We start from the raw sequence: 54582 nt of genomic DNA on the forward strand, positions 1-54582 counted from the left end.
AAACGCGACTTAATCACGACGCTCGTCGGCGTGCGCGGGACAATCACGATGGTCGGTGTGTTATCGCTGCCGTTTTTGACGGACGCCGGGATTGCGTTCCCGGAACGGTCGTTGATCATCTTCCTCGCAGCGGGCGTCATCATCTTTACGTTAGTGCTCGCGACAATTGCCTTACCGCTATTGAGTCCAAAAGGTGCGGTCAGCCAAACGGATCTTGACTTGAATGCCCAAAAACAACGAATGATGTTACGGGCGATTCAGGAAGTCAAACAAGCGACGAATTCCGATAATTCACCGGTCGCGTTTGATTTGCTGAACGAATACCATGTCATGTTGCGGTTGTTACGTGCCGAAGAGAAGAGCGAACAGGAGCTCAACGTCTACAACGAACAGTTAAAGGAACTGCGCCTTGAAGCCGTCGCGTGGGAAACGGAATTCGTCAAAGCGTTCTTTAAGAACCATGACGTGCCGGATTTACTGAAAAAAGAAACGGTTGCCTCGATTGAACACCGGCGCCGGGCGATTCATTCCGAATCGACGGTCCGGCTTTATCAGCCGTTACGGAAGTTGATGCGAAAACGTAAACGGTTCACGTTGTCACCGGATGAATTGATTCGTCTGACGGAGATGGAACATGCCCTTTATGAACATGTCATCGGCGACATCATCGACCGGCTCGAGACGTGCCGTGACAAGTATCCGACGGAAGTCGTTCAAAGCGTCAAAGGACATTACTTCCGCCTCCGCGGTAAACATACGCAGTGGGCGTCACCGGTCGGCAGTAAGGGCGACGTCGAACAGCAAAAAGAAGAACTGTGCTTACGGGCGATCGAAGTCCAGCGGCAAGAAATTGCCGAAATGTCGAAGGAAGGGGACCTTTCTTCGGAAAAAGAAAAAGAGTTACGCCGCTTCATCCACTACATCGAAAGCGTCGTTCTCTATGAATATGTCGATTAACTAAAAAAGTCCCGCCTCTGATGATTCAGAAGCGGGACTTTTTTTGCGCCAAGAGAGTGGTGTAATGCTCTTTCAGCCGTTTTAAAGCGCGCTCCGTCTTGAATCGCTTCCAAAGCGAAGAGCAATCGGTCGCGACCCTGTAGCACAGCTGCAGCGGGCGTGGAAGGTTGCCGCTTTGAAGACGAGGCGAGACAGGGAAGCGCAAACGGATTGTATCTCGACATAACAGGTTTACGCTGCTTAAACGTTTGTCTACATGATGAAAATCCCGCCTCTGTTGTTTCAGAAGCGGGATTTTTGGGTTTATCCGAGTGACAAATATTTGACTTCGAGGTAATCCTCGATGCCGTAGACGCCGCCTTCACGGCCGAGTCCACTTTCTTTGTAGCCGCCGAATGGTGCTTGGGCAGCAGACGGTGCGCCGTCATTCAAGCCGACGATGCCGTACTCGAGTTTTTTACCGAGCAGGAGCGCTTCATCGATTCGTTCAGAAAACGCATATGCGGCAAGTCCGTATGGTGTATTGTTTGCCCGTTCGATGACTTCGTCAAGTGTCTCGAAGACCGAGATTGGTGCGAGCGGACCAAATGTTTCTTCCTGCATACAAATCATGTCTTCCGTGACGTTCGCGAGAACTGTCGGTGTGACGAAGTAACCGACCGAGTCGTCGATTGTACCGCCTGTTAAGATCGTTGCACCTTTCGCAACCGCGTCGTCGATGTGTGCTTTGACTTTCTCGACGGCTTTTGCGTTAATCAAGGGTCCGATCGTTGAATCGGCGTCAAGACCGTTCCCGACTTTTAGTTTGTTCACTTCCGCGACGAACTTCTCCGTGAAGGCATCGAGCACAGAGGCTTGGACGTAAAAGCGGTTCGTTGCGACACAGGCCTGGCCACCGTTGCGGAATTTCGAGCGGATTGCTTGTGTCACGGCTTTATCGATGTCGGCGTTTTCCGTGACGATGAACGGTGCATGCCCCCCGAGTTCGAGTGATAGTTTTTTCATCGTATCGGCTGCTTGGCGCATGATCAATTTACCGACGGCAGTAGAGCCGGTGAACGTGATTTTGCGAACACGGCGTTCGGCTTGCCAAACACCGCTGATTGTTGCGGCGTCACCTGTCAAGACGTTGATGACACCAGCCGGAATGCCTGCTTCTTCAGCAAGTTCGACGAGGCGAAGGGCTGTAAAAGGAGTTTCTTCCGACGGTTTTAAGACGACCGTACAACCGGCTGCAAGAGCTGGGGCAAGTTTTCGTGTAATCATCGCAGCGGGGAAGTTCCACGGCGTGATCGCAGCGACGACGCCGACCGGTTCTTTTTCGACGAACAGGCGTTTACCCGGAACTGATGCCGGAATTGTTTCCCCGTATATCCGGCGTGCTTCTTCTGCATACCAGCGGACATATTGATTGCCGTAATCGACTTCACCGAGTGCTTCGACAAACGGTTTCCCTTGTTCGCGTGTCATGATGTCAGCGACTTCGTCCCGGTGTTCATTGATCAAGCGGTACCAGGCATCGATTTTATCGGCACGCGCATCCGCCGTTAAGCTTGACCAGGTGACGAAGGCATCGCTCGCCGCGTCGACTGCCCGCAACGCGTCATCTGCCGAACTGCTTGGGACATGCCCGAGTAATTCTTTTGTTGCCGGGTTAAAGACCGGAATCGTTTGTTCTGTTTCGTACCATTGTCCGTTCACTACATTTTTTTCAATCATGTGTTGCACCTCCGTGTGTTTTCATTACGTCCCTAATTAAACACCCGGAAAGTGCATTTGTGTACTTCCGCTTTGGAGGGGGGGCATAACGGAATGGAATGAGTGGAGGGAAGTAAGGTTTTAAATAATCGATTGACCCGTTTAATGAGGTTGCGACTTTTCATGTCCCATTAAATGGGTATGATTTAGATGGAAGGACAGGCGAGTCGTCCATTGGCGACTGGTGCCGGAACTTCAAACTGGTTCGTCTGGAAAGGGTGCAGAACAATGCAAACAGGATACAAGCTGTTGCTCGCAGCAACGATTGTCAGTTCTTCGATTGGATGGAGTCATCAAGTATCAGCACAAAACGATACATATCAAATCGTTTCTACGAGTTATCAACAGCCGCTCACGACAGTTGAGACGTATGTCGGAAGCAAACGAGTCGAGACAGTGCGTTATGCAATCGGCAGTGTCGATCATTTGAACGATGACTTAATGTACAGTGCTGAGACGGATCAGGTCGTCGATTTAAAAAATAGTAAAGGGACAGTCAAACCGGTCGCACCGGCCCCGATGCGGATTAAAAAATACAAAAATGCGTTTTACGCGATGAGTATCTCGGGCTTCAATCAATTTTCACTGACAAAATATTCGCTGGATTTCAAGAAAATCGGAACAACCAAGCGGTATACCGGATTCGGGAAAGAGTTAATCGTGACGGGTGGGAAATTGTACGTCTTAGCGGACCATATGAAGGGAAACGATTATGCCATCACACTACATACGTTTGATACCACATCTTTCAAGTCTCTTCATCAGAAGACGTTCAAGCAGTTACTACAGGCTGATCAAATCCGTCAGGACGGCTCACAGCTGAAAATTTACGGCATCTCTCCCGAAAACGATGAAAAATTGACGATTCTGTCTTATGACGTCAAGAAACAGCACGTGACGAAAACGATGACGACGAACCAGTACGTCAAGGGCGGGGTCGAGAAAACGCAAATCCTTTCAAAGGATACTGAATTAATCTTCAATCAGGACCGAATGTATGAAATCAATCATAAGACGAAACAAGTCCGTGTCTTATATGATGGTAAACATGATTTGGTCGACTATGCGTATGATGCCAAGACAAAAACGTATCATGTCCTCGAAGAAATCACGAAAACAGCCGAATTCCGGGTGAAGACATTGAACCGTCACTTTAAGCCGATTGCGGAATACCGCTTGAAAAAATCCGATAGTGTCAGACCGTTCCGTGTGTTGTGAAGAACGCGCTATCGGGAAATCAAGCGTCTGTTTTCGTTGCTTTCCTCGGGCGAGGCGCAAGCCGTTGCTCCTTGATCCTGACGGACAACGAGCAGGGTCTTGCCTGCCTCTGAAAGTGCGTTATAAACGCACTTTACCCCGTAGGAGTCAACGAAACGTGACGCTTTTTTAGTGAATACGATGAGGGAAATCCAGGATTGCCGCTTTGAAGACGAGGCGAGACAGGGAAGCGCAAACGAATTGCCTCTCGATATCGCATGTTCAAAGTTTGTCTACACACTGAAGAAACAAGTCCTGTGACTTGTTTCTTTTTTTAGCTTAGCAGACCGGTCAGTCGCTCACCCCGAAGACGGTATGTCTCAAAGTGAAGTTGCAGCGAATTGTACAGTTCTGAATCTTGTCCTGCTTCCTGCATTAAATGTGTCGTCTGTTCGACGAAATGTAAATTGAAGCAGCCCGAGAGCCACAGCAACGAAGCCAGTCGCGCATTATCTTTCGGCACGAGCACGGTTGGGGAGTTGTAGTGGGCCAGTAATGATTTAGCGAGATGACCGGACACATCATGCGATTCAATACTCTCCGTCCGGGCATACCATTTGATCAGCCAGGCTAAATCTTGCACGCGGTCCGTTGCGCCGATATGTTCATGGTCGACAATTCCGACGATTTTTTGATTCGGATTCCATAAGAAGTTGAGCGAATTCAAGTCGGTCGAGATGACCGGTTGAGTAGAAAAATGGTTTCTATGTTTCGCAACGTCAATATGTTGGTGCGCAAGACTCAGATACTCCTGAAACGAATCCCGGACTGATTCCGGCATCGATGAAAACGAAAGCTCTTGCAAATCATGGAACCAACGCTGATAGGCCACCGTATGGTCGACGAATGGAAAGTGAAACGCCTGATAGTTGCGTGACAAATCATGCAATTGACGGGCTAGTGTTCCAATTTGAGCAGCGGAATGCATCGTATTAGCTGTCACATGGTGTCCGGCCATCCAGTGAAACAGACAACATGTCCACTTCTGTCCGGTCGGATCCTGGACTGTCGTGAAAAGCCCCTCATGTATCGGTTGTACGCGTTTCATGAACGGGATGCCATTTGCCCGCAGATAGTCGCTATATCGTAACTGTTCCGTAAGTAGATCCGGTGTGGATCGGGACAAGGCGGATTCGGCATAACGCTTTTCCGGTAACAGGCGAATCGAATAGAAAAGTCCATCAATCGAGATTTTGTAGTGTTTATCGCCATGTTTGCCATGTGTCGTTAATGAGTTAGGGGCGACTTTCAATGAGTGAAACATGAGACCGAAACTTTTGACTGCCTGTTCGATCAAGGGGTAATCGCTTTTTGGATACATACATGCTTAGTCCTTTCTGCGGACAATTGGTGCAGATGTGGAATGTTCATCGGAAAGATGAAACGATGCCGGTTGCGTTCCATCTTGATCTGTAAAGCCGTAGTCGCGTGCGAGGTCCGAGACGAATAAGGCTTGGCTGGTCCGTTGCAGGATATCCGGGTCCTGGGCAAGTGCGACGACTGCCCGTCCGACGTAAGCGGTGGTTTCGGTTGCATCACTGCTGAATCCTGCGTCCACGACCCGTTCCGTCCGCATGAAACCGGGACACAGCGCAATAACAGCGATGTGACTCTCCCGAAGTTCCTGCCCCATGACAAACGTCGTCCGGTTGATCGACTGCATCGCCAAATCATAATACAAGTTGCCCGCCGCTTGATTCGGACTGAACGACGTCAAATTGACGATCAATGCAGCCGGACTTTGTTCAAGCAACGGAACAGCCGCCCGTGTCGTCAGCAGATAGGCTTTCGGTCCGGCGACCATCATCGCGTCCCAGTGCTCCGGCGGTCGTTCCCAAAACCGCTTGCCCTGTCCGGAAGGAAGCGAGGCTTCCGAACCGCCGAACACACTGTTGACGAGCAAATCAATCCGACCGTGCTGATCGTGAATCTGTTGAAACAATCGGGCGACATCATCCGGATCCGTATGGTCGCAGCGGACCGAAATGCCAATACCACCACGAGCCGTGACACCGGCGGCCGTCTCTTCAATCGTTTCCGGACGATTGTCGGTCGTCCCGTTCTGTGTACTGCGCCCGGTCACATAAACCGTTGCCCCGGCTTGTCCGAGTTCGTAAGCAATCCCGCGTCCGGCGCCGCGTGACGCACCGGTGACGACTGCGATTTTTCCAATCCATGCTGTCATGAAGTCCTCCAATCGAATATGTAATACATCAAACAGGGACTCTCCATGACGCTCGGAAGTCCCTGTTGCTTCGTTGTCCTTAAAACCCTTTAATCGTCATCCCACCGTCGACAAACAATGTCTGACCGGTGATGTATGATCCGGCGTCCGACGCAAGAAAGACGGTCGGACCGACGAGTTCCGTCAGTTCACCGACCCGTCCGAGCGGTGTCACGTCGACGATGTCCTTTAAGTAGGCGGGATCCGCCAGTAACGGTTCCGTCAGCGGCGTCTTGAAATACCACGGACCAATCGCATTGACGCGGATATTTTTCGGACCCCATTCGAGGGCGAGGACTTTCGTCATCTGAATCAAGGCCGCCTTCGTCGTCGCATAGACGACACCGGTCCGTAAAGCGACGTGACCTGCGACCGAGGCGATGTTAATGATGTTGCCACCCGTGTCCTGCATCCGGCGTCCGACTTCCTGTGAAAACAGGAAGGCCGACTTCAAGTTCGTCTGTTGAATCGTCTCCCATTCGTCTTCCGTGACGTCGAGCGCTTTCGAGCGGATGTTCATCCCGGCGTTGTTGACAAGCGTATCAATCCGGTCGACGAACGTATAGGCTTTTTCGACCGTCGCGATGACTTGCGTGCGGTCCGTCACGTCACACGTCAGGACAAACGCCTGTCGACCGAGTGCTTCAATCCGGCTTGCCGTCTCTTGTAAATCAGCTTCCGTCCGGGCGACGAGGATGACGTCAGCACCAGCTTCTGCCATCCCGATGGCAAGTGCCCGTCCGATGCCGCGTCCGGCTCCGGTCACGAGGGCAGTTGTTTGATCAAGTCGAAATGTCGGTAAGTACATCTAGCCACATCCTATCTTAAAAAAGTCTGTCTTTACTGTACGTCTAAATTGACTGAAAAGAAAGAAAAATGCTGTAAGCACTTAATTTTAATGTTATTATTTGGGAAAAAAGGAGGGGTGAGATGAAACGGAAAGTAGGGATAGCTATTTTGGTCGTTTGTTTTTTAGCAGCCTCTTTTCAAGTCTTCGGTCAGTATCTCTACACGACATATATTCATGAACCGGCTGACTATGCGTTTAAGTACGACATCAAACCACGTAAGCCACTCGGCTCACCAGATTTGAGGGGGAAACCTTTTCCCGCTGGTCCGATGCCTCATTTCGTTGATGTGACATTTCCGAAAGCACTCGCTTCAGTCGGCGCCATCGTGACGATCGGGCTGTTGATTTTACTGGCGTCTGTGTTGAAGAGGAAACGGAACAAACGAACGGAAAAACAAAGTGGTGAGACCTCTTTTGAAGAGGAACTGAACATCCTACCAAAACTGTCAACGTCGCCGAGTAATGATACACATTCTTACCAATCAAACAATGCCTCTGAAATCCGTCGATTGATTCAGATGTTTGACCAGCAGCTTCCCGCTACATCTAGGCGTCGACCGGAAGAGACGATGAAGGAATGGTTAGAGCGGATCGGGCTGACAGTTGATCCGGTGCTCTATCATCTCGTACGGTACGGGGAACAGGATGAGACATTATTTAAACAGGCAGACGTCGATATACTACGGCAACAGTTGCGGCGTCATCCAGGAAATTAACGCACGGTACTGTGCGTGGTGACAGCTTATTATGGTAGGAGGCAGACAAATGGTGAAGCAACGATGGGTAGGTCTTGTTTTGGTAGTCGTTCTTGTCGGATGTGGAAAAAGTTATCCGATTGAACAAGCAATCGAAAATGGTGATATTGTAACGACGCCAAGTCGTGAGAATGTGGAGCGGTTCCAGACATTTTTGAATCAAGTCGATCAAAAAGGCGAGGACAGCATCCGGATCACTTCCTATACGACAGAAGGTGACCCGATTTTTCAGGACGTCACGTATGACGGAAAACAGTTCAGTTATTCACTCGACTCGTCGCAGGATGAGTTCGGGAACGAGGCGGACGACCGGGACGGGGAAAGCTGTCAGACGTTGAAAAAAGACCAAACAGACGAAACGCACGTCTATCTGTTGACGGATTGTGCCGAAGGAGAAGATCATCCGTTACTCGAAGCGACAGCAGCAGAGCTTGAATAATGAATCAGCCTTCCGGAATCGCTTCATACAAGTACGCTTGATTTTTTTCAAAAATGTAGAGAATACCAGTCGTGTCGCCCCGGTACAGTTTCGTTCCTGCCGACCAGTCTGTCGCCATCCCTTCTGCTAAGGGCTCGTCTGCGGTCGCTTGTTTCGTGACGGTCGCAAACGATTTGACGTCTGCCTGTGTAAGCGTCACGGGTGCACCGGATAGCCGGTAAACACGATCCTTGATTCGGATTAAGTCGGCATCTTTGTTTTGACGGGCTTCTGCTGCGATTGTATCAGTCGTCGAAACACGTGTCGTATCGTCGGAACAGCCGCTTAACGGGAGGAGACTGGCAGCGAGGGCAAGTGAAAGGATACGTTTCATAAAGTGATACCTCGTTTCTTCAGGGTGGGTGATTGATCGAACACTTTATATATATCGTTACTTACGATATAATCGGTTTGTACGATATATGTAAGGGGGATAACGATGACGATTCATAAAGATTTTGCTAGACTCTATTACCATCTTCATCCGCAATGGAAAGAAAATTTGTCACATCAAAGCGTTCGTATTTTGCAGATGATCCAGATGACGGCACCGATTACGGTTAAACAGGTCGCTGAAAAATTTGCCCTTTCACCGAATACGGCGTCGGAACATATTAAAAAGCTGGAACAACTCGGTTACATCGAAAAAAATCGTTCTTCTGACGATCAACGGGTGGTTCATGTGAGTTTAACGAATGAAGGGTTACACGCAGTTCGGACACATACAGAACTTGACGTCGATCGTGTCGCGCACGTACTCCATCAGTTATCGGCTGACGATCAACAGTCGATTCAGCAGGCATTTCGGTTACTTCGGGAGGCGGCAGATGACTGCTTTTCTGATTAAGGTGTTTTCAAGCGCAGTCGTCATCGGAATCGTGACAGAAGTGGCACGCCGTTCGGTGACATACGGTGGTGTGATTGCGGCACTTCCGATCGTCAGCCTACTCAGTATGATTTGGCTAGTTCAACAAGGGCAATCTAAAACGGAAGTGACGATGTTCGTTAAAAGTGTACTCTATGGTTTGCCGGCAACATTTTTTCTGGTGCTGATTTTATACATATTACTCAATCAAGGGGTGTCCATATTCATCAGTGTGTTACTGGCGAGTGGATGTTGGTGGATTTTTTGGACGATCCAGCAGCAAGTCGGATTTTTTATTGGCCGATTCTAAAATAACCGTCACAGAACAGGAGCGAAACGATGTCTCAAAAAGAAGATGCTTTTTTTTATCCCGCAACATAAATTCAGTCACATTCGGATGCAAGAATTGCCGTTCAAACGCGTCACATTTGAAAATCTGACTGCCCGGCAACTGGAGCAGATCCTGCGGACGCAACTGTTTACCCGTTTCAGCGGTCCCGTGTTCGTGACCGACTACACGACGTTTGAACAGGAAATTACGCCGGATGCGTTGCCTGACTTACATACGTTGCACCAGTCGATGTTGCCACTCGGCTGTTACACGGAAGACGGACTGCAATTTCTCTACAATCCTTACATGCGGTCGTATTGGACGTCGGAGCCGGCGGGCGAACGGCTTGAAGGAACGATGGGGAATAGACAAACAGTGGTCGAGGACTTTTATTTCAGTCAAGGCGCTGAATTCCTGAGTCCCGATTCAATTGATTTGCAAGTGGAAGAAACATACGGAATCGATCCGGAAGCAAACTGGGTGACGATTGATTTGCCATATGCCGTCGATGGTGTCCCGTCCGCCTTACCGCAATTGGTGAAGGAACTAAAGATGCAGGAATTCGTCATCTCGTGCAGTAAAGCAAATCAGCGTCAGTATGAACGGTTTATCCAAAGTTACGGCGTGTCCTATACACTCATTCCGCGTCCGACAAAACGGTGGTTTCGAAAAGGGTACAAATTGAAGCATCACGATATGGAAATCAATCTCCGTGACGCTTCTGAGCAGATGATTTCTGATTTTCTTCATTTGATTGAGTCTCCGTTTTTTCAGGAGTTGTGTCATTTCAAGAAAACGGTCGCAGGTCGGCGCGTATTCTTGTTCTTCAACAACATGCGCGTCGAGTTCGAGCAGGCGTTACTGTGTGTAGATACAAGCAAAGAGCGGAACTCAAGTGCCGTCACGCCTGATTAATTCGCGTCAAGGTGTCTTTCGGTATTTCTGTCATATATACGTTCAAAACGACTCAATCAATCGTTGCATCGTGTCCGAAAACGAGCGGACAGGTGTGTAGCCGAGCGTCTTGATTTTATCCGTTGTATAGAGGGGACGTTCGACCGGTCGGTCCGGCATCTGATAAGGTTTACCGGACGCCTTTATCAGTTGCATCCGAAATTCGGTCTCCGGGATGTTGGCGTCGACCGCATGATAGACGTCTCCCGGTGTTGCGCGCCGGACGGCAAGGTGAACCATCTCTGCCAGATTATCGGCGTGGACCCAGTTGACGACATCATCCGGATGGACCCACGTGACGACTTCTGTTTCCTGCATCCGTTTGACTTGCCGGTCGCCCCAGTAAGAGTTTTCTTCGGCGCAGATCGCACCGGGACGGAGGATGATGACGTCAAGCCCGTCAGCCGCATACCGTTGTAAAATCCGTTCCGACCGCACTTTCGTTTGAATGTACGGTGCGTGATGATCGTCGCTCAGTGGCGTCGCTTCCGTTATGAGACCGCCCGCCGGTTCGCCGTAAACGGAAGTCGTCGAGATGTGGAGGAACAAGGCGCACGCGTCAAGCGCGGCAGCCGCGAGGTGTTCGACTCCGGTGACGTTCGCTGCTACGGCAAGTTTGATGTCGTCGCCGAGATAAGCAGCACAGTGGACGACGATGTCGATGTCCTGCATCGCTGTTTCAAGCGCTGCGGCGTCCGTCAAGTCACCGAACGCGGGCGTGATCCCGAGTTGTTTGCAACGGTCGGCTTGTCCTTCGCTTCGAACGAGTCCGCGGACTTCAATTGCTTCTTCTATAAAACGGCGGGCGACCCGTGGGCCAAGTGTCCCGCTGATCCCGGTGACGAGAATCCGTTTTCCTTTGATATCCATGAAAATGACCTTCTTTCTATCGTTAATTGCCGTGCTCAATCGTTTCGACAACCGGCTCCTGATCCTTCCTGAATTCGAATCGGATGACGTCATCTTTCGTTAAGGCAGATTGGTTGTCCCGCTCGCCATAAATCCGTGTCTTCCGGTCAACCGTGACTTCCGTCAACGCATAGGAGGCGTCCGGGTCCTGTTCGTCCGGTCCTAAAGAGATCTGGTCTCCTTGTATGTCGACGATGACATAGGCGTCGTCTGCCGAACAGGCGCATAAAACGAATGACGTCAGGCAACTGACCAATAAGAACCGGATTTTGTATCTCATGGATTCCACCTACACTTTCTTCATATATTAATTGGCATCACGATAAATTTTGCTCCGTATGGATAGGACGCTCACTACAGGAGGAGACAGATGAGTCGATTCGTAAAAGGGATGTTATTCGGTTTTGGATTAATTCTCGGAACTACTATAATACTCGGAGTTTTCTTCATCCGGTCGATGCAACCAGACGCGGAGCAAGAAAAAATCGTCAAACGCCAAGCAGAAGCTTATCTAGAACAACATTATGAAGAGGCCGAAGTTGTAGACGTCTACTTTGATAACATGGGGAATCATGTAGCATTTGATTACGCGGCGCAAGTCATCGATCGCAAAACAGGCATTGAGTTTTTAGTCTATCTCGATCAGTCGACAAACAAAGTTGTGGATACCTATTACGTAGAACAGTGGACAGCCGACGTGGTCGCGGTCATCCAGCCGTCAGTTGGAGCGGTGTTCGGGAACGATGCTGATTATCTTGTCCATTTTGATGAAGAAAGCGTGATGGCGTTAAATCTTCAGCCGGGTGCCGAGGTGGATTATCGTGATACGAAACTTCAACCGACAATCAGGATCACCCTTCACCGAAAGCAACAAACGACTGACAAAAAGCGCTTAAACAACTTGAGTACAACACTGCAGTCAAACAACTACCTCTCGCATGGCAAAATTCAAGTCGAATATGTGGATGAAGATGGTGAGGTATTTGAAGGTGGGGAAGAATTGCAAGCAGTGTTTTAAAACATTACTTCAAAACAGTCCAGGCATCATACGTTTCTGCCTCAATCCCTAACTGCGCCGACCGGATCCAGTCAAAGGCTTTGAGGACGAGCGGTGATGCATTGTCAGGCGTCACGTCCTGTTCCGAGACCCAGACAGCCCCGAGCGAATCCTGTCCGTCGAATTGCTCCGGAACAGTAATGGCACCGCCGATTGCCTTGACGGTGTAGTAGACGGCGATGTGGTGGACGTCGGTGAAACTTCGCCAAAGCCACGGCAGTTTAAAGTCAATCACGCCGATGTTTTGGAGGATTTCGATTTCGAGCCCCGTCTCCTCGCGGAACTCGCGACGCATCGCATCGGCTAACACTTCGCCCGCTTCGAGGCTGCCTCCCGGGAGATCATAGCGATTAATGTACGGACCGCCATTTTTGTTGATGACTAATAATTGATGGTCTTTTACGAGCAGGCCATAGACGCCAAATGCGCGATGGCAGGTAGTTACTGACATATGTAACGACTCCTTTTCAGTTGATAGTATGCTGCAAGAGGGTGATCAAGGATTGGAACAGACCTATAAGATAGTCGGTTCCCAAGAACAGGATCCAGACGGCAAGCGGTATTTCAAGACTCATCAATGCCTGCGTCCATCGGTACGTCGCTTGTCTTCTTCGTAAATAACAATCAACCGTAAAGAACAGGACGGCAGCGATCACGCTGAGGAAAGCGATAAGTGGGTTGATGCTAAGAAAAACGAGACCAAACGACACATGGAGTATGCCGGAAAGAACGACTTCTTTTGCATTCTTTGTTTGATTACGGTAGATGAATCGGCTGAGTGTCTCACTCAAAATCGATGTCGTCACACCATAAAGGAAGATGACCGGAAAGCTGTACATCAAATAAGCAGGAATACTGATGATCACGGTAGAGAAATAGCGCAGGATTGAATAACCGATATCAGCACTCGGATCCGGAACGAACAGTCCAAGTACGATTGCATATAGTGAGCCTGTAAGCGATCCGGCAATGATTTTGCGGTAAAAAACTGGAATCACGTCCATTTCTTGAGGCTATGTGTATTCAAATGAATGAATGTCCGAGTATACTAGCGATATAGGAGGTTGATGCAAATTGAAGAAAAATTATACAGTCATGTTTCTCCTGCTGTATGCTGCCGCTATCATGGGGGGACTTGGACTGAGTAACCTGTTTGACGCCGCGATGCTCGTCGGTGCTGGTTTAGGGACTCTTTTCCTAGTGTGTGCGATAGTATTTGTCGGAAAAAAGCAAAAGTCATCGAAGACACAGTAATATCTAGTGCTGTGTCTTTTTTGTTAGCAAACGGGATGTCACAACAGCCACGGACTAAATCAGTCGCTTTTCGTTTAGTGAACATGAATGTTCCTGATTTAAGCGAGGATGAGGAACGGCATTCTATATGATTATAATTAGAAAATATCGGAATAGGAAGGAATAATTGGATTTTTTAACGAGGGATAATGTACTTAAGGAAAAAGCGAGATGATGCTGAACGGAGGATACTAGATGTTTACAAGAATCGAAAACCGACAACAAAACCGCCTGGCGACAAACGTAACGATTACCGGAATGCTCCTTTTTATAATCACGCAGTGGTTTTCTGTCCTGTACGTGACGATGTTCGTCCTGTACGTGTTCAGTTTCCGGAACACGTCGAAAGATCCGTTGTCTAAAACCATCGCCGTCAATACAACGGGGCTCCTGTTACTGTGGCTGCTCGTGTTTTTGTTGCAACAATTCTTGAGATGAGGAGGGGAAAAGATGAACGTCCAATTATCGAGCTGTACCGTGAAAGACACAGAAGCACTATATGCCTTTGAAATCGATAACCGTCTCTTTTTTGAACAATCAATCCCTTCACGGGGCGACGCCTATTATTTGCCGGAGACGTTTAAGGAACGGCACGCGGCGCTCCTGCAGGAACAGCAAGACGGCAGTTCGTTCTTTTACCTGATCAAGGACGAAGCCGGAACGATTCTCGGGCGGATCAATCTGGTCGACCGGAATCAAATCGAAAAAACTGCTCAACTCGGCTACCGGATTGGACAAGTCCATGCGGGAAAAGGAATCGCAAAAGAAGCCGTCCGCTTGCTACTTGGACAATGCCGGGAATACGACATTGATGAAGTCGAGGCCAAAACGACGGATGCAAACATCGCTTCGCAAAAAATCTTGACGCACAACGGATTTAAGCGCGTAGACAAGAAAGAAGAAGTGGCGTTCAACGGTCAACGGATACAGTTGATGCATTACAGCTGGAGACGGTAAGGTGTTTTTAGCGAATTTCCCCATTGAGCGGAGTCATTTTTTAGGGGGAGTAAGCGGTCGCTTTCGTTGCAACTGATAAGATATCCAAAAATAACAGAAAGCCGATGACCCGGCAAGCAAAATGGCGAGCAACAAAAAATAGAGGTCGCTTAATGTATAGTTGCCCTCATGGTTGGACAGCAGGAGGACGAGAGCAATGAAACTGCCGGACAAACCATAGAGAACAGCTGATATGAAAAAAGTGTTCCGACTAGTCGGGAAGAACGAAAGGATTCGTTTTATAAGTAAGCCAACCATAAGTCCTGAAATTAAAATTATTGGAAACGAATAAACGGTGTAGATTAAAAAAGATCAACGGCTGAAAAATAGACATCTTCGCCGAGATCTTGGAAAAATGCGTAGATGGACAAAATCAGAGTCAACAGACCCGATGTTACGATTGACGTCAGTCCGGCGGCGATCAGTTTGTTGAAGATACGAAAACCTCCTTGTCTTATGCAAGACGCCTAGTTCGTTCGGTTAGTCGAGATATGATGAAGTAGAGCAAGGCTACAGACCCGGTAATCGTCAGAGAACCCGAAATGGCAATATCACCTTTCGAAAACACAAAAATCAGAATCATCCCGAATGCGACGCCTGATAGTACATACAAAACAGCTTGTACAATCAGTGAACGCCAAGTGGAAGAAATGACTTTGAATCGGTTTCCGACGACGAAATCAGTCAATAATCCAGCGACCAAGATAATCGGAAACACAAAAAACAAATAAAAGATAAATACTCCGCTTGTTGATTCATACATCGTATCGCTTGCTCGTTCTGACATCGGGGTATAGTACCAATAGGTCAAGACACCTGTTACGAGAACTGATGTCAGCACGACGGCAATGAATTTGTTTAGCATGACAATCCTCCTTATAGAACGTTTTTAAGCAGCCTACATATTATTCTAATGACTAAAAGCAAAGTGTGATGTTCTGAGGATGATTAAAAGAATTAGAATGGACTTTTCATTTACACCGCCATGAAAACATCTTCTAACGACTTGACTTGCATGTTGACTTCGTAGACTTTAATTTGCGCTGCCGTCAATTGCTCAATCAAGAGTGGGATGGCTTCTTCCTCTTTCACCTCGATGACTGAGACTCCTTTTTCTTCTGTGACGAATTGGATGTCCTGTATGTTGTGTTGCTGTAAAATCGAGGTGTCAAGTGACGGACTGGTCCGGAGGTGGACACGAATTGTCTCGTTCGCCGCGCGTTTTAATTGTGCGATTGTCCCGATTTTCGCAATCAAACCATTTGTCATGATGGCGACGGTATCACACATCTTTTCGATTTCCGTTAAATTATGAGACGTCAGAAAAATTGTCTTGCCTTGGTCCTTTAACGAGATGATCAGCTGCTGAATTTCGATGGCGGATTCTGGATCAAGACCAGACGTCGGTTCGTCGAGGAAAAGGAGTTCCGGGTTGCCGAGCAGAGCTTGGGCAATACTGATTTTCTTTTTCATTCCGAATGAAAATGATTTGATTTTTTGTCTGGCAACATTCGGCAACCCGACTTGTTCAAGTAACTTTTTTAACTCGGTCGCATTTCTACTATCACCTTTAAGTGCCGCCATGTACTTCAAAAAATCAAGTGCCTTCATGTGTTGATAGAGGTTTGACGTATCCGGCATGACCCCGATTTTCATTTTAATTGCATCCATATTGTGATGCGATTCCCCTAAAATCGTAAACGAACCACGCGTCGGTTGGGTGATACCGGTCAAGATATGAATGAACGTCGACTTGCCGGCGCCATTTCGACCTAAAAAACCAAAAATTTCCCCTTGCTTGACGCGGAGTTGAATTCCTTTCAAGACATCCTTTGTCGCATACTGCTTATGTAAGTCACGGACTTCAATTGCTACCATCGTTACAAATCCTTTCTGTAAAACATAAAGTATGCCACTGTGAGAAACAGTAAACCAAGTAAAAATGGAACAATGAGATACCCGCCCGATTCAACGACATAATAATACGGTAAAAGATACTTAAAGGGCAGTAAGTACCAGTTGTTCGAAAAAGCAGCCCAAAACCCGAGGACGGGACAGAGAATACCCAATAGAATTCCGAAGAACATCGTCATGCCCGGCCGAGTCAGAACTGTCGACAACAAGACGTTTAAGCAAGTAATGAAGAACAGGACTGTGATGACGATCAGGTAATCAAGAAAAAATGTGGACTTGGCATAGAGTGTTACAACAAAAAAACTGATGGAAATCGAACAAACCCAAAACAAAAAAGATCCTAGAAACTTACCAGCGATGATGTTGAAACGGGACGTTTTGCTGACGAGCAGGCGAATCGTTTGATCATCGAGTTCTCGATTCACGATGTCATGCGAGACGGCGAAGACGAACAGAAAACCTAAAAAGAAAATTAAAAACTTGATACTTGATGTATAGGCAGAGTCATTGCCTCCATCTCCTAACAGTTCTGGATGATTGGCAAGATAAGTGGCAGTCAAAAAGGAGGTTAACGTAAAAAATAGGACGATTGCGACGGACTTAAAACTTTTAATCGTCTGGAAAAATTCATTTCGAATGATTGGAATCATAGTTTGCTCCTTCTAAGTAAGGTTTAGTGGGGACAAGATGTGTGAGTATATTATGTAAAAGTAATATCCTGATTTCATCTGGAATAAGTGTATCATAAGCATTAATCATTAGGGATAAATTACCACTTTTCATTTTTCCAAAACTACATACTGCTTTTAAAATGGAATATGTTATAGTAAGTAAGTTAAAAAATACCATCTGTTCATGGGGGGAGTATGGAATGACTGTACGGAAAAATATCGTCTATAACGTCTTATTCAATGAGACGCGGGATCAGCTGTTGATGGTCAAAAACATCGGCCCGTCGTATTCGTACTACACGTTACCGGGCGGGACGGTCGAAGCAGGGGAGACCTTACCGGAAGCCGCGATTCGCGAAGCGAAGGAAGAGACCGGTTTTGACGTCGAAGTCGGGGACCTGTTACACGTCAGTGAAGCCTTTTTCCCGCAAGTCGACGAACACTGCCTGTTCTTTTTTTTCACGGCGGAAATCGTCGGTGGTGTCATCGGGACCGTCTTCCCGGATGAAATCGAAGACATCACATGGGTTTCGATTCCGGACGCCGTCCGCTACATGCGGCTCGAGCCGGAGTATGAACACATCTTGACGAAACAACAAACGGTGCCGTATATCTTTAACGGGCAAATTACACATTAACGGAGGGAAAGCGATGCGAATCATCGAAACAACGGATGTCGACATCCTCGCCCGACTCAACCGGTACGTCCATGAGCCGCATGTGCGTCAGCAACCGCATCATTTTAAGCCGTACGACGTCGATGCCGTCCGTGCTTTTTTTACGAACATCGCCGCGGAAGCGCTGTATCAGTTCCTTGTCCTCGAAGTGGAGGATGAAGCAATCGGTTACGCGTGGATTGAGTACGTCAGACGTGCTGAGAGTGCATTTAAGTATGCAGACGCGAAAGTCCGTGTCCATCACCTCTGTATCATGGATACGAAACAGCAGAATGGCTACGGTCGGCTGTTGCTCGAAGACATTGAACGGCGGGCACGCGAGCAAGGAATACATAAGGTTGAACTCGATTACTGGATGAGTAACGATGGGGTCGAGGTGTTCTACGAACGAATCGGTTTTGAAAAAACGCGGCAGGTCGTCGCGAAGTCGCTCGATTAACGAAAGAAAGATTGGTTCAGATTTGAATGGTTTTCTTGGCATTTCCATCAATCATTTTCGCCTTGAATCCGTTACGCAAGAATACCGATTACTAAATTGCACCTTGTCTTCAATGAGAAGACAAGGTGTTTTTGTGTAAAAAATGGAATTTAAGCGAGTAAGTTAACTGAAATCAGGGTATTTTTTTAACAAGCGATAGACCACGGAAGACTTTTTCATGAGGAGGGATTGGATGTACTTTCTATTCATCGGCTACTACGATGCAGAAAAGATGGATCAGTCTTCGCAAGAAGAACTCGATGCCGTCATGGAACGCTGTAATCGACCGTTGGAACAGTTTTTTAAACAGACGCGTGTCGTGCAGGAGTGGCATCCGGGGGCGGACACGAAACGGGCCAGTTTATCAGGTGGTCAGATTGAGCGGCAGGATGGACCGGATCGGCATAATTCGGAACAGATTGGCAGCCTGATCATTTTTGAAGCGGATGATTTGGAACAAGCCGTCGAATTGGCGCTGCTCCACCCGACGACTCAGATTGCGGAAGCGGAACAGTACGGCTGGCGGATGGAAGTCCGACCGCTGCTGGATGTCACGCCTGCGTCATGATAAAGGAGTTACATGAAACAAAGCTCGAGATTCCGAAACACAAGGGAACTCGAGCTTTGTTTTTGGATAGCGGATTATCCGTTTTAGTTATGACCAATCAAACCGAGTAAGGTCTTGTGATGTGTCGCGTCACGCGTCACGAGCGACAATTCGCGTTTGACATCGAACCCTGTAATCGGCAATGTCCGGATTTCCGGGGGAAGTCCGTCCTGGAAAATCTCCGGTAAGATGGCAATCCCGAGCTTAGCGCGGATGAAGCCGAGCACGCTTGACCCGAACTCCATTTCGGAAGCAGCCGTATAAGTGGCACCGCGCTCCTGGAACGCCGCCTTTAAGATGTTCGTCGAGTCGCAGTCGGTCGGTAACGACAGAAACGAAGCGGCCTCGATTTGGTCGAACCGGACGTCGTCGCATCCCGTAAACCGTTCATCTTCACGGTGGAAATAGAGTAAAAATTGTTCCGTATAGAGATGCGTCGACGGATACGGATGATCGATTTGTCGGTCGTCGAGCAGGACGCCGTCGTAATGGTGTTGCTCGAGTCCTGCCATCAACTCGACGTACGTATGGGCCGTCTTGATTTTAAGTTCCGGACCATTTGCCGACGGATGGAGCGCTAAGTGTTGTGGCAAGTAGGACATCGCGACACTCGGCCATGACCCGAGTGTGAACGTAACCTGCCCCTGCAATTGGTCGATTTGCCGCTGCATGTCGCTCAGTTGCGACAAAATCTGTAAGGCTTGCGCATAGACGATTTCACCGGCCGGGGTCAAAGCAACACCCGTCGCCGAGCGGTGGAAGACAGTAGTGCCGAGATAGTGTTCTAGACTTTTAATCTGTTTACTGAGTGCCGGTTGTGTCAAATGTAACAGTTCACTCGCCTTCGTCAAACTTTTTGTCTCAGCCGTCATCTGAAACGCTTCTAACCATTCTGTTTTCATGACAATCCCACGCTTTCTTCGTCGTTCACTGTGATTGACGATACAGCAGAACCGCTCGTGACAACAATCAATTCGCTCAAAAATGTATATTCTGTTAAGAAGATATAGAGGAGATGACAGCGATGACAGTACCGATGTTGCAGTGGCACATGTGAAATGAAAAAGACACTCCCCGTAAACAGTTCGGGGGAGTGTACTTTTTGTGGTGTCCGACTTATGAAAAATCAGGCTTAACGCTGCATTTCATAGTAGCGGACAGCTTCGCGCCAACTTGAAAAGCGTTCAATCAACAACGTCAGTGAGGGTGCGTGTTGTTCACGTGCCCAGACGGCATAGGTCTGACTCGTCATCCGGTCACCGAGCGCGTCGTGGGCGCGTCGTAAGCCGTCGAGGCAATCCGCGTCCGAAAAGCAGCCGTTCGACGTCAATTTGAACTGGGCTAATGCATTTTTCCACGTCCCGTAATGGCGGATGATCGTATTGGCACTGACCATGCGGCGTTCTATCATCCGTAATTCAGAGTAACGTTTAATCGTTACGCGGGTACCGTGCGTCTCGACGTAATGGGCGATACTTTGTTCGATCGTCCAGCGTATTTTTGAAGCCGTCCCGGTCCGAGGACGATTCAACGTATGGCGCTCGAACGCGTTAAGTTCTGTTTCCGTGATGATCCCTGCTTGTTGTAACAGGTTGGTCCAGGAACCAAAACGTTGCTCGAGTTCCTCAAGCGAAGGATATGGAAGATGTGCCGCCAGTTTTTGATAGTGGGCGGCTTTCATAGGTGTCGGGTGTATGTGGTGGAGTCCTTGAATCAGTCGGATGATTTTTTCATCTTCCGTCAATACAGGTTGAAGTGAATGGGTGGTCTTTCGCATATCGGAGTCTCCCTTATAATGTAAAAAAACATGGTTTTAGTTTATCAGTTCCATAGAAGTCCGTGAACTAACAAAATCGTAAGGTTCGTTCATCATCGCAAATCGAATTGAAATTTAAATTTGGATCATAAGAGGATAATTTGTAAATAAAAACAAGATTCCGGCTTCAAATCGGTCATCGGCTGACCGATATTCTACTTGAGATGAAACCAGGGAGGAAACATTATGAAATGGTTGTCTAAGAAACCAACAGCAAATCACTTCGAAGCAGAGCGAGAACAAGAAGCAAACCACGTTCAGCTTGAGCTCGGAGTCGATTTAGCGAAACAACTCCGACTGATTGATTTAACGGTCGAGGATTTACAAAACGTCCGGGTCATCCGTGATGACGTCAAAGACTGGATGCCACAGATGGTCGATGCCTTTTATGCAGAACTCGTCCGTGTGCCGGAACTGAAACAACTGATTGAACAGCATTCAACACTCGAGCGGTTAAAAGGGACGCTCGCGACCCACATCCTGCAAATGTTCGAGGGGAAAATTACAGATGCCTATATCGAAGTCCGGCAACGGATTGCGCACCGTCATGTTCAGATCGGCTTACAAAACAAATGGTACATCGCGGCTTTCCAAAACGTCCTGAATGTATTCAACGACCAGGTTAAGCAATGTGCATGGCCGGAACTTGAAAAGATGAAAATCTTACATTCTGTCGGAAAGTTATTCAATCTGGAGCAACAAATCGTTTTGACGATGTATGAAGCGACTGTCGACGAGGAACGTCAAGGTGTGCTGGAGACGAAACAACGTGTCGGTGCCGCCGTCCAAAAATCAACCGAAGAACTGGCGGCGATGAGTGAAGAGTCGTCAGCAAGTTTCCAAGAGATGGAGCGGCACGCGAACAACGTCTCGATGACGACGGAACAAATCTCAAGCCAGTTGGCAGAGGCCGTCAAAGAAGCGGAAGACGGCGTCAAATTGGTCGAAGCGGAAACGAAACGGTTCGAAGACGTCGTCAGCGACATGAAAGCGACAACGGAACAGGTCGCCCAGCTTGCGTTCCTGTCGCAAGAAATCGAGCGGATCGCCGCGATGGTAACGGCAATTTCCGATCAGACGAATTTATTAAGTCTGAATGCTTCAATCGAAGCGGCACGCGCCGGCGAGATGGGACGCGGCTTTACCGTCGTCGCCCAAGAAATCCGCAAATTAGCAGAAGAAAGTAAACGATCGGCAGCGGAAGCGTCCGATATCGCGCAAGAAATCACGTCGAAGATGATGACGGTTTCGGGTCAGATGGAGGGGACGGAACAATCAGTCACGCAGACGACGAATGAAATGGCGCGTGTCGTCTCGGCCTTCACGATGATTTCGAATCAGACGATTCATGTCTCAAAACAACTCGTCGATTTGTCGAACGACACCCAAGATGTCGCCGGGACAATCGAAGGAATGCGGACCGTCGCAGAATCGATTGCCGAGACAGCAGATGACCTCCAGGACGTCGCGACGACGTTATGACGTGCTGCTAACTAAAAAGGCGTAGCTCCCGTTGCGGAACTGCGCCTTACGTTTATAAAAGAGTAGCAATCAGGTGACTTCGGTATCGTTCCGGAGTCACTTTTTTAGTGCGCTTGCGTAAGTGTTTCACCACGACGCGGTGCTCAGCGAATCGTTTTTAAGGCCGTCGCCCACGGGATGACCTGGTCAAGCATCTGGTTCACGGAAGTTTCCTGGACGGAGGCTGCCTTTAACACAGCTCCATTTTCAAAATCCGTGAACAACGACAAAGCGGGGTGGACGCGGACATCGGCAATCATCAATTCACCTAAGATGCCGCGTAAATGTTCTGCCGCCCGCGCACCGCCGACTGAACCGTAGGAGACGATGCCTGCCGCTTTGTTGTGCCACTCGATCCGGAGGTAATCAAGGGCATTTTTTAACGAGGCAGAGATTGAGTGGTTGTACTCCTGGGTGATGAAGATAAACCCATCCTGCGCCGCAATTGCCTCGGACCAAGCGGCTGCTCCTGTTGCGTCGCCGTCCTTTTCACCAAGTAGCGGCAATTTGTACTCCGCGATGTCAATGATCGTATAGTTGGCGTCGCCGCGTCGGTCGGACAGTTGTTTGACCCAGTTGCCTACCTGCGGACTTAAACGTCCTTCCCGTGTTGAGCCTAAGATGATGCCGATGTTTAAGTGTGCCATGTTCGTTTCCTCCTCTTAAAGTAGTGTTTCCTTCTTAAAGGTATTCTTTTTCAATCGTCCGTGTGCTTCGGACGGTATCGATCGGACGGACCATTTGTTCGATTTGTTGCCGTTGTGATTCGAGGAATGGGGGTAAGGATAACTTTTCTCCGACCGTTTCATACGGCTCATCGCCTAGGAAACCAGGACCGTCTGTCGCCCATTCGAACAACACACCGCGGGCGACACGGGCATAGAGGGATTCAAAGAAAAACCGGTCGACGTAGCCGGATGTGTTGAATTGTAACTGGTGCATCCGCTCGATCCATTCATTTAAGGCAGCCGTGTCTTCGACGCGGAACGCGACGTGGTGGACGGTGCCAAACCCTTGGCGTCCACTCGGCAGTAACAGGTTATGTTCGACGATGACCTGGGCGCCGTTTCCGCCTTGACCCATTTCAAAGAGGTGCAGGGAACCGGCCTGATCGATTTCCCGCATCAGCATCGCTTTTTCCAAGACGTCTTTTAACCGATCGAATTCCGCAATCCGGATGTGAATCGGACCTAAGCCCGTAATCGCGAATTCTAATGGAACGGGACCGTTTTGCCATGGCGTTCCGGAGGCGATGCCTTCGTTCAACTCGTCTGAAATCAGCATATACTGCTGGTCGTCGAAATCGACGAACGAGAGGGTCTGCTTCCCGAACTGTTCCTTGATGCCGCGATGTTTGACGTCGTATTTATCAAACCGTTTGATCCAGTACTGAAGTGCTTCGTCCGTCGGCACGCGGAAAGCGGTTTTAAAGATTTCATTTGTACCGTGTGTTCCTTTTGGGATGCCCGGGAAATCAAAGAATGTCATATCCGTCCCGGCAGACCCTTTATCGTCAGCAAAAAAGAGGTGATACGTCTGAATGTCATCCTGGTTGACGGTCTTCTTGACGAGACGCATCCCTAAGACATTTGTGAAGAACGCATAGTTTTTCTCGGCACTGCTCGTAATCGCTGTCACGTGGTGGATTCCTTTTAGTTCGTTCATGAAAATCGCTCCTCTAATCATAATTATCTCGAATTCGAGATATCTAGTTAAAAAAATTTACTGATTTTTTGCTTGAAGTCCAATTTTTTTAGCGGTCTTAATCAACGCTTCGATGTCAGACGGATCAATTCCTTGGAAGACTTGATTGATTACCTGTTCGTGTTCCGGAAAAATCGTGTCCATTAATTTTCGACCTTCAGCTGTCAGTTCGGCAAATGTCACGCGTCCATCAGTCGGACACGCCTGTCGGACGACGTAGTTCTTTTTTTCAAGCTTATTGATGACATAGGTGATACTGCTGCTCGTAATCAAGACTTTTTTACCAATCAGTTGAATCGGTTGCCTTCCTTTATGGTACAGCAACTCGAGGACGGAAAAATCAGTCGGATTTAGTCCGGACTTCGCGACATCCTGTTTGATGACTTCATGAAGGGCATCGACGGCCCGAACCATGACGGTCAACGCTTTTAAGTTCGGATTCGGCTGTTCCATGTCGTTCACCTCTATTGTCTTTAATTCAAATATCTTTAATTCGAGATAAATATATCATCTATTATTTACTTCGTCAATTAGTTTGATTCTCTACAGGCTGACGATATGAAAAGAGGCACCCCGTAGCGAACAGGATGCCTTAAAACAATTTGAACTTTTTTCAAGGCACGTCTTCTACCACGTCAGCTCGTTTAAGAAGGTAAGAATCTCTTCATTGATGTCGTTTCTGTCCTTACCTAACGTCATCAAATGTTTTGATTGGGCAAATCCTTTGACTGATTTCTGGTCTGACGCCACGCGGTTAAAAATCTCCTCGGCACTTTCTTTGTACAGGGGCGCGTCTAATTCTCCGTACAGGATGCGAATCGGCGAATCGATTTGCGCCAAGTTGTCCCGTGTTTGGTTAACGAACTGTTCGAATTCAGTCAATGCATCAACAGGGAGATGACGGAGCGCTTCCATTTCTGATTCGATTTGCTTGTCTTCTTTCCCTTCAATCTGTTTATAACGATTGGCATAATATAACAGCCGTTTTTGCAGGGAACCGGCTTTCTTGTACATCGGCACAGACAGCGTCACGATCCCGTTGACCTGCAATTCCTGTCCCAGTTTTAACGCAAGGACACCGCCAAGCGAAAGTCCGACGACGGCGATTTTTTCAAATCCCTTGTCCTGCAACAGTTGATAAGCGTCGCGCACATTCTGCCACCAGTCGGCTGGTCCATAGGTCAGAAGGTCTTCTGCCGGCAGGCTATGACCACTAAGTACCGGGGCGTAACACGAATACTGATTTTGCTGCAAATAACGTCCGAGCGGTTTCATGTCGTTCGGATTACTCGTAAACGAGTGTAAGAGGAGAACGGCGCGTTCACCCCCTTCATAATAGACGGGTTTTAGCGGTGATAGTTTGATGACCATAAGATGCCTCACTTTCTAGGTGTCGATTTGATGTTACGGTAGTCCGATCATGATTACACGGTACCGGCGAGTGGCGTCTCACAATAGAAAAACCCAAACGGTTCACTTTTTCAAGTGTATCCCATTTGGGCACTGCGAGGTTTTCATTATAACGAGAATTTGTTCGTTTGATCTTCCAGGTGACGGGAAGTTGTGTTGAGGGTCGCGACAAGCGTATGCAGGCCAGTAATCGTCGCAATCATTTGTTCGGAAGCGGCTGCGACTTCCTCATTGTTTGCCGTATGACCCTCCGCGACCGTCGCGATTTCGTGCAAGGCACTGCGGATGGTTTGTTCCGACCGGGTGACTTGTGTCATCTGATTGGTCATTTGTGCCATCGACGAGGCGACGCTTGTGACATGTTCAGCGAGGTGGCGGAACGAAGCATCCGTCTCTTTAATATCCGTTTGTCCGGACACTGTTTCTTGCAGCGTCAAAGCAAAACTGCTTTCCATCTGCTGCGTGTTTTCCTGAACGCTTTGGACGATCGCCGCGATTTCGTTAACACTGCTTGCGACATGATTCGACAGTTTTTTGACTTCGGACGCGACGACAGCAAAACCTTTTCCTTGTTCTCCGGCACGTGCTGCCTCAATCGCGGCGTTCAGTGCAAGCAGATTCGTCTGCGCCGCAATGTCACGGATGATGGTGACGAGCGCTTGGACTTCCGTCGATTGTTGTTTCAGTTGCTGGATTTGATTCGTTGAAGCGTGAACTTGCTGATGGATCGTCTCCATCCGTCCGACCGACCGTTTCATTTGGGAACGTCCTGCGTGCGTGACGTCACGCATCTCCGCCATCGTCATCTGGACCTGTTCACCTTCCGTCGAAGTCGCCCCGATTAATTTCGAGAACGCGTCCATTTCATCTGTCAATGATAACGTGACGTGGGTCTGACTTTCGGTCCCGGTCGCGATTTCCGTCATCGTCTGTGCGATTTGTGTTGAACCGTCGAGGACTTCCGTTGTACTGTCGTCAATTGATTGACTCGTCTTGTGGACGAGAAGTGACGTTTGCGAGATGTCAGTGATCATCGTCCGTAACATGTCGTTCATCTGTTTAATCGAGTGGGCGAGCGAATAAATCTCATCCCGCGATGTGATTTCGAGCTGCGTCAGTTGTGTATCCGCCTGCTGGAGTTGCCCAGCCGCGATGTTTTCCGAGACAGCTTGGAGCGTCTCGAGCGGTTTCAGCTTCCGTCCGAGAATGTAGTACAAGGCAGCTAAGATCATTGCGAGTAAAACGAGTAACAGACCGATGAAGAGCGGTAAGTTTTGTTTTAGTAACGCGGTCGTCAACGCATCGACGTCTTTTGCTGCGATGTCGACACCTAATATGCCGATGATCGTGTTCGAGGCATCTTTTAGCGGTACATAGACGCTGACGTATTGTCCGTATTCCGGATCATCAATCACATCCGTCGTATGGGTCTCACCATTCAGGACGTTTTTCATGTCCTTTGCGACGGCACCGGTCGCCGGATCGTTGATGGCTGCCGCTTCTGCTTTCGGCAGACCGTCAATCAACAGGTTGACTTTGTTTTGGTCGACCGTTGCCGTGTAGGCGTAAAGTAAACCGTTTTGCTGCCGTAACGTATCAAGTGATTCACGAAGCGTTTCATAATTCTCGGAAGCGGTTGGATTGTTTAAAAATTCAGCGTAGGCCGCCGTATCGAATGTTTTAGCGATCCGGAGTGCGTCTTGTTCCGCTGTTTTCTTGAGCGTCGAAACCGCTGTTTGGTTCGTGTTGTAATAGAGGGCGGCACTACTAAAGAGGAAAAAGAAGATGAGGATGGAGCTGACGATCAGTAACAAACGTGTGCGAATGGAATGGGTTCTTGCTTCAGTCATAGATGGACCTCCTGGTGGATTTCTAGTTGGTGATATATATACTATCGGTCTGAAAATTATTTTTTCGAAGTTTTAAAATAAAAGTTCATAATAATTTTTAAGAAAGTCCAGTTCAGCAGCTTCGGAAAGCATGATTGATCAGGTTTGATGAATCAAAAACTAAGGAAATATAGTGGAGAACGAGATGCTAGACGATAAGGGAGTTGAGACCGATGATCAACGCATTATTTTTGAATTGTTCATTAAAATCGTCAGACGAATTATCGAATACGGAAGCCTTAATCAACGAAGTGATTGCTTATTATCAAGACTTTGACATCGAGTCGGAAATCGTTCGCGTCGTCGATTATAACGTCGCCTATGGCGTGACGACTGACGAGGGAGACGGGGACGAGTGGCCGGTAATCTTTGAAAAGGTAAAGGCTGCTGACATCGTCGTCATCGGGACACCACTCTGGCTCGGCGAGAAAAGCAGTATTGCAACCCAGGTCGTCGAACGACTGTATGGCGGGAGCGGCTTAACGAACGATCAAGGACAATACATCTATTACAACAAAGTCGGGGGAGTCATCGTCACGGGGAACGAGGACGGGGCAAAGCATGCATCGGCGTCCATCCTTTACGGATTGTCGCATATCGGCTTTACGATTCCGCCGAACGTCGATACGTACTGGGTCGGTGAAGCGGGACCCGGTCCGTCCTTCATCGAGGCGGACGGGAAAAACAATGCATTCACGCAAGGGCATGCGAAAGTCATGGCCTACAACTTGATGCATTTCGCGAAGCTGTTGCAAGCCCACCCAATCCCGGCTGAAGGCAACGTCGTTGAATAATCTTTATTCAAAAGGAAAATAAAAATCTAAACGAATAAAAGGAGCGGTTGATTGTGATTGAAAAAGTGACGGCAGTATCAAAAGGCATGTACACGGAAGGTCAGGCAGGGAGTCATACGATCCGGATTGATGAACCGGAAAGCATGGGCGGTGGGGATCAAGGTGCGAACCCGCTCGCGACATTACTCGTCGCGCTTGTCGGTTGTGAAAATGCGGTCGCGAACTTCGTCGCGAAAGAGATTGAGTTTGATTTACAAGGAATCGATTTTGAAGTCGAAGGGTCAATCGACCCGCGCGGCATGATGGGGGACCCGTCCGTCCGGACACAATTCAAACGGGTCACGGTTAATGCGAAGGTCACGACATCGGAAACGGAAGAACGGGTCCAGGAATTGCAAAAAATCGTCGATGCCCGTTGTCCGATTTCGACGACACTCGTCGCAGCGGACGTCACCCTTGTCGCAAATTGGACGAAAGCATAAAAGATACCTTCGAAATCTAGACTTGTGCAAAGTCAGATTTCGGAGGTATTCTTATGGCATCTCAGATAAGAGGGGGATAAACAATTGAACTTAACAGTCTTACCAGAAAAATTATCGGTCGTTCGCTATGCGGTTGAAGCCACACTACCAGAATGGGTCTTTCAGAGTGGATCATTTTGGAACATCATGAAAACACGTGATGAGCTATCGGTCGTCTGCGAGACATCCAGTATTCCGACAGACGAGACATACTTAAAAATCGAGTCCGGATTTCGGGCAATCAAGGTCGAAGGTCCACTTGATTTTGCCTTGACGGGTATTTTATCCAAGCTGATTCGTCCACTTGCAGCACATGAAATTAGTATCTTTGCTTTATCCACATATGATACGGACTATATTCTCGTCAAAGATGTCACGCTCGCGCGAACGATTGAACTGCTCAAGGCAAACGGTCATCTCATTTTTGAGTAAATTCCCAGCGTTTGTTTTACATGACGACAATCGAACAATGCTTCAACGCCCTTTTCGTAAACGTCGATGGGGGCGTTTTTTTGATTTCGAGTCAATGTTTTAAAAGGCATGAGCATAAAAATATAATCACATCATAAGACTTGCTATTCTAATAATACTCAATCTGAACTTTTCTTCGGAATATATGTTTTAAGGGCTCTTTAAAGGGTTATATAGAGATAACGAACTAGTAAGTTATACCTATTTTGCTAATGAACTTGATTTTTAAGGTCACAATGATTCGAAAAATAAACCAAACTGCACCTTTCGATACCCTCAGATCCATATTTTATGAACATCTAGCGCAATCGGTTAAGGTACACCTGAAGGAGATCACCCACTTGACTACACCCCTTTCAAACGAAAAAACACTCTCATCTACACATGTCCTAGAAGCCTTAAAAACAAATGTCGCCATGATCCGGTTTGACGTACAACGCCGTGTCGTCGACGTCAATGATTTGTTCGCGAAAACGATGAAATACCGCCGTAACGAAATGATTGGTATGCACCATCACCTGTTTTGTCCAACGGAATTCGTCAACAGTCCTGCTTACCAGGAACTTTGGAATAAATTATTGAGCGGTTTTAGTGCCGCTGACAAAATCAAGCGGATTGATTCGCAAGGCAATGCGATTTGGCTCGAAGCGACGTATATGCCGATTTACGAAAATGATCAGGTCGTAGGCGTCGTCAAGATTGCGTCAGACATTACGTCGCGTCAGGAAACGATTGAAGAATATGCAACATCCTTCGAAGAAATCGCGACACATCTCGATGAGCGTTCGTTTCAAGGAAAGCAAGAAAGTGAAGAATTGAAGCGGACGATTGAAAAAATGGCGACGGATGCCAAAAACAATTTGCAGACGTTAGCGAACTTACAAGCACAATCGTCGGAAATCACAAAAATCGCGGGGACGATTAAAGAAATCGCTGCCCAAACGAACTTGTTGTCTTTGAATGCCTCGATTGAAGCAGCGCGCGCGGGTGAACACGGGAGTGGATTTAACGTCGTTGCGATGGAAGTCAGAAACCTTTCGAAACTCGTCGAACTCGCCGTCGTTAACGTCCGGACGACGACCGATGACATGAACAAGGAATTAAGCCGGATTGAAAGCGGGATTACCCGGGCGAACGAAGATGCTTCGTCAAGCGTCCGCGTCATGGAAGAGACGTTAAGCCGGTTTGATACAGTCAGTCATGCGGCCGAGACCTTGAATCAAACTTCGAAAAAATTCACGACCATTATCTAAACGATTCGTCAGGAGCGAGGAAGCGGCTTCTGACTTTTTAATAGGAGACCGTTCTGAAAATCAAGTATAATGAAAAGAAGGGACGAAACGATTGCACGTCAGGTCGTTTTTTAAAGGACGTGAAACTTGTGAAAAATCATTACATCCTCCTTTTGTTTCTCCTTCTAGCAGGAGTTTTTCTCTACATCGTTTGGATCAATCCGAGTCTCAGGGCGAATGAAATTCATGTCGCACTGGACGGTGACGATGTACAAGACGGATCCTGGAAAAAACCGGTCCGGACGCTAAAACAGGCAGCGACGTTAGCAAAACCTGGGACGACCGTTTATATCCATGCCGGTGTATACACGGAACCGCTCGTCGTCAAAAACAGCGGAACGAAGGCGAAACCGGTCGTCTTTCGACCGTACCGGAATGATGAAGTCATCTTAAGCGGGAAAAAACTCAAGTCGCAAGATGGAACAACAGCGCTCGTCACGATTGACGGGAAGGCCTACGTGACGATTCGCGGCTTGATCATCGAGGACATCAAAACGAAGCGTGCCGATGAAACGGTCATCGGCATTTACCTGACGGGACCGAGCCACGACGTGACGCTTGAGCAAAACACCGTCCGCCGGATCGAAACGTCATCGAAAGACGGAAACGGGCACGGGATTGCCGTCTACGGGACGGAACCGATGCATGACATCACGCTTACGAAAAATCGTGTCGAAGATTGCCGGCTCGGTTCGAGTGAATCAATTGTCTTGAACGGGGACATCCAGCACTTCACCGTCAAAGAGAACCGGGTCAGCCGAAATGATAATATCGGGATCGATTTGATCGGGCATGAGGGCGTCGCGACGAGCGGAACGGATTACGTCCGGGACGGAATCGTCACCGGCAATATCGTCCACGACATCTCGTCTTACGGGAACCCGGCTTACGGGGACGCATACGCTGCCGGCGGGATATACGTCGACGGCGGGAAAAATATCGACATCATCAACAATACTGTCTATCGAAGTGATATCGGAATCGAAGTGACATCCGAGCATCGCGGAAAATATGCTGAACAGATTAACGTCGTCGGGAATACAGTGTATGAAAACAACTATACGGGCATCGCGATTGGCGGCTACGACAGCAAGCGGGGCGGGACACGAAAGACGGTGATTCAACAAAATGTCCTTTACCGGAACGATACGAAGGGCGAAGACGGCGGACAACTGTTGGTCCAGCACTATGTAGAAACGACACGCTTCGAGGAAAATACTGTGACGGCGGGTCCGTCACGCATCATGATCGCCAATTACGTGTCGAGCGGTTCGCCGAATCAGTTCGCACGCAACGTCTATGAAAAAGAGTCCGGCAAGACGAGTGACTGGATTTGGAAAGAGGACACCTTGTCGTTTACTGCATTTAATAAACAAGTCAGTGATGCGACGTCACTGTATACAGATCCGTTATATGTCAATGCCGCGGATTATGACTTCCGGTTAAAGGCAAATTCACCCGTCTTGAAACTCCGTAAATAATCACCACGCACGCTGTATCGCTCAAGTCAAACAAGTTGTAAAATGTTTGCCGTACGAAACGCGTTTCACAAAAAAACGAATCGCTTGGCCGAGGAGGAACATTGTGAAAAAGTCTATCTTAGCATTCTTTTTACTGACACTGATTGGTTGCGTCGGCTATGTCGTCCTCAACCGGGGACCGGACGTCGCCTATGAAAAAATGGTACAAGCAAAAGTGACGCAATATGTCCAAAAACAGTATGGAAAAGCACAAATCGTCGAGGTCCGTCCGGCATATTCTGATACGGATGAAAGTAAGGAGCGGCGCCACCGAATCGCCGTCAAGCTGAAGGCATACAAGCAGGATCAATACATGTTGTACCGCTTAAAGAAAAATAAAGTGATTGAACTCGGACTGACAGAGACATTGCCGATTCCAAAGCAATGAATCACGAAACAGGCATGATGGCCGCGAGCCATCATGCCTGTTTTGTATTTAGGTGCGATTAACCTGCGTCTTTCAACTCTTGATACGGATTGACCCGTGCCGCGATTTGCGCCGGCAGGAGTGAAGCGATTGTCCCGAACAGGATAGGTAAAGCAAGCGAGACACCGATCAGGAGCGGTTCGTCCCACGGAACTAAATCATAGAGGACGTAAATCGTCAGATAGGAAATGCTGAGACCGACCAGCCCTGCGACGAATCCGATCATCATCCCTTCAAGCAGAATCAATTGGCGGATTGACCGATTCGTCCAACCGACAGCTTTCAGGATGGCGAGGGAAGCGCGGCGGTCGGTGACGTTTTGCCACATGATTTCACCGGTCGTCAAAATCGCGATCGTGATTGCGACGCCCATCGTCACGTAATGCATTGGGCCGACTTGAAGCGCAACGAACTGACCAAGCCAGGACGTATAGAGGACGCCTTGCAAGTGAAACGTCACGAACAGGAAGAACGTCAACAGCGCTGTCGGTAACGCAATCGACAGAATCGACAGGGCATTGCGTTTCCATTTGCCGAAGATTTCTTTTAACGCCAGTGTAAAGGTTGAACGTAGACCCAGTTTGATGTGTGAGGATGCGGCGTATTCACCGGTCTTGATCGCTTCGTACGGCGAAATCTGACGAATCGTCCAGGCGGACCAGGCAGCACCGGTCAGGTAAATGAGTGTACTGAACCCGGCGATCAAGACGAGACTCAGTACGTTCATCGTTTCATTGCGGACATACGAGAAAATACTTTCAACGAGCAGGGCGACGATTGAGACGAAGCCTGCGAGAATCGCAGCCTCGATCACGACGATTTTGTAAAGGTCTTTCGTCCGCCAGCCGAGTGCGAGCAAAACAGCGAACTCTTTCCGGCGGGCAAGCATCGAGACGTAACTCGTCGCGAGGACATAAACGATGGCAACGGCAAGCATCGCGAAGATGACACCGGAGAACCCGACGCTCGTCTCACGGAAAATCGTCATCGCGGCACCGATGTGGATCCACGGCTGTTCAATCCAGCCGAGTGTCTTCCCGTCATCAACGACTTTCGTCACGACCGGTTGCGGGGAGGAGCCTTTCGTGATTGTCGCGACGAGACCGGTCTCTTGTTCAATTTGTTTCTTCACGTCCTGCAGCAGTTGTTCCGACTGTTCGCTGACGGTCGCTGCTCCTTTGACTTTGAGTCGAATCGATGAAATCGCTTGTTTCCCGTTAACTGCTAAGGCGCTGTCAAGCGTCGTCAGGATATTCGGTGAACTGGTCAATAGACCGACCGGGTTTCCTGACGTGTCGATTGGTTGCGCCGGATTGACCGGCTTTCCTTCAGCATCAAGGACAAGATCAGCAGACGATGGACGATATGTTTCCATCGGTAATTCATTGAGTGGATCTTTTGAGACGTTGATTTTATTCGGGTCATATAGACCGATGACTTTAAATGACAAGTATGGGAACGCAGTATCTACTTCACCCGGCTTTGGTTTTTTTACTTTCCGTCCAATTGATTCGAGGGTACGGAATCCTTTGTTAGGGAATAACTTTTTACTATACTCCCAACCTTTAATTTTAGTTGGCGATGCAGATACTTCATATGCAGTGTCCCATCGACTTGGATAAGGGCTAGTCGTTGATTTAAATTGAAGCGGACCAGATTTGTAAAGTAGCTGGGCTCCCTCAGCACTACTCATATCAAGGTATATAGAGTTTGTTTTTTCAATAAGTGTTTTTAAATAGGTCTCTTCTACTTTAGATGTTGGAATTTCAAGATGTTGTAACGTTTTTGCGGGATAAGTAGCTAAAACCGAGTCTAGTACTGAACGTTTTGGTTGTTTTCTTATCAATTCATCAATTAGCTTTTGTTGATCTTGTTCCGTTGCAAAGGGAGCATTCAATCGCTCAATCGTGTATTCATAATTGCCCTGATTAAAGGAGTTCGGATTAATTAAAACAGGAATAATGTGTTCATCAGGATAGTTACCGGATTCGTGATGATCCGTGTTCTCGAAATAACGTGAATTATTGCTCGATCGGACACTTTGATCTAGACCGACGAGACGTGCTTCTTGAACTGGGTCTATTCCGACAATTAACACAGGGTTTCTCGCAATCGCATTTTTAAAAGAATCGATTGGTTCGTTAAAAAAGGAAGCATTTTCTGGAACGGATACTTTCGTACCTTGAGCGATGTGGATGACGGTTTTCGATTGTCGTTCATTAGTGAAACCATTTTGAGTGTAGTTCGTCTCTGTCAGACGATATATTCCTGGTGAAGTTGGAAATTTCAAAGCGTTCTCGAAAGTAGCATAAGAATTCGCGTACCCCATCACAGCAATCGGTGCGGCAATATCAATTTCCTTCATTTGTTTGATGTCCTCATACTGTTGAAAGGAAATCCCGCCGTTGATGCCGTTCAAATAGTTCGGCTCGAGCAGGTCACTCGCTTCGGTCGCCATCTGGCTGCCTTTCGGTCGGACGACGATGTCGTAAGCGGACGACCATTTTTTCTGTAATGTCTGTTCGACCGTTCCTTGACTTGAATCGGTCAGGTTGAACATTAAACTGAGTCCGGCACTGATAATCAGGGCACCGACGAGTGTCAAGATGAATTTAAACCGTTGCCGGCGCCAGTGGTTCAAGACAAAACGTAGCATATGGATCCTCCTTGATTTTTTTAATGAGTAGTGAGATGAGCCGTGGAGCATTTGATAAAGTTTCCGACATGAGGAGCTGTGATGTCTTATTTCACCCGCTTTGGATAGTATTCTTACGACGATCTTCAATGATTTGTCCGTCCTGCATGAACAGAATCCGGTCCGCCCGTTCAGCAAGTGCCACGTCATGGGTGACGAACAAAATGCCGCACTGCTCTTCCCGGTGCAAGTCAAGCAACAATTGGAAAATCGTCTCGCCGGTGACGGAATCAAGATTTCCGGTCGGTTCATCGGCAAGGATCCAGCGCGGACGACTGATCAGGGCCCGTGCAATCGCGACCCGTTGTTGTTGACCCCCGGACAGTTGGGCCGGTAACGCGTGTTGTTTTTCAAGTAAGCCGACTTTCTCGAGGATCTGGGCAATCCGTTCTTCTTTGTTGAAGTCGGTCTTTTGTTTTAAGAGCGGGACGAGCACGTTTTCTTTGACCGTCAACGCAGGCAGAAGGTGAAACTGTTGAAAGACGAAGCCGATTTCCTGTGCCCGGAAGGCGGAGAGGCGACGATTTTTCCAACGGCTGATGTCTTGGCCGTCGTATTCGATTTGTCCGGACGTCGGACGGTCGAGTGAACCGATCATACTGAGAAGGGTCGACTTGCCGGAACCCGAAGCACCGACGATTGCCGTCACTTCGGTTGCTGAGAACTGGCACGTGAGGTCGTTTAAGACGAGTGATGGACTCCCGGCCGATTGAAAAGAATGGGAGAGGTGGTTAACGAAAATATCCATTTGAGCGCTCCTTTTACAAAATAAGGTAATATAAACATAGCTTTATTTGAATATTTTGTCTATTCTTCTTTTTAACAGAAGGGGAAAGTGTGATGCCTCTTCCTTTAACGATTAAAAGATAAGCAGAAAGTTTAATCATCAATAATGTTTACAACTAAATAGTTTAGTGTTAAATTATTCAACGGTATAAATAATGCTCTGGAGGATGAGTCCGAAAGCTGAAGTAGAGGAGTGGGGAACGATGGAGCAAGATCAATTATTTAAAATGATTCATACGGTGGAAGCCGTGACGAACGAAGCGATCATCGATTGGAATACACGATTTCCGCATCGACTCGGGATTTCACCGATTTTGACACTCGGTGAGTTGAGTCGAAAAGGTCTGCAAAATCAAATGAAGCTGGCAGAGACGCTTGGCTTCACAGGTGGCGCGATGACGAACATCGCAAAGAAACTGATCAGCCTCGGTCTCGTCGAACGGATTTATAACGAGCAGGACCGGCGGCAAGTATTGTTACAGATCACGCCGGCAGGTACGGCTGTCCTCACGGAAGCTCAAGCGATTGGCAAACAACAGTATGTCGAGCTGTTCGATTGTCTCGACGAAACTGAAATCGAACTCTATTTATCAATCAATGAAAAATTGCTACACAACATCCGCTCGAAACGAAAGAAGGACTGAGAACATGAACCGTGTTTCAAACAAAGTCGCCCTGTTGACGGGTGCCGCATCCGGAATCGGGTTGTCGGCTGCGACATTACTCGCTGCAGAAGGGGCAAGCGTCGTACTCGCCGATTTTAATCACGCGGGTGCTGATACGGCAGCTGCACAGATTCGGCGACGTGGAGGCGATGCTGCTGCGATTTTTTTAGATGCATCAAATGAACAATCGATTCAAGAAGCCGTCGCTTTTACGGTCGCCCGTTATGGGAAAATCGATATTCTGTTCAATAATGTCGGGCTGACGAACTTACGAAAAGACTTAGACATTGTATCGATGGATTTAGCGGAATGGGACCGCTTGATGAACGTCAACCTAAAAAGTGTTCTCCTCGGAGCACGCTACGCGATTCCGCACATGCAGGAAGCAGGGGGAGGGTCGATCATCAACACGGCGTCGATGTCCGCATTCGCCGGTGACAGCATCCGCTCCGCCTACGGAACATCAAAGGCGGGGGTCGTCCAGCTGACGAAATATATCGCGACACAATACGGAAAAGATCAGATCCGTTGTAATGCGATTGCACCGGGGCTGATTTTGACACCAGCTGCAAAAGCGAACATGAGTCCCTCGCTCCTCGCGACGTTTGAAAAATACAATGCCTTGCCCTATCACGGAGAAGCCGATGATATCGGGCATGCCGTCGTCTTTTTAGCATCAGACGAATCGAAGTTCATGACGGGGCAGACGTTACAAATTGAAGGTGGGCATTACATCGGTAATCCGACGAGTCCGGATTTCATGGCGATGCAAGACTAAGCAACGGAAGGGAGACGAAAGACATGAAACGATTAGAAGAAAAAATCACGTTGATTACTGGAGCCGGAAGTGGGATGGGAGAGGCGACAGCCCTCGCGTTTGCGCGTGAAGGCGCCATCGTCATCGCAACTGACATCAATGAGGAAGCAGTCCGAAGCGTCGTCAAACAAATCCACCTGGCGGGAGGACAGGCGTATGCTTTGGACCATGATGTGTCGTCAGGCGCAAGCTGGAAAGCTGTTTTTGAAATGGTCGACCGGGAGTTCAGTCGCCTGGACGTCTTAGTCAACAATGCGGGGATCGCCCTGAGTACGCCATTTTTAGAGCAAGATGAAACGGACTGGGCACGAATCTTCAACATCAACGTCAACAGTGTGTTGCTCGGGATGCAACAAGCGGTTCCGATGATGGAGAACACAGGTGGTTCGATCGTCAACATCGCGTCCATCTCCGCCATCAGCGGAATGGCGGGAGCGGGCGGCTATACGGCGTCAAAAGGAGCGGTCGATGCCGTGACACGGGCAGCCGCCGTCGATTACGGAAAACATAACATTCGTGTCAATGCCGTTTATCCGGGCTACATCGAAACGAAGATGAGTGCGCCGTCGATGGCGACCTATAAAGATTATTTCGAACAGGTGATTCCGCTCGGTCATGTCGGGAATGCGGAAGAGGTCGCGCATGCTGTCCTGTTCCTCGCGACGGATGAAGCGAGCCATATCTCAGGCGTCGGTCTTCCGGTCGACGGGGGCGTCACGGCAAGATAACCGAAGATACATTAAGGCACTGTCCATTCGACAGTGTCTTTTCTTAATGAAAGATTTGGTCAATAAGTAATAGAGGTTGTGATTAAAAGAATTTTTTTACAAAAAAGCGCTATAATGGAAGGTGAAAATGACAAATGAAATGAGTGGATGATTTTGCTTCAATCATGGAAAAAACGATTGATTTACGGAACGGCTGGACTAGCAGTAGTTGGATGTGCGAGTGCATTCTATATCGGCTCTCATCCCGAAGAACCAAAAGCCAGTTCTTACCCGGTCCTATCAAAAGATGTCACGACGATGACGTTTAATCCGAACGACGGTCAGGTCATCCTGCTGTCCGGAAGCGACATCAATCGTTATAAAGAAACACAGGATGATCCGCAAGAGCCGGCATTGATGACGACATTATCAAAAACGGGAACAGAATTAAAGACGGAAACGATTGCTGATCCGGATTTGTATCGGATGGCATTTTCACAAAAGGGAACGGATCCGCGGCATATGTATATCCACCACCTGGACGGTATCGAAGCTGACCACTTTTTTTACGTATGACTTAAAACGGGGGACGTTTAAAAAACATCAGGTGCCGAATACAGCGATCACATCTGTTGCCCATTACGGGAAAGATGTCTGGGTCACATCAAACGCCGCAAAGCCGTCGGAAAACATTCAATTGATCAACGTCCGGACGGACAAACGGTATCCGATTGAAGACCAGTTGATGCCAGTCGTTGATTCACCGATCCTTGAACTGGATCGGACGATTGCTTACGCCAACAACGGTACCGAGGATGATCAAGAAGGGGCGGCCGGAATGGTCCTGCTCGACCAGAAAACCGGAAAATCACGCGTCATTCGAAAAGCGGTTGAACCATATGCCTATACGGCGTTATACGGCGCGAAAGACACCGCGTATTTTGCGACGACCGACGGCATGATGATCAAGCTGAAGACGGACGGCACGATGCAACAAAAGTCATTTTCAGTATTGGATGATGTCAGCTACTGGGCGACGGAACCGATGCGGATGATCAACAACCAGACCGGTTATCAAATCATCAATACCGGTGAAAACGATACGGATCAACGGCTCGTCAAGTGGACGTTCGGACAAGCATTCCGGGTTGAACAGGTTCAACCGAAGTTTTGGAAGCAGGGGAATCATTACCGTTACCTGTACCGGAATCCGTATAAGAAGACGTCCTACTTCACGGAAACGGACACGTCCTCTTCCGGTAAAGACCGGTTGATCGTCACGGACGACCGGTTAAAAACGTTATGGACGATACCGATTGATGGAGAAAAAGGTGTGGATTTTGTGATGGATTAACAGCAGAAGGAGTGAGGGAAATGGCTTTTGAAGAGGTGTACTTGACAGCAATTCAAGCGAGGTTCCGGGCCGTCCGCGAACCGGCGGAGCAGGCACTTGGTTGGCTGAACGAGGAACAGTTTCATCAGACACTCGCACCGGACACGAACAGTGTCGCGTTACTGATTCAGCACATGACGAACAATATGACGTCACGCTGGACCAATTTTTTGACGACGGACGGCGAAAAGCCGGACCGCAATCGGGACGCCGAGTTCGTTGACCAGGGGCATGATAAAGAGACGTTACTGAAACTGTGGCATGACGGCTGGCAGCTTGTCGAATCGGCGCTCGCGTCGTTGACACCGGACGATTTGAAGCGGACCGTTTTAATCCGCGGTGAACCGCATCTAGTCGTCGACGCAATCGAACGACAACTCGCACATTATGCCTATCACACCGGACAGCTGATTTTTTTGATGAAAGTGTTGCTCGGACCGGACTTCAAGCCGTTGACGATTCCCTTGCCGCATCAACGGAAGTGAATAAAACAGACCTGCCTCTTTGACTTAAGGGGCAGGTCTGTTTTTATAAGATATCGCGGACTGGTTTCGTTGATAATGAGATGATGAAAATCCGTTCTCCTTTACTAAGTTTCACGTCCTGGGGTGCATCGAGTTGATCCATTTGATTTCCGCGCATTGATTGATGAATGCTTGATTGTTCTAACATCAACACTTGATAGTCAGAGCGAAGGAGTGTTTTTTCACGGAACGAGACACCACTGTACAGAAAGTCTTTCAGCTCTTCGGATTGCTCAGACCACTTTTGCATCGTACCATCCAAATCATACATGAACGATCGGTAACCTTTCGCGGTATCGAACTGTTCTCCTAATTTCAGTTTCTTTCCCTCATATTGACCAGGTTGAATTACTTTCGTAAACCAGATTTTTTGTTCACCAGAATGGAAATATTCGGTTCCGGTCAGATAAAGGGGCTGATTGGACTGACCAGAAATGGTATAGGTGAATTCAGTTTTATTAGGATTCGTATGTTCTTTAGACTCATCCATATTTAACGTCAACGGCAATTCAATCGGTTTGACGACTTTTTTCGGCACAGCTTCTTCCGAGCTGCAACCGGCAAGTAAAAGTGCCGATAATGAACAGACGAGCATTTGTTTCAACATCCACTTCACGTCCTTCGTATGTAAATAAAGTAAGTATAAAAGGATTGGATGTTATTTACAATCAGAAAAGTGTTCACGGAAAGGGGGGCTTTGCGTGAAAAAACGATTTATTCTTTTGCTGTCACTCGGACTGTTCGGTTGTTTAGCGACATGGAACCAGGAACAGGCAGAGGCGACCGCTTCAATAAAAGTTATGTACGTCGCGCCTAACGGTAAGGATACGAATTCCGGTTCGTTGAAACGACCGCTTAAAACACTGAAACGGGCGAGTCAGCTTGCGAGAGCCGGGACGACGGTCTATCTGCGTCAAGGAACGTACACGGAAGCGTTGACAGTCCGGTACAGCGGAACGAAACAGGCGCCGGTCGTCTTTCGGAATTACCAAACAGAAAAAGTTGTCTTAAGTGGGAGGGCGTTGAAGAAACAGGACGGGGAGACGACGCTCATCCGAATCGAAAACCGGCAGTACGTGACGATTCAAGGACTGGTTGTCGCAGACATCAAAACGACACGAACCAACGAGACACCAATCGGGATTTTTGTCACCGGGGCAGGACGGAACATTCAACTGATCGATAATCAGATCCACCGCATCCAAACGAATGCGAAAGACGGCAATGCCCATGGGATTGCGATTTACGGAACCGGCCGCTTGCAGCAGATTACCGTTCGCGGCAACCGGGTCGAAGACAACCGGCTTGGGGCGAGCGAAGCGCTTGTCTTAAACGGCAACATCGACGGGTTTTCCGTCACGGATAACATCGTCCGCCGTAACGATAATATCGGCATCGACTTGATCGGCTATGAGGGAGTCGCGACGAACAACTCGGAGGATTACGTCCGGAATGGAGTCATTTCCGGGAATCAGGTCACGGACAGTTCGAGTTACGGCAATCCGGTCTACGGCAAGGATTACAATGCGGCCGGCATTTACGTTGACGGGGGAAAACAGCTGACGATTGAACACAATACGGTCGAACGAAATGATATCGGGATTGAAGTGACGAGTGAACATGCGAAAAAGTATGCAGAAGACATTACGGTCCGCGGCAATCTGGTTAAACAAAACCGGTTTACCGGCATTTCAATCGGCGGATACGATAAAAAGCGCGGTGGTACGAAACGGGTCCGGATTACAGACAATCAAGTCACCGGCAATGATACGAAAGGACTCGAAGGCGGACAGCTCCTCGTCCAGCATGATGTCCGTGCTAATCGGATCGACCATAATACGTTTACGACAGGACCGGACAACCTGTTTGTCGCAAATTTCTTCAAAACGAGTTCAGGAAATCGGTTTGAAGATAATACTTATCAATTAAAAAAAGGAACAGCAAAACGCTGGATTTGGTTGGATCACGAGTACCGGACACAGGCAACCTTTGAGCGGGCAGTAAAAGGAGGATTTAATAAGTAAAGCGAGCAGGGATTGTGCGGCATATAGAGAAATGGATGGGGTAAGCGAACGAATTTGGAAAAGGAGCGATCGATATGGGACAGACGCAAGTGTTACAAATCGAGACGGTCATCCAACGACCCGTTGCAGAAGTCTGGACGTACTGGACGGAACCAGAGCATATCAAAGCATGGAATGCGGCATCGGACGATTGGCACACGACGGAAGCGACGAATGATGTCCAGGCAGGCGGTCGGTTCTCCAGTCACATGGCAGCAAAGGATGGCAGTATGGGGTTTGATTTTTCCGGTGTTTATGACGATGTCGTCGTGAACGAAAAATTAGCCTATACACTGGACGACGGTCGCCACGTGACGGTTTTGTTTAAAGCGAATGGGGACGAAACGAACGTCGTCGAAACATTTGAAGCGGAGTCGGCGAATCCGCCCGAGATGCAGCAAGCGGGCTGGCAATCGATTCTTGACCGCTTCAAAGAATATGCGGAACAACAATGAAACAGACAAAAGCCCTTCTCTAAGCAGGAGGGCTTTTGTCTGTAAAGAAAAAATCGATTTACTGTTGTACTTGAATTAATTTTTCACCGCAATTTTGACAAATCGAATTGAGGGTCTTCGTACAATCTGCACAATATGTACAGTTGTGCGAACAATGATACGTTTCCTGACCTTCTTCAAATGTCTCCGCACAGCGGGTGCAATTTGTTGCCTGCATGTCGTTCACCTCACGTCTCGTTTGATCTGTCTTAATTGTACGAAACGAAACTGTGACCGGACAGATGGTTTTCCTCGTATTCAAGTAGCTTCGCCTAAGAATCAATGGTAATTTAAAGATATGTCTTCATAATATTAGGAGGGTGAAAAATGGACGAAATTGATTACGCCATCATCCATGCGTTACAAGCGGACGGACGGATGTCCTGGACGGAACTCGGCAAAACGGTTGGTCTTTCAACCCCTGCCGTCAACGAGCGAGTAAAAAAACTTGAGGACCGTGGAGTCATCGAAGGATACCGCGCGGTCATCAATCCCGTCGCGATCGAAAAAACGATCATGGCGATTTTGATGTTCGAGCAGACACGCTGCGCGGCGTTCATCACGTTTTGTAAAGACCATCCGGATGTCGTCGAGTGCCACCGGCTTGCCGGGACGTTTAATTTCATGGTCAAACTGTACACGCCGTCGGTCGAAACACTGGAAGCGTTCATCGATGCTTCGATGGAATACGGAAAACCGTCGACCTGGATTCGTCTGTCATCGCCGGTCGCCTTTAAGGCGTTTACGGTCGGGGATGGAGTGTTGTTATGAACCGGATTTCTGACCAGATTCTGCGAGTGAGCGTCATTAGATGATAACAGATATTAATTTTTTGTTGTTAAGTAGAATTTAAGTACTCTAATTTTAAAAAGGACTGAGAAAATTTATCATGGTGCTGGACGATGATGTACATATTCGGACAATGACCACTAACGATTTTTATTTAATGGTTAAATAATCAGAAGGTATTAGAGTTCTATGAGGAACCACCTTCAAACTTAGAGCGAGTGATCAACAAATATGGTCCTAGGATTAAAAGGGAACACTATGTCACGCCTTGTATTGTAGAGTACAAAAATCAACCAATCGGTTATATACAGTACTACAAGATTCAGGAAACTGATTTGAAAAAATATGAACTTCCAAATTATCAAGATATTTATGGGATAGATCAATTTATTGGAGAACCGCAATTATGGGGCAAAGGAATCGGTTCGATAATGATTCGAAAGATGGTGGATTATCTTTTGGATGACAAAGGTGCTGCAATGGTGGTATTGGACGTAAAAAAAACGAATACACGAGCAATTTCAAGTTATGAAAAGAGTGGTTTCAAACAAATCAAAGAGCTAAATAATGACTCGATTTTAATGGCAGGCATAAAAAAACGTGCGAATGAACTTTTTGTAGATGGCTTGAGATTGTTTATATTCCTTGTTCTAGTCACCTACCTCACTATTCCTATATCACAATAAATCTGGTTTACGAAACTAGATATTTAAAAACAACAATTTCATTAACAAATTCAAATGGAAAGGGGACAGACCGATGTACACAGTAAATGATTCCGTTCTGTCGATTCGGACATATCCAGCCAAACATCAAAAACACCGTAACACGATCTGTTTGTATCATGGCTGGGGATCGAGTGTGACCAAATATGATGAATTCGCCCGAATGCTTTCCGGTAAAGGATTTACCGTCATTGTGCCGGAGCTGATTTTGCATGACAGCCGCAATGCGCTAGGTGCGTATTTTGACCAAGGAATCGTCGAACAGCACTTTTGGGAAATCGTGTTTCAAAGCATCGAAGAATCGGACACGCTCATCAAGCAGCTGAATATTCCGAAAGAGGACATCATTTGGCTCGGCGTCTCGATGGGAGGATTCATCGCGAGCGGTGCAGCGGCTAAACAACAGGGAAGCGCAGGATTGATTAACATCAACGGGTCCGGCTCCTTCCTCTTTGCGGAACAGCTTTTACGAAGCCGTGACAAAAGAACGACGTTGTCCACTTCAGAAGAACAACGCTTGAGAAAGTATGATCCCTTGTCGCAAGAACAGGTGACACCGACATTATTGTTACATGGAGAGGACGATGAGGTCATTCCGATTGCGACACAGCAGCATTATGTGGATTCAACTAACAATGATGTCACGTTCCTCAAATATCCAAACATCAACCATACCGTCTCAGATGACATGATTGCCGACATCTTGAACTGGTTGGATGAGCATTTTTAACAGTTCAGAAAAACGGTTCGCAGGAATTGATGTTATCCCGAAGATGGAAGCGAGAGTCGCCAGCATGATGCTTTCTCCCTGATTCTTACCGCAAGATTTTTTCGAGCGTTTTTCCTTTTGCCAACTCGTCAATCAGTTTGTCGAGATAGCGGATTTCGCGCATTAACGGCTCCTCGACGTATTCGACCCGGACACCACAGACGACACCTTTAATGAGTGAACGCCGTTCCTGCATGTCTGGTGCTTCCGCAAAAAAAGTTTCGAAAGTCGTCGTATCTTGCGATAACGTCGAGAGCTGTTGTTCCGAGTACCCGGTCAACCAACGGATGATCGTATCGACTTCCTGTTTTGTCCGACCTTTCCGTTCCGCTTTTTTGACGTAAAGCGGATAGACGCTTGAGAACGCTGTCGTGTACAACCGGTGTTTCGTCATCGTAGTTCCTCCTTTTCGTTAGAAAGAAAGACCCTCCTTTTCTCGTGAAAAAGAGGGCCGTTGCCAATGAGGGATGGTTTCCAGTACAAGTTTCACCGATACGAAGATCAAAAAACGGATCCATTAACGTCGGGCCTGTTTCATTCTCCAACGGATTGAGATCAAAAAAGCAGAAATTCCGGAAAAAACAAATAAATAGAAGCAAAAAAAGAAGGCAAACTCCCCGTAATCTTCAAGACTTGCGAACGGATTATCCGTAATGAACGGTTCCGGCAAAATCCCGATGAAGAACAGCGGGAGGAACAATAGGAAAAACCGTTTCCAAAAGTAGTATTTGTAAGGGGTACCCGTACGGACTTCCATCAGTCGACTCCTTTCCGACGAATCATGATTGAAAAATCCTTAATTTAACAAATTATATCATTTTTTTATTTGGTGTATCTGATTGATTTAAAAAAGTCGTCAATCGAAAAGATGGTTCGTCGCAATCCATCTCGTCAAGACGATATACAAAGTTTCTGATGCTGCTCTTTGATTTGGTTGTACATTTCGTCCGTCGATTGTGCGGCATCGATCCGGATGACGGGTGATCTCGAAAGAAGCATTTGGAGTTGATGTTCTGCCAATGTCCCAATCTTGGCAGGGTCCGTCTCCGTCAAATATGTCCTGCACCAGTCGAGGAAATCGTTAGAACCTGAAAAATCGGGATAGCGTGCCTGTTCCCGTTTGATTAACCGGTTCATCCGTGTTTCTTCATCCAACGTTAAAAATACGAGCAACTCGCGGTCCGGGAAGCCGTAGGGGTTCCACGAAAAGACGGAACCGGAAACAACGTACTGGTGGTGCCGTTTGATGTCCTGATCATATAAAGTATATCGTTCGTCGACCGTCCGCTTTTCGGTGAACGTTTGATCCGTCCACAAGTAGTGATCGCTGTCGATCCAAGGTATCCCTTCTTCTTGCCCGATCCACTTGCCAAGCGTACTTTTGCCGGTGCCGGAACCGCCGATGATTTGAATGCGCATGATTGAACTCCTCCTAAAAATCTAGTCTCGCTATTAAATAATCAGGCAATCACGAAGGTATCCCGCAGTTCGACAATCGTTCCTTCCGGTGCTTTTAATTTACTGAGGTGCCCGTCGACGACGAAATAGATGTTTCCACCGTTTTTCGGCAGGAAGGTGACGCCGAGCTGTTCAAGCCGTGCGACTTCCGCCGCTAAATCGTCAACATATAAAGCGAAGTGGACGGGTCCCGCGGCCTGTTTCGTATAAGGCGACAAGGCGTCACCCGATTTTGCCGTTTGCAGCTCGATGTAAAAATCACCGAGCTTAAGCCAACTGTTAAACGCGCGGGTGTGAAAGTCCGGAGATTCCTGGACGAGTTCGAACCCAAGTGCTTCATAAAAGGTTTTAGAGGCTGCATAATCAGCCGTTTGGATACAGATGTGATGAATTTGTTTCAACTTATGGACGTCCTTTCGAAACGGACCGCGAGCGGCGCACCGTTTTTTTTTGTATACATTAGTTTAGCATATTTAAAAACGTTTCAATGCAGTCAAAAAACTCCACCGGCTCTAGAAAAAGCAAGGTGGAGTAGCGGTCACGGCTTGACGTCGATGACATGGAACGTAACACCCTGACCGTCCGTAACGGAATAGGCAATCGTCCCATTGACATAAATCGGTTTAGACGTCGTGTCTTCCATCCCGGTCAACGGGGCGACGGTTCTGCGCGTTAAGTCGGCATAGAGGAGTTGCGACGTGTTTTCACGGAAGATTAGCCGGTCGCGGGACAAGAAACGAAACGCATCGACGGTTGAATGCCGATCTGATAACTCATAAGTGAAGTCGGATTCTTTTGAATCAAGCGTTAAAAAAGCAGCGTATCCCTCTTCACCGATTGCGACGTAATCAGTGCCGTACTCAAAATCAATCAGTCCACCAATCGGTCGCTGGAACCTGCCGTCGTCACTCGCAAGGCGCGAGGTTTTAGTCCCGTCCTTGAACGTGCTGGTATGAATCAAGCGTCCGGCGTCGCCCAATCGGAAATCAAACGGTAAGATGCCGTCCTGTTTTCCTTTGCTTAGGTCATACTGTTCGTGGACGATGATTGTATCGGCGGCGACATCAAAGGACTTCATCAGCGTTGTCGTCTTCTTCGCCGTTGCGTCATGGATTAGCCAGGAGACACGCGTCGTTGAAGCGTCAAGCATCGGGATCGACGCGTCGAAGCGGCTGACCCCTCGGTCGAGCATATCCTGTTTCCCGTTTTTGAGATTGAAGCTATGAATCGTCCAGGCAATCCCGTCCTCTGCCGGCGCTGACGCAACCCAAAACAGGTAATGGGACACACCGGTCAACGAGGCGATCGTCTGATCGGACGTCTCGATCACTTCATTTGTGTTCGATCCCGGAGAATAGCGGTAAATCGTGCTGTTGACCTTGTTTTCGTTCGTCTGGATGAAGTGTGTGTAGTAAATATCGTGTTCATATAGATACTCCGGAGCAATCTGGATTGACTGACCGACAAAAAAGGACGACAGATTGTACGATTTTTGCGTACCGATTGAAACAAAATCCTCCTTTTTTGATAATGCGACCGGCTTATGTTCGCTTGAAACCGGCGTCGCGGGAGCGGTTGAAACAGCTTCTGCTTTAACGCCCAATGAGTTTTTTGTAACCGACGCGGTGTCATTCGTGCACCCGCTCGTGATGGCGAGCGCGAGTGTGGCGACGGCGAAAGCAGTTTTGGTGTACATGAAGGATTCTCCTTTTTTAAGTAGATTGAAAAATCGTCAATCAGATGAAAAACGATACCAAAACGTGTAGACTGGTGAAGTACCTAATTATTGTAACAGATGGACTGAATCTCCATCTTTTTCTGGGGATTCAGGTAAATGGGATTTTTAGATTCAACAAGGAGAGTGCATCGAAATGGCAAGAACATTACAGAAATCAGCGACGGACAAATCGATCCAGGGTGTCTGCGGCGGACTCGCGGAACAGCTTGGCTTGTCGTCATTCGCCGTCCGCTTAATTTTTATTTTTATCCCACTACCGGTCAACCTCATCATTTATATGATTCTTGCGAATGCGATGGCGAGTCCACCGCGGACGCTGTAACACGAGCTTTAACTAGAGAGGAGACAAACAAGATGAACAAACAAAACCGCACGTCATCCTTAGCGGCGCGACTGGTCGCGATCACAATCGGCGCCTTGATTGGAGTATCCATCATGTACAGCATGCAAGAAGAATTCAACTGGGGTGTCCTCCTTGGTTTTATCGGCGGAGCACTCCTGATAGGGGGCATCAGTGCCGTAGCACGTAAGAAGCGGCACTCGTAACTGGTTAAAATAAGGGGGAAAAGAAATGAGTTATTGGATTTGTACGACCTGCGGGGTGCAGACGGATGCGGTTGAAGTTCAACCATCGACCTGCCGGATTTGCAGTGATGAACGGCAATACGTCAATCCGGACGGACAATCGTGGACGACACGTGAGGCGATGGTCGCGTCCGGAAACTACCGGACGACAGTGACGCCGGAGCAACCGGGGCTGATGAGTCTCGTGACATCACCACAATTCGGAATCGGGCAAACGGCGTATCTGGTCGCCGGGGCAAAGCGGTTGTTATGGGACTGTATTACTTATCTCGATCAGACCGTGATTGATGAAATCAATCAACAGGGGGGACTTGACGCGATTGCTTTGTCACATCCGCATTATTATGCGACACAAGTCGACTGGGCAGAAGCATTTGGCGTTCCGATCTATATCCATCAGGCAGATGAACAATGGGTGACGCGACCGAGCGACCGGATTATTTTCTGGTCCGGTGACCGGCTGGAACTGGCAGATGACCTCGTTCTGCACCGGATTGGTGGTCATTTTGACGGCGCGACGGTCCTTGAGTGGACGCAGGGAGACACAGGGCGTGGTGTCCTGCTGACGGGTGATATCGTCCGTGTCGTCGCCGACCGGGCGTGGGTCAGCTTCATGTACAGTTACCCGAACCTGATTCCGTTACCGGCAACGACAGTAGCGCAGATGGCGTCGCAACTCAGCACGCTGTCATTTAACCAGTTGTATGATGCCTTTCACCGCATCGTCGAAAACGACGCTGCGGGTGCAGTTGCCCGGTCGGCAACGCGTTACATCGATGCATTAGGCGGCACGGATGATTAAGGGACTATACGAAGCGCATCTCCCGGTCCGGAATTTACAACAGTCGATTGCCTTTTACGAAGGACTCGGGCTGACACTCGATCATATCGTCGACGACCGGTTGGCGTTCCTCTGGATCGTCAAAGAAGAAAGTTGGCTCGGCCTCTGGGTCGCGGATCAAGTCGAACTCGACTATCACCCGTCCATCCGGCATATCGCCTTCCAGGTCGAACTGGAAGCATTGACGGATGCCGTTAATTGGTTGACGGCGCGCGGTTACACACCACGAAAAGCGTTCGGGTTCGAACCGACGGAACCGTTCGTCATGGTACTGGCGCACCACGCGCACGCGAAGATCCATGTGAATGACCCGGACGGGAACAGTCTTGAATTCATCTGTCCGGTCGCCAATCCACACCGGATCACGGGTACGATGTACTGGAGCGACTGGTTACATATGAACGCTCAAGTAGAGGAGGAGACCGATGAAACAAGCAATCATCTTTGATATGGACGGAACGTTATTTCAGACGCACCGGATTCTAGGGCCGGCTTTAGAAGTCGCTTTTACCAAGTTACGGCAAGCCGGTAAATGGCATGACGCAACACCGCTCGATACATACGAAACAATCATGGGTGTCCCGTTACCGCAAGTCTGGGCGACCCTCTTGCCTGCACATCCGGAAACCGACCGCAAGCAGATGGACGACTGGTTTCAACAAGGCTTAATCGAGCGAATTCAGACAGGGCAAGGCGCCTAGTATCCGGATGCTGTGACGATACTGGAAACACTTCACGCGGCCGGACACGAGTTATATGTCGCGAGTAACGGACTTTCAGCGTATTTAGCGGCAATCGTCGAGCAGTTTGCGTTAGACCGTTACCTGACCGGGGTCTATAGCATCGAAGACGTCGATTCACTCGACAAAGCCGAACTCGTCCGGATGATTCGGACGAAACACGGACTACGGGAAGGTTACGTCGTCGGCGATCGGCAATCGGATTTTACGGCAGCAAAAGAAAACGGTTGGCCGGCAATCGGCTGCCGATTTGACTTTGCACAGGAAGTGGAGCTCGCGACGGCCGAACATGTCGTTGATGATTTGCTGACGATCACGCAAATCGTTTAACGGGACACGTCGTGTCACCTCATCATGAGTTCGTCTGAACATATAGGCAGGGGAATCGCCTTTTTGTAACCCGTTGCCGTATGATGAGACGGAATCTGTTTGTAGTTTGAGGAGGCACGTCATGTTAGCAATTATCATTGGTTTAGCGATCGGCATCATCGTTCCGGTGCAGACGAGCGTCAACACACGGCTGCGTGGAGTTGTCGGATCACCGTTTACGGCATCCTTCATCTCGTTTAGTATCGGGACGGTCTTTTTAGTCCTCTTGACCCTGATCGTCGAAGGGGACTTCACATTGAACGAAGCCCTCTGGACGACGGAACCCCGCTGGATTTGGTTCGGTGGTGTTCTCGGGGTCATCTTCTTGACGGGAAACATTTTACTGTTTCCAAAACTGGGCGGTGTTCAGACGGTCATCATGCCCATCTTCGGACAAGTCATCATGGGGCTGTTGATTGACCATTTCGGATGGTTCGATTCAGCGGTCAACCGGTTGTCGCCGACCCGTTTAATCGGGGCCGTGCTCGTCCTGCTTGGTGTCGTCGGTACTGTCGCCTTAGGCGATTGGCTGGCGAAACGCCGGCAACGCGGACAACAGGAAACGAAGAACCTTGCGGAAGTCAACTTGACCGGTTGGCGTTTACTCGGCATCGTAACGGGGATGATGAGTGCGATGCAAGCAGCGATTAACGGGCATCTCGGAAGTGTCCTCGATTCGGCGATCAAAGGGGCATTGATTTCCTTCGTCATCGGGACGCTGACGCTTTTGCTTGTGTTGTTGCTCGTCCGACCGAAGCTCCAACTGGACCGGACGGCGCCAAAACCGTGGTGGATGTTCATCGGCGGTCTGATTGGTGCGACGTTCATTGCCGGGAATGCGTTCATCGTCCCGCTCGTCGGCACCGGCGTCGCCATCATCATCGTGACGATTGGTCTGTTGACGGGAAGTCTCTTGATTGACCGGTTCGGTTGGTTCGGGGCAGCACGGACGCCGGTTACCGGTGTTCAAATTCTCAGTTTGCTCGTGATGATCGGCGGAATTGTCCTGATCCGGCTATAAAGTAAACGCCTTTCGAGATTCTTTTTGAATCCTGAAAGGCGTTTTTTGTTACTTCCTTACACAGACAGCTGCATTAAAACCGTGGCGCAAAACTTCAACAGGGCCGAATTTTTCATAAGTTATCCGATTCATGACATTTGGGAATTAAACAGCTGGTCGCGTGTCCCGAAGCGCAACGCGAGTTTTAACAGGAAAACGTTTAGAATCAGTAAACCGATCGATAACAGAATCAGGAACAGCGTATTGATAAAGAATAATCCGCTGATTTGACCGATGATTAATCCGATGAACGGTAAGATGATGATACCGCTCAAGTTTTGTGCTTCCTGGTACGTACTGACCCGTGTCGAGATCAATAAATTTATTAACGCCGTCGTCAATAAAAGAATCGGTAACAGCAGAAAGAGTAATACCCACCACTGGGTCGAAGGAAAGCTGACTGAAAAGCCATTGACGGAAATCAAAGTGTTGATGACGAGCAGATTTATTAAAAAGCAGACGACGGAAATCAGGTAGGATGACGCAATCGAGATCATCAGCTTGCCGTAAAACAAATCACGGATGGTGATTGGCGAAAACAATAAGCTTTCTAATGTATGCTGTTCCTTTTCACTGACGAAACTATTGGCAGTGAAAAGGAACATGTAATGACCGGAACTAACAAAAATAACGTCACGAGCGGATAGTTTAGGAACAGATAAAGCAATTGTTCATTAAATGTCAGTGTCAGGACATCCGGACTGGCCGTAGTCGCCAAAAAACGATTCAGTAAATCAAGCACTTCCGGGTCGGTTAACGTGGACGGATCAAGCTGAATGATGAACCAGGCGAACCCGATCGGAATGACGAGCCCCATCAAGACCGGGATGATAATCAGCATAAACAGCAAAATCTTTTTTCGGAAGAGTTGGATGCTGTCTTTTTTAATCACGGCAAGCATGAGTGGTAAATTCATTTCGTTTCACCCCTTAACTTAAAATAGACACCTTCTAAATCACGGTCGATTATTTGACACTCATACACCGCGTAGCCCTGATCGATGATTTGTTTCAAAAAAGGACTGATGCACGTTTCGTCTTTAAACGATACTTCAATCACGTCAGGAGCAACAGGTGCAACAGCCGTTTCGAACATCGTGCGGGCGGAGTCCGGTGGAAGGTTTGTCCGGATTCTGACGCGAATCGAAGTTTGGTGACGGTTCAATAAATCGACGAGTGTCCCTTGATCGATGAAACGCCCTTGTTCGATGAAGATGTAGGCGTCACAGACACTCTCCAATTGGTAGAGGAGGTGCGACGTGATGATGACAGTCGTTCCCTTCGTTTGATTCACGGACCGAATCATATCCAGTACCTGGCGAATGCCGTCGGGGTCCAGTCCGTTCGTCGGTTCATCCAAAAATAAAATTTCCGGGTCATGCAGCATTGCTTTAGCGAGCGCGAGTCGCTTTTTCATACCAGTACTAAACGTATGGACGTAGGCATCGCGGACATGGGCCAAGTCGAACTGGTTCAACAGCTCAAGCAAATGACTTTTATTTCTGACACCATATAAAGATGCGTAAAAAGTTAAATTCTCAAGCGCCGTCATATCAGGATACAACCCCGCACTTTCGGTGACGATACCAGCTTTCGTACGAAGGGCTTCAATCGGCTGATCATCATAACGGACCGTGCCATGCGTCGGGGAGATCACACCGTTCATGATTCGAATCAGTGTTGTTTTCCCGGCACCGTTCGGACCAATCAAGCCGACTACTTTTCCCCGCGGAATCGTAAGCGACATATCTGATAAGACAAGCCGATCACCAAACGTTTTCGAAATGTTTTGTAATGTTAGCATCTGTTGTATCCTCTCATGTTCTGAATACCAAGCTGAACGAGCCGGGCTGATAACGATTCTTCAATTTATTCGACGGATTGACGTTGTTTAATTTGTTGAATGACAGAATTGACATCATTCGATTCCCGTATGACATAGAGTTGATCGGCTTCGTCCGCTTCGGGAGGTTCGACTACCTGTTTCTGTATAAGTGTTTCATATGTAAGCTCCCCGCGGATCACGACGGAACGCCGGTCGGATTGTTTTATCCGGTTCAAGGCGGTTGCGTCGCTTACGTCAAAAAAGACAATGATCCGGTGAAACACAGTCGGTGGATATTGTTCGTTCAGTAAGCAAAGGCGATTCACCCGCGATAAGTTCGCATTACAGACGATGAGATGTGCATCGGTTCGTTCGGTCGCGATCGAAGAGATGAACTGAGTCAAAGCATGTTTTACGTCGTTCATTCCGCGCGAAGGAACAAGTTCGGGATAATGGGTGTTCAAGAAAGCGGCATGGTGATCTTGATCGATGATGAGGCTGTTTGGGAGTTGCTCCGCTAACGTACGTGCAAAGGTTGACTTTCCGGTATGGGTTTTACCGACCGTTAAAATCAGTAGACGCCGCATAGATGATTCTCCTTTAAATTCCTAATTTTAATTTACGCGTTGCCGCTAACGTCTCTTTTAAGTGTTCGCTCCGTTTTGAGATGAAGCTTGTCCAAAAGGTCTCGCCGATCGCTGTCAGTTCTTCCCGGGTATAGTCCGCCGGGACAAAATTTCCCCAGCACCCGTCTGTCGTTAACTGACTCCAAAAGACAGTATCGGAATATGGAATGTTCGACGCCGGCACATCACTTCCCATCGGTTTCAATTGAACGAGTTCCGGACACAACCACATCGCGGCAGAGACGGATAACAGCCCGGCATGGCGTTCGTTCAGTCCTGCTAGACCTACTTCCTCAAGAGCCTCTTCCCACGCCAGGTGACGATCGGCCGTAATTAACACGATGTCTTGATGTTTGTAATTCATCTGTTTGACGAAGGCTGCTTCCCAGTAAGCTCCCCCGTGACCGTTGCATAACACAAATTGAGTAAAACCTTGCCGCTGCAGGTTGACGATGATTTCTTCGAGCATCGCCATCAGAACGGTCGGGCTGACGGTGACGGTACCGATTTGGTCGGCA

At 48.2% G+C, this 54582-nt stretch carries 71 protein-coding genes and 1 pseudogene (1 of these 72 only partly in view); 39 read left to right on the plus strand and 33 right to left on the minus strand.

The features are described from left to right. Positions 1-957: pseudogene (locus P403_RS16550) on the plus strand (sodium:proton antiporter); the annotation flags it as partial. A gap of 303 nt (positions 958-1260) precedes the next feature. Here P403_RS16550 and P403_RS0100010 read toward each other — a convergent pair. Next, the gene (locus P403_RS0100010; protein WP_029329917.1) at positions 1261-2676 is read right to left on the minus strand and encodes an NAD-dependent succinate-semialdehyde dehydrogenase; all 1416 of its coding nucleotides are present in this window, start codon (positions 2674-2676) and stop codon (positions 1261-1263) included. Positions 2677-2865: 189 nt separating this feature from the next. Between P403_RS0100010 and P403_RS0100015 the strand changes: the two genes are divergently transcribed. Next, positions 2866-3933 (plus strand): hypothetical protein, encoded by a 1068-nt coding sequence (locus P403_RS0100015; RefSeq protein WP_235195142.1) that lies wholly within the window; start codon positions 2866-2868, stop codon positions 3931-3933. A gap of 313 nt (positions 3934-4246) precedes the next feature. Here P403_RS0100015 and P403_RS0100020 read toward each other — a convergent pair whose 3' ends face one another. The 3 genes from P403_RS0100020 to P403_RS0100030 form a co-directional block, all read right to left on the minus strand. Next, positions 4247-5293: a phosphotransferase gene (locus P403_RS0100020; RefSeq protein ID WP_029329922.1), complete on the minus strand. Its 1047-nt coding sequence runs from the start codon at positions 5291-5293 to the stop codon at positions 4247-4249. A gap of 6 nt (positions 5294-5299) precedes the next feature. After that, positions 5300-6157, minus strand: coding sequence for an SDR family NAD(P)-dependent oxidoreductase (locus tag P403_RS0100025; protein WP_051667247.1), 858 nt, complete (start codon positions 6155-6157; stop codon positions 5300-5302). Between the two features lie 79 nt (positions 6158-6236). After that, positions 6237-7004: an SDR family NAD(P)-dependent oxidoreductase gene (locus P403_RS0100030; RefSeq protein ID WP_029329925.1), complete on the minus strand. Its 768-nt coding sequence runs from the start codon at positions 7002-7004 to the stop codon at positions 6237-6239. A 122-nt stretch (positions 7005-7126) separates the two neighbouring features. Between P403_RS0100030 and P403_RS0100035 the strand changes: the two genes are divergently transcribed. Both P403_RS0100035 and P403_RS0100040 read left to right on the plus strand, forming a co-directional pair. Further along, entirely contained in the window at positions 7127-7762 is a 636-nt protein-coding gene (locus P403_RS0100035; protein ID WP_029329926.1) for a hypothetical protein, read from the plus strand. A 49-nt stretch (positions 7763-7811) separates the two neighbouring features. Beyond that, a complete protein-coding gene (locus P403_RS0100040; protein ID WP_029329928.1) occupies positions 7812-8240 on the plus strand; it encodes a DUF4362 domain-containing protein in 429 nt (142 codons plus the stop codon). Between the two features lie 4 nt (positions 8241-8244). Here P403_RS0100040 and P403_RS0100045 read toward each other — a convergent pair whose 3' ends face one another. Next, on the minus strand, positions 8245-8613 hold the full coding sequence (locus P403_RS0100045; RefSeq protein WP_029329929.1) for a hypothetical protein: 369 nt from the start codon (positions 8611-8613) through the stop codon (positions 8245-8247). A gap of 105 nt (positions 8614-8718) precedes the next feature. On the opposite strand from P403_RS0100045, the gene P403_RS0100050 reads away from it, so the two are divergent. The 3 genes from P403_RS0100050 to P403_RS0100060 are packed head-to-tail and all read left to right on the plus strand — an operon-like array spanning position 8719 to position 10390. Further along, positions 8719-9126: a MarR family winged helix-turn-helix transcriptional regulator gene (locus tag P403_RS0100050; RefSeq protein ID WP_029329931.1), complete on the plus strand. Its 408-nt coding sequence runs from the start codon at positions 8719-8721 to the stop codon at positions 9124-9126. Continuing rightward, positions 9107-9454: a DUF3147 family protein gene (locus tag P403_RS0100055; protein WP_029329933.1), complete on the plus strand. Its 348-nt coding sequence runs from the start codon at positions 9107-9109 to the stop codon at positions 9452-9454. The genes P403_RS0100050 and P403_RS0100055 overlap by 20 nt, the downstream gene beginning before the upstream one ends. Before the next feature lie 45 nt (positions 9455-9499). Beyond that, a complete protein-coding gene (locus P403_RS0100060; protein ID WP_029329934.1) occupies positions 9500-10390 on the plus strand; it encodes a hypothetical protein in 891 nt (296 codons plus the stop codon). A gap of 42 nt (positions 10391-10432) precedes the next feature. Here the strand turns inward: P403_RS0100060 and P403_RS0100065 are convergent, their stop codons facing one another. Further along, positions 10433-11299: an NAD-dependent epimerase/dehydratase family protein gene (locus tag P403_RS0100065; RefSeq protein ID WP_029329935.1), complete on the minus strand. Its 867-nt coding sequence runs from the start codon at positions 11297-11299 to the stop codon at positions 10433-10435. A gap of 22 nt (positions 11300-11321) precedes the next feature. After that, complete coding sequence (locus tag P403_RS0100070; protein WP_029329937.1) at positions 11322-11618, minus strand: hypothetical protein; 297 nt, start codon at positions 11616-11618, stop codon at positions 11322-11324. A gap of 90 nt (positions 11619-11708) precedes the next feature. On the opposite strand from P403_RS0100070, the gene P403_RS0100075 reads away from it, so the two are divergent. Next, the gene (locus P403_RS0100075; RefSeq protein ID WP_051667249.1) at positions 11709-12356 is read left to right on the plus strand and encodes a hypothetical protein; all 648 of its coding nucleotides are present in this window, start codon (positions 11709-11711) and stop codon (positions 12354-12356) included. A gap of 4 nt (positions 12357-12360) precedes the next feature. Here the strand turns inward: P403_RS0100075 and P403_RS0100080 are convergent, their stop codons facing one another. Next, positions 12361-12846: an NUDIX hydrolase gene (locus tag P403_RS0100080; RefSeq protein WP_029329941.1), complete on the minus strand. Its 486-nt coding sequence runs from the start codon at positions 12844-12846 to the stop codon at positions 12361-12363. A 16-nt stretch (positions 12847-12862) separates the two neighbouring features. Further along, complete coding sequence (locus tag P403_RS0100085) at positions 12863-13393, minus strand: hypothetical protein (protein WP_235195143.1); 531 nt, start codon at positions 13391-13393, stop codon at positions 12863-12865. A gap of 76 nt (positions 13394-13469) precedes the next feature. On the opposite strand from P403_RS0100085, the gene P403_RS0100090 reads away from it, so the two are divergent. From P403_RS0100090 to P403_RS0100100, 3 genes are all read left to right on the plus strand, one after another. Next, positions 13470-13649 carry a hypothetical protein gene (locus P403_RS0100090; protein WP_029329944.1) on the plus strand — a complete coding sequence of 60 codons (180 nt, stop codon included), beginning with the start codon at positions 13470-13472 and terminating at the stop codon, positions 13647-13649. A 234-nt stretch (positions 13650-13883) separates the two neighbouring features. Continuing rightward, a complete protein-coding gene (locus P403_RS0100095) occupies positions 13884-14126 on the plus strand; it encodes a hypothetical protein (RefSeq protein WP_029329945.1) in 243 nt (80 codons plus the stop codon). Between the two features lie 12 nt (positions 14127-14138). Continuing rightward, complete coding sequence (locus P403_RS0100100) at positions 14139-14645, plus strand: GNAT family N-acetyltransferase (protein ID WP_029329950.1); 507 nt, start codon at positions 14139-14141, stop codon at positions 14643-14645. Positions 14646-15138: 493 nt separating this feature from the next. On the opposite strand, the gene P403_RS0100105 is transcribed toward P403_RS0100100, so the two are convergent. From P403_RS0100105 to P403_RS0100115, 3 genes are all read right to left on the minus strand, one after another. Next, complete coding sequence (locus tag P403_RS0100105; RefSeq protein ID WP_029329952.1) at positions 15139-15549, minus strand: hypothetical protein; 411 nt, start codon at positions 15547-15549, stop codon at positions 15139-15141. Positions 15550-15659: 110 nt separating this feature from the next. Further along, positions 15660-16562: an ABC transporter ATP-binding protein gene (locus P403_RS0100110; protein ID WP_029329954.1), complete on the minus strand. Its 903-nt coding sequence runs from the start codon at positions 16560-16562 to the stop codon at positions 15660-15662. Positions 16563-16564: 2 nt separating this feature from the next. Then, the gene (locus P403_RS0100115) at positions 16565-17248 is read right to left on the minus strand and encodes an ABC transporter permease (RefSeq protein ID WP_029329956.1); all 684 of its coding nucleotides are present in this window, start codon (positions 17246-17248) and stop codon (positions 16565-16567) included. Positions 17249-17469: 221 nt separating this feature from the next. Between P403_RS0100115 and P403_RS0100120 the strand changes: the two genes are divergently transcribed. The 3 genes from P403_RS0100120 (at position 17470) to P403_RS0100130 (ending at position 18992) form a co-directional block, all read left to right on the plus strand. Beyond that, on the plus strand, positions 17470-17907 hold the full coding sequence (locus P403_RS0100120; protein ID WP_029329958.1) for an NUDIX domain-containing protein: 438 nt from the start codon (positions 17470-17472) through the stop codon (positions 17905-17907). Positions 17908-17920: 13 nt separating this feature from the next. Further along, positions 17921-18385, plus strand: a complete 465-nt coding sequence (locus tag P403_RS0100125) for a GNAT family N-acetyltransferase (RefSeq protein ID WP_029329960.1) — start codon at positions 17921-17923, stop codon at positions 18383-18385. 232 nt (positions 18386-18617) lie between these two features. Further along, the gene (locus P403_RS0100130; RefSeq protein ID WP_029329962.1) at positions 18618-18992 is read left to right on the plus strand and encodes a YciI family protein; all 375 of its coding nucleotides are present in this window, start codon (positions 18618-18620) and stop codon (positions 18990-18992) included. A gap of 83 nt (positions 18993-19075) precedes the next feature. Here P403_RS0100130 and P403_RS0100135 read toward each other — a convergent pair whose 3' ends face one another. Both P403_RS0100135 and P403_RS0100140 read right to left on the minus strand, forming a co-directional pair. Further along, positions 19076-19933, minus strand: a complete 858-nt coding sequence (locus P403_RS0100135; RefSeq protein WP_029329963.1) for a LysR family transcriptional regulator — start codon at positions 19931-19933, stop codon at positions 19076-19078. A 230-nt stretch (positions 19934-20163) separates the two neighbouring features. Beyond that, entirely contained in the window at positions 20164-20808 is a 645-nt protein-coding gene (locus P403_RS0100140; protein ID WP_029329965.1) for a hypothetical protein, read from the minus strand. Positions 20809-21033: 225 nt separating this feature from the next. Between P403_RS0100140 and P403_RS0100145 the strand changes: the two genes are divergently transcribed. Further along, positions 21034-22329 (plus strand): globin-coupled sensor protein, encoded by a 1296-nt coding sequence (locus tag P403_RS0100145; RefSeq protein WP_029329967.1) that lies wholly within the window; start codon positions 21034-21036, stop codon positions 22327-22329. Between the two features lie 143 nt (positions 22330-22472). Here the strand turns inward: P403_RS0100145 and P403_RS0100150 are convergent, their stop codons facing one another. From P403_RS0100150 to P403_RS0100170, 5 genes are all read right to left on the minus strand, one after another. Beyond that, complete coding sequence (locus P403_RS0100150; RefSeq protein ID WP_029329969.1) at positions 22473-23015, minus strand: NADPH-dependent FMN reductase; 543 nt, start codon at positions 23013-23015, stop codon at positions 22473-22475. A 34-nt stretch (positions 23016-23049) separates the two neighbouring features. Next, entirely contained in the window at positions 23050-24033 is a 984-nt protein-coding gene (locus P403_RS0100155) for a ring-cleaving dioxygenase (RefSeq protein WP_029329971.1), read from the minus strand. Positions 24034-24090: 57 nt separating this feature from the next. Continuing rightward, complete coding sequence (locus P403_RS0100160) at positions 24091-24525, minus strand: MarR family winged helix-turn-helix transcriptional regulator (RefSeq protein ID WP_029329972.1); 435 nt, start codon at positions 24523-24525, stop codon at positions 24091-24093. A gap of 174 nt (positions 24526-24699) precedes the next feature. Beyond that, complete coding sequence (locus P403_RS0100165) at positions 24700-25443, minus strand: alpha/beta hydrolase (protein ID WP_235195144.1); 744 nt, start codon at positions 25441-25443, stop codon at positions 24700-24702. A gap of 146 nt (positions 25444-25589) precedes the next feature. Then, positions 25590-27332 (minus strand): methyl-accepting chemotaxis protein, encoded by a 1743-nt coding sequence (locus P403_RS0100170; protein WP_029329976.1) that lies wholly within the window; start codon positions 27330-27332, stop codon positions 25590-25592. Between the two features lie 212 nt (positions 27333-27544). On the opposite strand from P403_RS0100170, the gene P403_RS0100175 reads away from it, so the two are divergent. From P403_RS0100175 to P403_RS0100200, 6 genes are all read left to right on the plus strand, one after another. Then, the gene (locus tag P403_RS0100175) at positions 27545-28165 is read left to right on the plus strand and encodes a flavodoxin family protein (protein WP_029329978.1); all 621 of its coding nucleotides are present in this window, start codon (positions 27545-27547) and stop codon (positions 28163-28165) included. An 86-nt stretch (positions 28166-28251) separates the two neighbouring features. Beyond that, a complete protein-coding gene (locus tag P403_RS0100180; RefSeq protein WP_051667456.1) occupies positions 28252-28647 on the plus strand; it encodes an OsmC family protein in 396 nt (131 codons plus the stop codon). Between the two features lie 84 nt (positions 28648-28731). Continuing rightward, positions 28732-29118 (plus strand): ACT domain-containing protein, encoded by a 387-nt coding sequence (locus P403_RS0100185; protein WP_029329983.1) that lies wholly within the window; start codon positions 28732-28734, stop codon positions 29116-29118. Positions 29119-29498: 380 nt separating this feature from the next. After that, positions 29499-30410, plus strand: a complete 912-nt coding sequence (locus P403_RS0100190; protein ID WP_029329985.1) for a methyl-accepting chemotaxis protein — start codon at positions 29499-29501, stop codon at positions 30408-30410. Between the two features lie 128 nt (positions 30411-30538). Then, positions 30539-31930, plus strand: a complete 1392-nt coding sequence (locus tag P403_RS0100195; protein WP_029329986.1) for a right-handed parallel beta-helix repeat-containing protein — start codon at positions 30539-30541, stop codon at positions 31928-31930. 103 nt (positions 31931-32033) lie between these two features. Continuing rightward, positions 32034-32357, plus strand: a complete 324-nt coding sequence (locus tag P403_RS0100200; RefSeq protein WP_029329988.1) for a hypothetical protein — start codon at positions 32034-32036, stop codon at positions 32355-32357. Positions 32358-32415: 58 nt separating this feature from the next. Here P403_RS0100200 and P403_RS0100205 read toward each other — a convergent pair whose 3' ends face one another. Then, positions 32416-35052, minus strand: coding sequence for an ABC transporter permease (locus tag P403_RS0100205; RefSeq protein ID WP_029329990.1), 2637 nt, complete (start codon positions 35050-35052; stop codon positions 32416-32418). 91 nt (positions 35053-35143) lie between these two features. After that, on the minus strand, positions 35144-35839 hold the full coding sequence (locus tag P403_RS0100210; protein WP_034800718.1) for an ABC transporter ATP-binding protein: 696 nt from the start codon (positions 35837-35839) through the stop codon (positions 35144-35146). 205 nt (positions 35840-36044) lie between these two features. Between P403_RS0100210 and P403_RS0100215 the strand changes: the two genes are divergently transcribed. From P403_RS0100215 to P403_RS0100235, 6 genes are all read left to right on the plus strand, one after another. Then, entirely contained in the window at positions 36045-36521 is a 477-nt protein-coding gene (locus P403_RS0100215) for a MarR family winged helix-turn-helix transcriptional regulator (protein WP_235195145.1), read from the plus strand. 4 nt (positions 36522-36525) lie between these two features. Beyond that, positions 36526-37320: an SDR family NAD(P)-dependent oxidoreductase gene (locus P403_RS0100220; protein ID WP_029329996.1), complete on the plus strand. Its 795-nt coding sequence runs from the start codon at positions 36526-36528 to the stop codon at positions 37318-37320. Positions 37321-37343: 23 nt separating this feature from the next. Next, positions 37344-38087: an SDR family NAD(P)-dependent oxidoreductase gene (locus P403_RS0100225; protein ID WP_029330003.1), complete on the plus strand. Its 744-nt coding sequence runs from the start codon at positions 37344-37346 to the stop codon at positions 38085-38087. Positions 38088-38234: 147 nt separating this feature from the next. Further along, on the plus strand, positions 38235-38642 hold the full coding sequence (locus tag P403_RS16705; protein WP_235195146.1) for a hypothetical protein: 408 nt from the start codon (positions 38235-38237) through the stop codon (positions 38640-38642). A gap of 31 nt (positions 38643-38673) precedes the next feature. Further along, positions 38674-39420 (plus strand): hypothetical protein, encoded by a 747-nt coding sequence (locus tag P403_RS16710; RefSeq protein ID WP_235195147.1) that lies wholly within the window; start codon positions 38674-38676, stop codon positions 39418-39420. A 20-nt stretch (positions 39421-39440) separates the two neighbouring features. Then, positions 39441-39944 (plus strand): DUF1572 family protein, encoded by a 504-nt coding sequence (locus tag P403_RS0100235; protein WP_029330010.1) that lies wholly within the window; start codon positions 39441-39443, stop codon positions 39942-39944. 43 nt (positions 39945-39987) lie between these two features. Here P403_RS0100235 and P403_RS0100240 read toward each other — a convergent pair whose 3' ends face one another. Beyond that, the gene (locus tag P403_RS0100240) at positions 39988-40590 is read right to left on the minus strand and encodes a hypothetical protein (protein ID WP_029330012.1); all 603 of its coding nucleotides are present in this window, start codon (positions 40588-40590) and stop codon (positions 39988-39990) included. Positions 40591-40684: 94 nt separating this feature from the next. On the opposite strand from P403_RS0100240, the gene P403_RS0100245 reads away from it, so the two are divergent. Together P403_RS0100245 and P403_RS0100250 are read left to right on the plus strand one after the other, a co-directional pair. Continuing rightward, complete coding sequence (locus tag P403_RS0100245) at positions 40685-42007, plus strand: right-handed parallel beta-helix repeat-containing protein (protein WP_029330014.1); 1323 nt, start codon at positions 40685-40687, stop codon at positions 42005-42007. Positions 42008-42081: 74 nt separating this feature from the next. Further along, positions 42082-42501 (plus strand): SRPBCC domain-containing protein, encoded by a 420-nt coding sequence (locus P403_RS0100250; RefSeq protein WP_029330016.1) that lies wholly within the window; start codon positions 42082-42084, stop codon positions 42499-42501. Positions 42502-42559: 58 nt separating this feature from the next. On the opposite strand, the gene P403_RS16345 is transcribed toward P403_RS0100250, so the two are convergent. Beyond that, entirely contained in the window at positions 42560-42718 is a 159-nt protein-coding gene (locus P403_RS16345; protein ID WP_084157592.1) for a DUF1272 domain-containing protein, read from the minus strand. A 149-nt stretch (positions 42719-42867) separates the two neighbouring features. Between P403_RS16345 and P403_RS0100255 the strand changes: the two genes are divergently transcribed. The 3 genes from P403_RS0100255 (at position 42868) to P403_RS0100265 (ending at position 44784) form a co-directional block, all read left to right on the plus strand. Next, entirely contained in the window at positions 42868-43311 is a 444-nt protein-coding gene (locus P403_RS0100255; protein WP_029330018.1) for an Lrp/AsnC family transcriptional regulator, read from the plus strand. A gap of 236 nt (positions 43312-43547) precedes the next feature. Beyond that, positions 43548-44015 (plus strand): GNAT family N-acetyltransferase, encoded by a 468-nt coding sequence (locus P403_RS15900; RefSeq protein WP_235195148.1) that lies wholly within the window; start codon positions 43548-43550, stop codon positions 44013-44015. Positions 44016-44088: 73 nt separating this feature from the next. Continuing rightward, positions 44089-44784 carry an alpha/beta hydrolase gene (locus tag P403_RS0100265; protein ID WP_051667251.1) on the plus strand — a complete coding sequence of 232 codons (696 nt, stop codon included), beginning with the start codon at positions 44089-44091 and terminating at the stop codon, positions 44782-44784. Between the two features lie 85 nt (positions 44785-44869). On the opposite strand, the gene P403_RS0100270 is transcribed toward P403_RS0100265, so the two are convergent. The 5 genes from P403_RS0100270 to P403_RS0100290 form a co-directional block, all read right to left on the minus strand. Beyond that, positions 44870-45217, minus strand: a complete 348-nt coding sequence (locus P403_RS0100270; protein WP_029330028.1) for a DUF2200 domain-containing protein — start codon at positions 45215-45217, stop codon at positions 44870-44872. A gap of 123 nt (positions 45218-45340) precedes the next feature. Further along, positions 45341-45580, minus strand: coding sequence for a hypothetical protein (locus P403_RS0100275; RefSeq protein WP_029330030.1), 240 nt, complete (start codon positions 45578-45580; stop codon positions 45341-45343). Positions 45581-45714: 134 nt separating this feature from the next. Then, complete coding sequence (locus tag P403_RS0100280; protein WP_029330031.1) at positions 45715-46242, minus strand: shikimate kinase; 528 nt, start codon at positions 46240-46242, stop codon at positions 45715-45717. A gap of 41 nt (positions 46243-46283) precedes the next feature. Continuing rightward, positions 46284-46682, minus strand: coding sequence for a VOC family protein (locus tag P403_RS0100285; protein WP_029330033.1), 399 nt, complete (start codon positions 46680-46682; stop codon positions 46284-46286). 137 nt (positions 46683-46819) lie between these two features. Next, positions 46820-47977 (minus strand): hypothetical protein, encoded by a 1158-nt coding sequence (locus tag P403_RS0100290; protein WP_029330035.1) that lies wholly within the window; start codon positions 47975-47977, stop codon positions 46820-46822. A 175-nt stretch (positions 47978-48152) separates the two neighbouring features. Between P403_RS0100290 and P403_RS0100295 the strand changes: the two genes are divergently transcribed. The 7 genes from P403_RS0100295 (at position 48153) to P403_RS0100320 (ending at position 51575) form a co-directional block, all read left to right on the plus strand. After that, on the plus strand, positions 48153-48341 hold the full coding sequence (locus P403_RS0100295; RefSeq protein ID WP_029330037.1) for a PspC domain-containing protein: 189 nt from the start codon (positions 48153-48155) through the stop codon (positions 48339-48341). 32 nt (positions 48342-48373) lie between these two features. Next, positions 48374-48565, plus strand: a complete 192-nt coding sequence (locus tag P403_RS15905) for a hypothetical protein (RefSeq protein ID WP_034800721.1) — start codon at positions 48374-48376, stop codon at positions 48563-48565. A 25-nt stretch (positions 48566-48590) separates the two neighbouring features. Continuing rightward, entirely contained in the window at positions 48591-49406 is an 816-nt protein-coding gene (locus tag P403_RS0100305) for an MBL fold metallo-hydrolase (protein WP_029330039.1), read from the plus strand. Continuing rightward, positions 49399-49893: a VOC family protein gene (locus P403_RS0100310; RefSeq protein ID WP_029330040.1), complete on the plus strand. Its 495-nt coding sequence runs from the start codon at positions 49399-49401 to the stop codon at positions 49891-49893. Before P403_RS0100305 ends, P403_RS0100310 begins: the two co-directional genes overlap by 8 nt. Then, complete coding sequence (locus P403_RS16950) at positions 49871-50146, plus strand: hypothetical protein (RefSeq protein ID WP_338042091.1); 276 nt, start codon at positions 49871-49873, stop codon at positions 50144-50146. Before P403_RS0100310 ends, P403_RS16950 begins: the two co-directional genes overlap by 23 nt. Before the next feature lie 12 nt (positions 50147-50158). Further along, a complete protein-coding gene (locus P403_RS16955) occupies positions 50159-50515 on the plus strand; it encodes an HAD hydrolase-like protein (RefSeq protein ID WP_338042092.1) in 357 nt (118 codons plus the stop codon). 121 nt (positions 50516-50636) lie between these two features. Continuing rightward, complete coding sequence (locus tag P403_RS0100320; protein ID WP_029330042.1) at positions 50637-51575, plus strand: DMT family transporter; 939 nt, start codon at positions 50637-50639, stop codon at positions 51573-51575. 128 nt (positions 51576-51703) lie between these two features. Here P403_RS0100320 and P403_RS0100325 read toward each other — a convergent pair whose 3' ends face one another. The 5 genes from P403_RS0100325 to P403_RS0100345 all read right to left on the minus strand — a co-directional run. Continuing rightward, positions 51704-52219, minus strand: a complete 516-nt coding sequence (locus P403_RS0100325) for an ABC transporter permease family protein (protein ID WP_084157594.1) — start codon at positions 52217-52219, stop codon at positions 51704-51706. Further along, entirely contained in the window at positions 52165-52530 is a 366-nt protein-coding gene (locus tag P403_RS0100330) for a hypothetical protein (RefSeq protein ID WP_029330047.1), read from the minus strand. The genes P403_RS0100325 and P403_RS0100330 overlap by 55 nt, the downstream gene beginning before the upstream one ends. Further along, on the minus strand, positions 52527-53417 hold the full coding sequence (locus tag P403_RS0100335) for an ABC transporter ATP-binding protein (protein WP_029330049.1): 891 nt from the start codon (positions 53415-53417) through the stop codon (positions 52527-52529). The genes P403_RS0100330 and P403_RS0100335 overlap by 4 nt, the downstream gene beginning before the upstream one ends. A gap of 65 nt (positions 53418-53482) precedes the next feature. After that, positions 53483-54025 (minus strand): AAA family ATPase, encoded by a 543-nt coding sequence (locus tag P403_RS0100340; RefSeq protein ID WP_029330051.1) that lies wholly within the window; start codon positions 54023-54025, stop codon positions 53483-53485. Positions 54026-54038: 13 nt separating this feature from the next. Further along, on the minus strand, positions 54039-54582 hold the 3' portion of the coding sequence (locus P403_RS0100345) for a creatininase family protein (RefSeq protein WP_029330053.1). The gene runs 206 nt beyond the window's last position; only the last 544 of its 750 coding nucleotides appear in the window; its start codon lies off the right edge, out of view — the gene reads right to left on this strand; the stop codon is at positions 54039-54041.

Source organism: Exiguobacterium oxidotolerans JCM 12280 (assembly GCF_000702625.1).
Lineage (GTDB): Bacteria > Bacillota > Bacilli > Exiguobacteriales > Exiguobacteriaceae > Exiguobacterium_A > Exiguobacterium_A oxidotolerans.

Coding starts and splice junctions, on each gene's coding strand:
- P403_RS0100010 (WP_029329917.1), bottom strand. CDS start 2,676: ATGATTGAAAAAAATGTAGTGAACGGACAATGGTACGAAACAGAACAA.
- P403_RS0100015 (WP_235195142.1), top strand. CDS start 2,866: ATGGAAGGACAGGCGAGTCGTCCATTGGCGACTGGTGCCGGAACTTCA.
- P403_RS0100020 (WP_029329922.1), bottom strand. CDS start 5,293: ATGTATCCAAAAAGCGATTACCCCTTGATCGAACAGGCAGTCAAAAGT.
- P403_RS0100025 (WP_051667247.1), bottom strand. CDS start 6,157: ATGACAGCATGGATTGGAAAAATCGCAGTCGTCACCGGTGCGTCACGC.
- P403_RS0100030 (WP_029329925.1), bottom strand. CDS start 7,004: ATGTACTTACCGACATTTCGACTTGATCAAACAACTGCCCTCGTGACC.
- P403_RS0100035 (WP_029329926.1), top strand. CDS start 7,127: ATGAAACGGAAAGTAGGGATAGCTATTTTGGTCGTTTGTTTTTTAGCA.
- P403_RS0100040 (WP_029329928.1), top strand. CDS start 7,812: ATGGTGAAGCAACGATGGGTAGGTCTTGTTTTGGTAGTCGTTCTTGTC.
- P403_RS0100045 (WP_029329929.1), bottom strand. CDS start 8,613: ATGAAACGTATCCTTTCACTTGCCCTCGCTGCCAGTCTCCTCCCGTTA.
- P403_RS0100050 (WP_029329931.1), top strand. CDS start 8,719: ATGACGATTCATAAAGATTTTGCTAGACTCTATTACCATCTTCATCCG.
- P403_RS0100055 (WP_029329933.1), top strand. CDS start 9,107: ATGACTGCTTTTCTGATTAAGGTGTTTTCAAGCGCAGTCGTCATCGGA.
- P403_RS0100060 (WP_029329934.1), top strand. CDS start 9,500: ATGCTTTTTTTTATCCCGCAACATAAATTCAGTCACATTCGGATGCAA.
- P403_RS0100065 (WP_029329935.1), bottom strand. CDS start 11,299: ATGGATATCAAAGGAAAACGGATTCTCGTCACCGGGATCAGCGGGACA.
- P403_RS0100070 (WP_029329937.1), bottom strand. CDS start 11,618: ATGAGATACAAAATCCGGTTCTTATTGGTCAGTTGCCTGACGTCATTC.
- P403_RS0100075 (WP_051667249.1), top strand. CDS start 11,709: ATGAGTCGATTCGTAAAAGGGATGTTATTCGGTTTTGGATTAATTCTC.
- P403_RS0100080 (WP_029329941.1), bottom strand. CDS start 12,846: ATGTCAGTAACTACCTGCCATCGCGCATTTGGCGTCTATGGCCTGCTC.
- P403_RS0100095 (WP_029329945.1), top strand. CDS start 13,884: ATGTTTACAAGAATCGAAAACCGACAACAAAACCGCCTGGCGACAAAC.
- P403_RS0100100 (WP_029329950.1), top strand. CDS start 14,139: ATGAACGTCCAATTATCGAGCTGTACCGTGAAAGACACAGAAGCACTA.
- P403_RS0100105 (WP_029329952.1), bottom strand. CDS start 15,549: ATGCTAAACAAATTCATTGCCGTCGTGCTGACATCAGTTCTCGTAACA.
- P403_RS0100110 (WP_029329954.1), bottom strand. CDS start 16,562: ATGGTAGCAATTGAAGTCCGTGACTTACATAAGCAGTATGCGACAAAG.
- P403_RS0100115 (WP_029329956.1), bottom strand. CDS start 17,248: ATGATTCCAATCATTCGAAATGAATTTTTCCAGACGATTAAAAGTTTT.
- P403_RS0100120 (WP_029329958.1), top strand. CDS start 17,470: ATGACTGTACGGAAAAATATCGTCTATAACGTCTTATTCAATGAGACG.
- P403_RS0100125 (WP_029329960.1), top strand. CDS start 17,921: ATGCGAATCATCGAAACAACGGATGTCGACATCCTCGCCCGACTCAAC.
- P403_RS0100130 (WP_029329962.1), top strand. CDS start 18,618: ATGTACTTTCTATTCATCGGCTACTACGATGCAGAAAAGATGGATCAG.
- P403_RS0100135 (WP_029329963.1), bottom strand. CDS start 19,933: ATGAAAACAGAATGGTTAGAAGCGTTTCAGATGACGGCTGAGACAAAA.
- P403_RS0100140 (WP_029329965.1), bottom strand. CDS start 20,808: ATGCGAAAGACCACCCATTCACTTCAACCTGTATTGACGGAAGATGAA.
- P403_RS0100145 (WP_029329967.1), top strand. CDS start 21,034: ATGAAATGGTTGTCTAAGAAACCAACAGCAAATCACTTCGAAGCAGAG.
- P403_RS0100150 (WP_029329969.1), bottom strand. CDS start 23,015: ATGGCACACTTAAACATCGGCATCATCTTAGGCTCAACACGGGAAGGA.
- P403_RS0100155 (WP_029329971.1), bottom strand. CDS start 24,033: ATGAACGAACTAAAAGGAATCCACCACGTGACAGCGATTACGAGCAGT.
- P403_RS0100160 (WP_029329972.1), bottom strand. CDS start 24,525: ATGGAACAGCCGAATCCGAACTTAAAAGCGTTGACCGTCATGGTTCGG.
- P403_RS0100165 (WP_235195144.1), bottom strand. CDS start 25,443: ATGGTCATCAAACTATCACCGCTAAAACCCGTCTATTATGAAGGGGGT.
- P403_RS0100170 (WP_029329976.1), bottom strand. CDS start 27,332: ATGACTGAAGCAAGAACCCATTCCATTCGCACACGTTTGTTACTGATC.
- P403_RS0100175 (WP_029329978.1), top strand. CDS start 27,545: ATGATCAACGCATTATTTTTGAATTGTTCATTAAAATCGTCAGACGAA.
- P403_RS0100180 (WP_051667456.1), top strand. CDS start 28,252: ATGTACACGGAAGGTCAGGCAGGGAGTCATACGATCCGGATTGATGAA.
- P403_RS0100205 (WP_029329990.1), bottom strand. CDS start 35,052: ATGCTACGTTTTGTCTTGAACCACTGGCGCCGGCAACGGTTTAAATTC.
- P403_RS0100210 (WP_034800718.1), bottom strand. CDS start 35,839: ATGGATATTTTCGTTAACCACCTCTCCCATTCTTTTCAATCGGCCGGG.
- P403_RS0100215 (WP_235195145.1), top strand. CDS start 36,045: ATGAGTCCGAAAGCTGAAGTAGAGGAGTGGGGAACGATGGAGCAAGAT.
- P403_RS0100220 (WP_029329996.1), top strand. CDS start 36,526: ATGAACCGTGTTTCAAACAAAGTCGCCCTGTTGACGGGTGCCGCATCC.
- P403_RS0100225 (WP_029330003.1), top strand. CDS start 37,344: ATGAAACGATTAGAAGAAAAAATCACGTTGATTACTGGAGCCGGAAGT.
- P403_RS16705 (WP_235195146.1), top strand. CDS start 38,235: ATGATTTTGCTTCAATCATGGAAAAAACGATTGATTTACGGAACGGCT.
- P403_RS0100235 (WP_029330010.1), top strand. CDS start 39,441: ATGGCTTTTGAAGAGGTGTACTTGACAGCAATTCAAGCGAGGTTCCGG.
- P403_RS0100240 (WP_029330012.1), bottom strand. CDS start 40,590: ATGTTGAAACAAATGCTCGTCTGTTCATTATCGGCACTTTTACTTGCC.
- P403_RS0100250 (WP_029330016.1), top strand. CDS start 42,082: ATGGGACAGACGCAAGTGTTACAAATCGAGACGGTCATCCAACGACCC.
- P403_RS16345 (WP_084157592.1), bottom strand. CDS start 42,718: ATGCAGGCAACAAATTGCACCCGCTGTGCGGAGACATTTGAAGAAGGT.
- P403_RS0100255 (WP_029330018.1), top strand. CDS start 42,868: ATGGACGAAATTGATTACGCCATCATCCATGCGTTACAAGCGGACGGA.
- P403_RS0100265 (WP_051667251.1), top strand. CDS start 44,089: ATGTACACAGTAAATGATTCCGTTCTGTCGATTCGGACATATCCAGCC.
- P403_RS0100270 (WP_029330028.1), bottom strand. CDS start 45,217: ATGACGAAACACCGGTTGTACACGACAGCGTTCTCAAGCGTCTATCCG.
- P403_RS0100275 (WP_029330030.1), bottom strand. CDS start 45,580: ATGGAAGTCCGTACGGGTACCCCTTACAAATACTACTTTTGGAAACGG.
- P403_RS0100280 (WP_029330031.1), bottom strand. CDS start 46,242: ATGCGCATTCAAATCATCGGCGGTTCCGGCACCGGCAAAAGTACGCTT.
- P403_RS0100290 (WP_029330035.1), bottom strand. CDS start 47,977: ATGTACACCAAAACTGCTTTCGCCGTCGCCACACTCGCGCTCGCCATC.
- P403_RS0100295 (WP_029330037.1), top strand. CDS start 48,153: ATGGCAAGAACATTACAGAAATCAGCGACGGACAAATCGATCCAGGGT.
- P403_RS15905 (WP_034800721.1), top strand. CDS start 48,374: ATGAACAAACAAAACCGCACGTCATCCTTAGCGGCGCGACTGGTCGCG.
- P403_RS0100305 (WP_029330039.1), top strand. CDS start 48,591: ATGAGTTATTGGATTTGTACGACCTGCGGGGTGCAGACGGATGCGGTT.
- P403_RS0100310 (WP_029330040.1), top strand. CDS start 49,399: ATGATTAAGGGACTATACGAAGCGCATCTCCCGGTCCGGAATTTACAA.
- P403_RS16950 (WP_338042091.1), top strand. CDS start 49,871: ATGAAACAAGCAATCATCTTTGATATGGACGGAACGTTATTTCAGACG.
- P403_RS0100320 (WP_029330042.1), top strand. CDS start 50,637: ATGTTAGCAATTATCATTGGTTTAGCGATCGGCATCATCGTTCCGGTG.
- P403_RS0100325 (WP_084157594.1), bottom strand. CDS start 52,219: ATGTTCCTTTTCACTGCCAATAGTTTCGTCAGTGAAAAGGAACAGCAT.
- P403_RS0100330 (WP_029330047.1), bottom strand. CDS start 52,530: ATGAATTTACCACTCATGCTTGCCGTGATTAAAAAAGACAGCATCCAA.
- P403_RS0100335 (WP_029330049.1), bottom strand. CDS start 53,417: ATGCTAACATTACAAAACATTTCGAAAACGTTTGGTGATCGGCTTGTC.
- P403_RS0100340 (WP_029330051.1), bottom strand. CDS start 54,025: ATGCGGCGTCTACTGATTTTAACGGTCGGTAAAACCCATACCGGAAAG.